Source organism: uncultured Pluralibacter sp., assembly GCF_913775985.1.
Classification (GTDB): domain Bacteria; phylum Pseudomonadota; class Gammaproteobacteria; order Enterobacterales; family Enterobacteriaceae; genus Pluralibacter.
Map to the genome: position 1 here is coordinate 1 of NZ_CAJYMB010000113.1, position 57,671 is coordinate 57,671.

General features: G+C 51.6%; 45 protein-coding genes and 10 pseudogenes (1 of these 55 running past the window's edge). 27 read left to right on the plus strand and 28 right to left on the minus strand.

The window, feature by feature from the left end:
- The first annotated feature begins 526 nt into the window (after positions 1 to 526).
- The 3 genes from QZ766_RS13490 (at position 527) to QZ766_RS13500 (ending at position 4,169) form a co-directional block, all read left to right on the plus strand.
- Positions 527 to 2,005, plus strand: a complete 1,479-nt coding sequence (locus QZ766_RS13490) for a SulP family inorganic anion transporter (protein WP_297202797.1) — start codon at positions 527 to 529, stop codon at positions 2,003 to 2,005.
- 18 nt (positions 2,006 to 2,023) lie between these two features.
- Positions 2,024 to 2,851 carry a universal stress protein gene (locus QZ766_RS13495; protein WP_297202799.1) on the plus strand — a complete coding sequence of 276 codons (828 nt, stop codon included), beginning with the start codon at positions 2,024 to 2,026 and terminating at the stop codon, positions 2,849 to 2,851.
- A 109-nt stretch (positions 2,852 to 2,960) separates the two neighbouring features.
- Positions 2,961 to 4,169: an MFS transporter gene (locus tag QZ766_RS13500; protein WP_297202801.1), complete on the plus strand. Its 1,209-nt coding sequence runs from the start codon at positions 2,961 to 2,963 to the stop codon at positions 4,167 to 4,169.
- 125 nt (positions 4,170 to 4,294) lie between these two features.
- On the opposite strand, the gene QZ766_RS13505 is transcribed toward QZ766_RS13500, so the two are convergent.
- Positions 4,295 to 4,822 (minus strand): rhodanese-like domain-containing protein, encoded by a 528-nt coding sequence (locus tag QZ766_RS13505; RefSeq protein ID WP_297202803.1) that lies wholly within the window; start codon positions 4,820 to 4,822, stop codon positions 4,295 to 4,297.
- Positions 4,819 to 5,130: a metalloregulator ArsR/SmtB family transcription factor gene (locus QZ766_RS13510; protein ID WP_297202805.1), complete on the minus strand. Its 312-nt coding sequence runs from the start codon at positions 5,128 to 5,130 to the stop codon at positions 4,819 to 4,821. The genes QZ766_RS13505 and QZ766_RS13510 overlap by 4 nt, the downstream gene beginning before the upstream one ends.
- Positions 5,131 to 5,660: 530 nt before the next feature.
- On the opposite strand from QZ766_RS13510, the gene QZ766_RS13515 reads away from it, so the two are divergent.
- From QZ766_RS13515 to nhaA, 4 genes are all read left to right on the plus strand, one after another.
- Positions 5,661 to 5,903: a hypothetical protein gene (locus tag QZ766_RS13515; RefSeq protein ID WP_297202807.1), complete on the plus strand. Its 243-nt coding sequence runs from the start codon at positions 5,661 to 5,663 to the stop codon at positions 5,901 to 5,903.
- 94 nt (positions 5,904 to 5,997) lie between these two features.
- A complete protein-coding gene (locus QZ766_RS13520; protein ID WP_297202809.1) occupies positions 5,998 to 6,207 on the plus strand; it encodes a host cell division inhibitor Icd-like protein in 210 nt (69 codons plus the stop codon).
- A gap of 716 nt (positions 6,208 to 6,923) precedes the next feature.
- Positions 6,924 to 8,468, plus strand: coding sequence for a methyl-accepting chemotaxis protein (locus QZ766_RS13525; protein ID WP_297202811.1), 1,545 nt, complete (start codon positions 6,924 to 6,926; stop codon positions 8,466 to 8,468).
- A 153-nt stretch (positions 8,469 to 8,621) separates the two neighbouring features.
- Positions 8,622 to 9,770, plus strand: a complete 1,149-nt coding sequence (gene nhaA / locus QZ766_RS13530) for a Na+/H+ antiporter NhaA (RefSeq protein WP_297202813.1) — start codon at positions 8,622 to 8,624, stop codon at positions 9,768 to 9,770.
- 378 nt (positions 9,771 to 10,148) lie between these two features.
- Here nhaA and betT read toward each other — a convergent pair whose 3' ends face one another.
- Positions 10,149 to 12,143, minus strand: a complete 1,995-nt coding sequence (gene betT, locus QZ766_RS13535) for a choline BCCT transporter BetT (RefSeq protein WP_297202815.1) — start codon at positions 12,141 to 12,143, stop codon at positions 10,149 to 10,151.
- 159 nt (positions 12,144 to 12,302) lie between these two features.
- On the minus strand, positions 12,303 to 13,550 hold the full coding sequence (locus QZ766_RS13540; RefSeq protein ID WP_297202817.1) for a DUF2254 domain-containing protein: 1,248 nt from the start codon (positions 13,548 to 13,550) through the stop codon (positions 12,303 to 12,305).
- 796 nt (positions 13,551 to 14,346) lie between these two features.
- Here QZ766_RS13540 and QZ766_RS13545 point away from each other — a divergent pair.
- Positions 14,347 to 15,864, plus strand: a complete 1,518-nt coding sequence (locus tag QZ766_RS13545) for a recombinase family protein (protein ID WP_297202819.1) — start codon at positions 14,347 to 14,349, stop codon at positions 15,862 to 15,864.
- Positions 15,865 to 16,036: 172 nt separating this feature from the next.
- Here the strand turns inward: QZ766_RS13545 and QZ766_RS13550 are convergent, their stop codons facing one another.
- Positions 16,037 to 17,059, minus strand: a complete 1,023-nt coding sequence (locus QZ766_RS13550) for a tyrosine-type recombinase/integrase (RefSeq protein WP_297202921.1) — start codon at positions 17,057 to 17,059, stop codon at positions 16,037 to 16,039.
- A 654-nt stretch (positions 17,060 to 17,713) separates the two neighbouring features.
- On the opposite strand from QZ766_RS13550, the gene QZ766_RS13555 reads away from it, so the two are divergent.
- From QZ766_RS13555 to QZ766_RS13565, 3 genes and pseudogenes are all read left to right on the plus strand, one after another.
- The gene (locus QZ766_RS13555; RefSeq protein ID WP_297202821.1) at positions 17,714 to 19,645 is read left to right on the plus strand and encodes an AIPR family protein; all 1,932 of its coding nucleotides are present in this window, start codon (positions 17,714 to 17,716) and stop codon (positions 19,643 to 19,645) included.
- A gap of 179 nt (positions 19,646 to 19,824) precedes the next feature.
- Positions 19,825 to 20,454, plus strand: a pseudogene (locus tag QZ766_RS13560) (helix-turn-helix domain-containing protein); the annotation flags it as partial.
- Positions 20,455 to 20,729: 275 nt separating this feature from the next.
- Positions 20,730 to 21,425 (plus strand): haloacid dehalogenase type II, encoded by a 696-nt coding sequence (locus QZ766_RS13565; RefSeq protein ID WP_297202823.1) that lies wholly within the window; start codon positions 20,730 to 20,732, stop codon positions 21,423 to 21,425.
- A gap of 42 nt (positions 21,426 to 21,467) precedes the next feature.
- Here the strand turns inward: QZ766_RS13565 and QZ766_RS13570 are convergent, their stop codons facing one another.
- The 4 genes and pseudogenes from QZ766_RS13570 to QZ766_RS13585 form a co-directional block, all read right to left on the minus strand.
- Positions 21,468 to 22,988 carry a Fic family protein gene (locus QZ766_RS13570; RefSeq protein ID WP_297202825.1) on the minus strand — a complete coding sequence of 507 codons (1,521 nt, stop codon included), beginning with the start codon at positions 22,986 to 22,988 and terminating at the stop codon, positions 21,468 to 21,470.
- A 150-nt stretch (positions 22,989 to 23,138) separates the two neighbouring features.
- Positions 23,139 to 23,502 (minus strand): annotated as a pseudogene (gene arnF / locus QZ766_RS13575) (4-amino-4-deoxy-L-arabinose-phosphoundecaprenol flippase subunit ArnF).
- A pseudogene (locus QZ766_RS13580) lies at positions 23,499 to 23,741 on the minus strand (EamA family transporter); the annotation flags it as partial. The pseudogenes QZ766_RS13580 and arnF, both read right to left, overlap by 4 nt.
- A gap of 2 nt (positions 23,742 to 23,743) precedes the next feature.
- Positions 23,744 to 24,219 (minus strand): annotated as a pseudogene (locus QZ766_RS13585) (aminotransferase class I/II-fold pyridoxal phosphate-dependent enzyme); the annotation flags it as partial.
- 701 nt (positions 24,220 to 24,920) lie between these two features.
- Here QZ766_RS13585 and QZ766_RS13590 point away from each other — a divergent pair.
- Complete coding sequence (locus QZ766_RS13590; RefSeq protein WP_297202923.1) at positions 24,921 to 25,502, plus strand: YceI family protein; 582 nt, start codon at positions 24,921 to 24,923, stop codon at positions 25,500 to 25,502.
- A gap of 13 nt (positions 25,503 to 25,515) precedes the next feature.
- On the opposite strand, the pseudogene QZ766_RS13595 reads toward QZ766_RS13590, so the two are convergent.
- From QZ766_RS13595 to QZ766_RS13615, 5 genes and pseudogenes are all read right to left on the minus strand, one after another.
- Positions 25,516 to 26,294: pseudogene (locus QZ766_RS13595) on the minus strand (hypothetical protein).
- Positions 26,291 to 26,740, minus strand: a pseudogene (locus tag QZ766_RS13600) (sigma-70 family RNA polymerase sigma factor). The pseudogenes QZ766_RS13595 and QZ766_RS13600 overlap by 4 nt, the downstream one beginning before the upstream one ends.
- 1,357 nt (positions 26,741 to 28,097) lie before the next feature.
- On the minus strand, positions 28,098 to 29,126 hold the full coding sequence (locus tag QZ766_RS13605) for a RepB family plasmid replication initiator protein (protein WP_297202827.1): 1,029 nt from the start codon (positions 29,124 to 29,126) through the stop codon (positions 28,098 to 28,100).
- Positions 29,127 to 30,402: 1,276 nt separating this feature from the next.
- Complete coding sequence (locus QZ766_RS13610; protein WP_297202925.1) at positions 30,403 to 31,377, minus strand: ParB/RepB/Spo0J family partition protein; 975 nt, start codon at positions 31,375 to 31,377, stop codon at positions 30,403 to 30,405.
- Positions 31,374 to 32,582 carry an AAA family ATPase gene (locus QZ766_RS13615; RefSeq protein WP_297202829.1) on the minus strand — a complete coding sequence of 403 codons (1,209 nt, stop codon included), beginning with the start codon at positions 32,580 to 32,582 and terminating at the stop codon, positions 31,374 to 31,376. The genes QZ766_RS13610 and QZ766_RS13615 overlap by 4 nt, the downstream gene beginning before the upstream one ends.
- A gap of 666 nt (positions 32,583 to 33,248) precedes the next feature.
- Between QZ766_RS13615 and QZ766_RS23080 the strand changes: the two are divergent.
- Positions 33,249 to 33,492: pseudogene (locus QZ766_RS23080) on the plus strand (type II toxin-antitoxin system RelE/ParE family toxin); the annotation flags it as partial.
- Positions 33,489 to 33,787 (plus strand): annotated as a pseudogene (locus QZ766_RS13620) (XRE family transcriptional regulator). The pseudogenes QZ766_RS23080 and QZ766_RS13620, both read left to right, overlap by 4 nt.
- 196 nt (positions 33,788 to 33,983) lie before the next feature.
- Here the strand turns inward: QZ766_RS13620 and umuC (QZ766_RS13625) are convergent.
- Positions 33,984 to 35,057: a translesion error-prone DNA polymerase V subunit UmuC gene (gene umuC, locus QZ766_RS13625; protein ID WP_297202927.1), complete on the minus strand. Its 1,074-nt coding sequence runs from the start codon at positions 35,055 to 35,057 to the stop codon at positions 33,984 to 33,986.
- 41 nt (positions 35,058 to 35,098) lie between these two features.
- Positions 35,099 to 35,983 carry a LysR family transcriptional regulator gene (locus QZ766_RS13630; RefSeq protein WP_297202831.1) on the minus strand — a complete coding sequence of 295 codons (885 nt, stop codon included), beginning with the start codon at positions 35,981 to 35,983 and terminating at the stop codon, positions 35,099 to 35,101.
- Positions 35,984 to 36,126: 143 nt separating this feature from the next.
- On the opposite strand from QZ766_RS13630, the gene QZ766_RS13635 reads away from it, so the two are divergent.
- The 3 genes from QZ766_RS13635 to QZ766_RS13645 all read left to right on the plus strand — a co-directional run bounded on the left by QZ766_RS13635 (position 36,127) and on the right by QZ766_RS13645 (position 38,965).
- Positions 36,127 to 37,524 carry an amidohydrolase family protein gene (locus tag QZ766_RS13635; protein ID WP_297202833.1) on the plus strand — a complete coding sequence of 466 codons (1,398 nt, stop codon included), beginning with the start codon at positions 36,127 to 36,129 and terminating at the stop codon, positions 37,522 to 37,524.
- 14 nt (positions 37,525 to 37,538) lie between these two features.
- Positions 37,539 to 38,012 (plus strand): DMT family transporter, encoded by a 474-nt coding sequence (locus QZ766_RS13640; RefSeq protein ID WP_297202835.1) that lies wholly within the window; start codon positions 37,539 to 37,541, stop codon positions 38,010 to 38,012.
- Between the two features lie 92 nt (positions 38,013 to 38,104).
- Positions 38,105 to 38,965, plus strand: a complete 861-nt coding sequence (locus QZ766_RS13645; RefSeq protein WP_297202837.1) for an SMP-30/gluconolactonase/LRE family protein — start codon at positions 38,105 to 38,107, stop codon at positions 38,963 to 38,965.
- 73 nt (positions 38,966 to 39,038) lie between these two features.
- On the opposite strand, the gene umuC (QZ766_RS13650) is transcribed toward QZ766_RS13645, so the two are convergent.
- Complete coding sequence (gene umuC, locus QZ766_RS13650) at positions 39,039 to 40,313, minus strand: translesion error-prone DNA polymerase V subunit UmuC (RefSeq protein WP_297202929.1); 1,275 nt, start codon at positions 40,311 to 40,313, stop codon at positions 39,039 to 39,041.
- An 8-nt stretch (positions 40,314 to 40,321) separates the two neighbouring features.
- On the minus strand, positions 40,322 to 40,771 hold the full coding sequence (gene umuD / locus QZ766_RS13655) for a translesion error-prone DNA polymerase V autoproteolytic subunit (protein WP_021507970.1): 450 nt from the start codon (positions 40,769 to 40,771) through the stop codon (positions 40,322 to 40,324).
- Between the two features lie 185 nt (positions 40,772 to 40,956).
- On the opposite strand from umuD, the gene QZ766_RS13660 reads away from it, so the two are divergent.
- Entirely contained in the window at positions 40,957 to 41,136 is a 180-nt protein-coding gene (locus tag QZ766_RS13660) for a hypothetical protein (protein ID WP_297202840.1), read from the plus strand.
- 177 nt (positions 41,137 to 41,313) lie between these two features.
- Positions 41,314 to 41,586 carry an XRE family transcriptional regulator gene (locus tag QZ766_RS13665; protein ID WP_297202842.1) on the plus strand — a complete coding sequence of 91 codons (273 nt, stop codon included), beginning with the start codon at positions 41,314 to 41,316 and terminating at the stop codon, positions 41,584 to 41,586.
- Positions 41,587 to 41,690: 104 nt separating this feature from the next.
- On the opposite strand, the gene QZ766_RS13670 is transcribed toward QZ766_RS13665, so the two are convergent.
- On the minus strand, positions 41,691 to 42,365 hold the full coding sequence (locus tag QZ766_RS13670; RefSeq protein ID WP_297202844.1) for an SOS response-associated peptidase family protein: 675 nt from the start codon (positions 42,363 to 42,365) through the stop codon (positions 41,691 to 41,693).
- 54 nt (positions 42,366 to 42,419) lie between these two features.
- Here QZ766_RS13670 and QZ766_RS13675 point away from each other — a divergent pair.
- The 5 genes and pseudogenes from QZ766_RS13675 to QZ766_RS13695 all read left to right on the plus strand — a co-directional run.
- Positions 42,420 to 42,560, plus strand: a pseudogene (locus tag QZ766_RS13675) (DNA polymerase III subunit theta); the annotation flags it as partial.
- Positions 42,561 to 42,995: 435 nt separating this feature from the next.
- A complete protein-coding gene (locus QZ766_RS13680) occupies positions 42,996 to 43,271 on the plus strand; it encodes a hypothetical protein (RefSeq protein WP_297202846.1) in 276 nt (91 codons plus the stop codon).
- A gap of 524 nt (positions 43,272 to 43,795) precedes the next feature.
- A protein-coding gene (locus QZ766_RS13685; RefSeq protein ID WP_297202848.1) for an IS3 family transposase occupies positions 43,796 to 44,916 on the plus strand; the annotation gives its coding sequence in 2 pieces (ribosomal slippage) (positions 43,796 to 44,054 and positions 44,054 to 44,916; 1,122 coding nt in all).
- 34 nt (positions 44,917 to 44,950) lie between these two features.
- Positions 44,951 to 45,115: pseudogene (locus QZ766_RS13690) on the plus strand (N-acetyltransferase); the annotation flags it as partial.
- 336 nt (positions 45,116 to 45,451) lie between these two features.
- Entirely contained in the window at positions 45,452 to 45,619 is a 168-nt protein-coding gene (locus tag QZ766_RS13695) for a hypothetical protein (protein WP_297202850.1), read from the plus strand.
- Positions 45,620 to 45,634: 15 nt separating this feature from the next.
- On the opposite strand, the gene QZ766_RS13700 is transcribed toward QZ766_RS13695, so the two are convergent.
- The 6 genes from QZ766_RS13700 to QZ766_RS13725 form a co-directional block, all read right to left on the minus strand.
- On the minus strand, positions 45,635 to 46,675 hold the full coding sequence (locus tag QZ766_RS13700) for a CfaE/CblD family pilus tip adhesin (protein ID WP_297202931.1): 1,041 nt from the start codon (positions 46,673 to 46,675) through the stop codon (positions 45,635 to 45,637).
- 93 nt (positions 46,676 to 46,768) lie between these two features.
- Positions 46,769 to 49,363, minus strand: a complete 2,595-nt coding sequence (locus QZ766_RS13705) for a TcfC E-set like domain-containing protein (RefSeq protein WP_297202852.1) — start codon at positions 49,361 to 49,363, stop codon at positions 46,769 to 46,771.
- A 187-nt stretch (positions 49,364 to 49,550) separates the two neighbouring features.
- Positions 49,551 to 50,057, minus strand: a complete 507-nt coding sequence (locus tag QZ766_RS13710) for a CS1 type fimbrial major subunit (protein WP_297202854.1) — start codon at positions 50,055 to 50,057, stop codon at positions 49,551 to 49,553.
- Positions 50,058 to 50,100: 43 nt separating this feature from the next.
- Positions 50,101 to 50,847 (minus strand): fimbrial protein, encoded by a 747-nt coding sequence (locus QZ766_RS13715; RefSeq protein WP_297202856.1) that lies wholly within the window; start codon positions 50,845 to 50,847, stop codon positions 50,101 to 50,103.
- A gap of 545 nt (positions 50,848 to 51,392) precedes the next feature.
- Positions 51,393 to 51,863, minus strand: a complete 471-nt coding sequence (locus tag QZ766_RS13720) for a hypothetical protein (protein ID WP_297202858.1) — start codon at positions 51,861 to 51,863, stop codon at positions 51,393 to 51,395.
- Positions 51,856 to 52,893 carry a winged helix-turn-helix domain-containing protein gene (locus tag QZ766_RS13725; RefSeq protein WP_297202860.1) on the minus strand — a complete coding sequence of 346 codons (1,038 nt, stop codon included), beginning with the start codon at positions 52,891 to 52,893 and terminating at the stop codon, positions 51,856 to 51,858. Before QZ766_RS13725 ends, QZ766_RS13720 begins: the two co-directional genes overlap by 8 nt.
- A 321-nt stretch (positions 52,894 to 53,214) precedes the next feature.
- Here QZ766_RS13725 and QZ766_RS13730 point away from each other — a divergent pair, with 321 nt between their 5' ends.
- Positions 53,215 to 53,523 carry a LuxR C-terminal-related transcriptional regulator gene (locus QZ766_RS13730; protein ID WP_297202862.1) on the plus strand — a complete coding sequence of 103 codons (309 nt, stop codon included), beginning with the start codon at positions 53,215 to 53,217 and terminating at the stop codon, positions 53,521 to 53,523.
- Between the two features lie 337 nt (positions 53,524 to 53,860).
- Here QZ766_RS13730 and QZ766_RS13735 read toward each other — a convergent pair whose 3' ends face one another.
- From QZ766_RS13735 to QZ766_RS13745, 3 genes are all read right to left on the minus strand, one after another.
- On the minus strand, positions 53,861 to 54,328 hold the full coding sequence (locus QZ766_RS13735; protein WP_297202864.1) for a GNAT family N-acetyltransferase: 468 nt from the start codon (positions 54,326 to 54,328) through the stop codon (positions 53,861 to 53,863).
- Between the two features lie 293 nt (positions 54,329 to 54,621).
- Entirely contained in the window at positions 54,622 to 55,428 is an 807-nt protein-coding gene (locus QZ766_RS13740; RefSeq protein ID WP_297202866.1) for an IS110 family transposase, read from the minus strand.
- Positions 55,412 to 55,591, minus strand: coding sequence for a hypothetical protein (locus QZ766_RS13745; RefSeq protein ID WP_297202868.1), 180 nt, complete (start codon positions 55,589 to 55,591; stop codon positions 55,412 to 55,414). Before QZ766_RS13745 ends, QZ766_RS13740 begins: the two co-directional genes overlap by 17 nt.
- A 468-nt stretch (positions 55,592 to 56,059) precedes the next feature.
- On the opposite strand from QZ766_RS13745, the gene QZ766_RS13750 reads away from it, so the two are divergent.
- Both QZ766_RS13750 and QZ766_RS13755 read left to right on the plus strand, forming a co-directional pair.
- The gene (locus QZ766_RS13750; RefSeq protein WP_297202870.1) at positions 56,060 to 56,299 is read left to right on the plus strand and encodes a hypothetical protein; all 240 of its coding nucleotides are present in this window, start codon (positions 56,060 to 56,062) and stop codon (positions 56,297 to 56,299) included.
- Positions 56,300 to 57,070: 771 nt separating this feature from the next.
- A protein-coding gene (locus QZ766_RS13755) for a Shedu anti-phage system protein SduA domain-containing protein (protein ID WP_297202871.1) crosses the window boundary here: on the plus strand, positions 57,071 to 57,671 show its 5' portion. 29 nt of this gene lie beyond the right edge of the window; 601 of the gene's 630 nt are visible here — the first part of the coding sequence; its start codon is at positions 57,071 to 57,073; its stop codon lies off the right edge, out of view.

Sequence of the window (57,671 nt, forward strand, 5' to 3'; positions counted from 1 at the left end):
CGGCACTCAAAGAGATGATTGCGGCGTCGCCACACAGGTGATGGAACAAGGGGCGGATAAGGGCTGGCGGATACGCATTTCAAACCCGACGGGAATTAACTGACTGGTCAATGTCCGCTTTTGCTCATAGCAGCCCTATCTAGCTTCTTGATGGGCAGCTTCGTGCCAGAAGTGGACGCTAGCAGGAGTGCCTTTCTGATTGGTTACCTGACGATAGTCTGCACAGTGAAACATTGATCTCTTTCTTCTTTCGTTTATAGTTAAGCGCCTGTTCCGACAAGATCAGGCTTCGTGGTCTGCGTTCATCCCCTGATGAGCTGGCCTAATTCAGTCCTGAAGGCATCGTTTGCCGTAAAGGAGAACTCAAAAAATCATGCGTCTTACGCCACCCTGAGTCGTAACCCTTCTTTGTCGCACTGAGTAGTCTCAGTCGCGCACTCAAAAGCATCCCGTCTGCGGATGTGCTTTTCGCACCTGAAATTTTTGCCCTCACGGGCTGACTGTATCTAAAATCTGAGAAATTATTATGCTGCTGTCCTCGACGCGTAAGGACTGGCTGGGTAACGTCCGTGGTGACGTGCTCGCCGGTATTGTCGTCGCGCTCGCGCTCATTCCTGAAGCGATCGCGTTTTCCATCATTGCCGGAGTTGACCCGCAGGTCGGCCTCTACTCGGCGTTCTGTATTCCCGTGGTTATGGCCATCTTTGGCGGACGTCCCGCCATGATTTCATCGGCTACCGGCGCCATGGCACTGCTGATGATAACCCTGGTGAAAGACCACGGCCTGCAGTATCTGCTGGCGGCATCAGTGCTGACCGGCCTGCTGCAGCTGGCTGCCGGCCACCTGAAGCTTGGCAGTCTGATGCGCTATGTGTCGCGCTCTGTCGTGACGGGCTTCGTCAACGCGCTGGCCATTCTGATATTCATGGCGCAGCTGCCGGAGCTGACCAACGTGACCTGGCACGTTTATGCGCTTACTGCCGCCGGCCTGGCCATCATCTATCTCTTTCCATACCTCAATAAAACCATTCCCTCCCCGCTGGTCTGCATCGTGGTGCTGACGGCCATCTCCATGTGGCTGCACCTGGATGTGCGTACCGTGGGCGACATGGGCAAACTGCCCGACAGCCTGCCGGTGTTCCTCATTCCGGACATTCCGCTGAACCTGGATACGCTGCTGATTATCTTGCCTTACTCTGCCGGTCTCGCCGTGGTGGGACTGCTGGAGTCAATGATGACCGCCACTATCGTGGACGACATGACCGATACCCCGAGCGATAAAAACCGCGAGTGCAAGGCGCAGGGCATCGCCAACGTCTGCACGGCGTTTATCGGCGGTATGGCGGGCTGCGCCATGATCGGTCAGTCGGTAATTAACGTGAAGTCCGGCGGGCGCGGGCGCCTCTCCACCCTGACGGCCGGACTGGTGCTGCTCTGCCTGATAATCTTCCTTCGTGACCAGGTATCGCAGATCCCGATGGCGGCGCTGGTCGCGGTCATGATCATGGTTTCCATCGGCACCTTCTCCTGGCGTTCCATTACCGACCTGCGCCGCCACCCGCTGTCAACCAGCGTGGTCATGCTGGCAACCGTGGTCGTGGTGGTGGCCACCGATAATCTGGCCTTCGGCGTGCTGACCGGGGTGCTGATTGCCTCGCTGAATTTTGCCACCAAGGTAGCGCGCTTTATGACGGTCAGGTCGTCACTGGAGGGCGATACCCGGACCTATACCGTGACTGGTCAGGTCTTTTTTGCCTCCGCCGATCGCTTTATGAGCCATTTTGACTTCCGGGAAGCTGTAGAGCGCGTGGTCATTGACGTCACACACGCCCACTTCTGGGACATCACCTCCGTGAGCGCGCTGGACAGGGCGGTAATCAAGTTCCGCCGTGAAGGCGCTGAGGTAGAAATATTGGGCATGAACGACGCCACCCGCACCCTCGTTGACCGCTTCGGCGTGCATGACAAGCCGGAAGAAGCGGAAAAACTGATGGGCGGTCACTAACCGACAGGAGATTCAGCTATGAACAATACCGTTGTGGCCTGCGTGGACGGTTCACCGTCAACCGGGCCGGTCTGTGACTACGCGGCGTGGGCCGCTGCCGGCCTTTCCGCGCCGCTGGCCCTGCTGCACGTGCTGGAAAAAGACGGTCATCCGGCCGTCTCTGACCTGAGCGGCAGCATTGGCATCGACAGCAAAGAGCTGCTGACCGAAGAGCTTGTGCGCGTGGAGGGGGAGCGCAGCCGCCTGCTCATGGCACAGGGTAAAGCCATTCTGACCGGCTGCGCGGAGCGGTTGTCCCGTGCGGGGGTTCCGGAAGTGTGCCAGCTGCAGATGCACGGCGCGCTGGATGAAATCCTTGCCGGGCTGGATGACGTCAGGCTGATGGTTCTCGGACAACGGGGCGCGGAACATACGGTGGGCAGCCAGCTGGAAAGCGTCATCCGCCTGCAGAAAGAGCCCGTGCTGGTCGTGCCTGAAACGTTCAGCGCACCATCCCGGGTGCTTTTTGCCTGGGATGGCAGCGAGGCCAGTCGCCGAAACCTGACCCGGCTGACCGTGAGCCCGCTGCTTCGCGGTCTGAACTGTCATGTTGTGATGGTGAACGGCGACGATGCTTCACTGCATGATGCGCAGCAAATCCTGCAGGCAGCCGGCATTGATGCAGAGTCCCGGCTGATTCAGGATGAATCCGTCTCGCGCGGGCTGTGCCGTTACGCGGAGGAAAACGGAGCGGACCTGATCGTGATGGGAGCCTGGGGACACTCCCGGCTGCGCCGGTTCTTTATCGGCAGTCACACCACGGCGATGCTGGCTGAAAGCCATTATCCGCTGCTGATGCTGCGGTAAACGTTACGGGCCTGCAATCGCGGGCCCTTTTCATAACACGCCTCCGGAACATCAGTCCCGGAGCAGTTCATTTGTGCGGCACCTTTGTCAGCCGCGCTCAGGGAATACCATGCGTCAGCTGTTTCGCTTTATGTATCAGCACGGCAGCCATCTGGTTTTTGGCGCGATACTGATGGCAATGTCGAGTTTCGGACAGACTTATTTCGTATCGCTTTACGGGCAGGACCTGCGTCAGGCCTTCGGGCTCAGCGACGGCGGGCTGGGCGGTCTTTATGCCGCCGGCACCGTGATGAGTGCCGTCACGCTAACCTGGGCAGGCCGGATGATTGATTACACCACCACCCGTCGCTTCACCCTGGCCGTTACCCTGCTGCTGGTGACGGCGTGCCTGCTGGTCTCCTGTGCGCAGGCGGCATGGATGCTTTGTGCAGGTTTTTACCTGCTTCGTCTCGGCGGGCAGGGGCTGATGGTGCATACCGCTCTAACGGCGACTGCGCGCCAGTTTCCGTTTGATGCCGGCAAGGCGCTGGGCGCTATCGCACTGGGCCTGTCGCTGGCGCAGGCGCTGTTTCCGTTGGCTGCCGTACAGATTAACTATCTGACGGGATGGCGCACTGCCTGGCTGATAAACGCTGCGGTCCTGGTGGCCGGCGTTGCGCTGGCTGTCAGCTGCCTTCCGCGCACAGCCGAAAAGCCGCTGCGGACTTTCAGAAAGCGGGGCGCAGAGAAGGTTCGCGAAGCGTCAGTATGGAAGAACCGGAATCTGCTCCTGGCGCTGCCCGCAGTACTAGCGTCACCTTTCATCACCACGGGCTTCTTTTTCCATCAGGCGCGCCTGGCAGAGGAGAAAGGATGGGCGCTGTCGTGGGTTGCAGGGTGGTTTATTGCCTATGCGATAACGCAGGCGATTTCCCTGCTGTCATTTGGCCCGCTGATAGACCGGCTGACGCCACGCCGGCTGCTTCCGTGGTTTCTGCTGCCCCAGGGAGCCGGCATGCTGGCGCTGTGGCTTAGCAGCAGTCAATGGGTCACGCCGTTTTATCTCATCATGACCGGCGTATCGTCAGCCATTGCATCCACGCTGGCGACCGCGCTGTGGGTACAGCTGTTTGGCTCCGCGCAGCTGGCAAAAGTGCGATCGGCCGTTGAGGCAGGTACTGTGCTTGCCAGCGGCGCTTCTCCGGTCATCATGGGTGTGCTGATTGATCATCACGTCACTCTCAGAATACAGGCACTGATTTGCCTGGTTTTCATTACCGCTGCTAGCCTGGTAGCAACCCGGGTTCAGGTCGCCAGCCCTGAGGACATAAACAGTTGAATACAGAGCTTGTCTGACTGGCCCAAAGTGCAGTAAGTAAATTCAACTCTGTACCAAAGCGGACATCATGGCCATTAAACAGTGCCAACAGCTGAGTTAGACTCTCTGAGGTAGAATATCTGGCATTATTTATCAGCCTTGTTCCATGGCATTTTTAACAATAAATTTGCCATTCCACATGTACCGCTGACGCCTGCAAAAAGCAATCCTGCGCCTGTAATTCCGGAGAGTAAAAACAGACGGCTGTCTATGCTGTATCCCACAACAACGCCAGCAAGAACCAGTGTGCCCGCTGCAATCTGTACTTGTCTCATAACAGGCAATGGTTGCTTTTTGTCTTCAACAACCGGGAGGCGAGCGCTCTTCCATGAATCAATTCCACCAGCCAGTATAAAAGCAGGTGCCGGGCCTGCTGTTGCCATGAGCGTAATGGCATTTTGAGCAGTGCGGCCACCTGACAGACAGTAAAAGATGACAGGCAGCCCCTCTGGATTATCTATCTTTTTACCTGACAGGATATCGGTAAGGGGAAATGAACGTGCGTCAGGAATATGTTCACGCAGATATTCTGTTGTATCGCGAATATCAATGAGCAAAGCGCCTTGTTCAATCAGCCTTTTAACTTTTTCAGGTGCTACAGATTCCTGACTCATTTGAACTCCTCAGTACAATAAATTTCTTTGAGCGCAGAGATAACTTTCTTTACAGCATCATCTTTGATGAAGTAGTTAATTCTCTGAGCCACTCTTTCAGACTCAATTAATCCATCCTCTTTCATTTTTGCTAAATGCTGAGAGGTTGCTGAGGGTGTTAAGCCGGTCAACTTACACAAATCACCTGATGAGGTGCCAGGTTTATCGATCAGCACACAGAGGATCAGTAGCCGGCGGGTGTTACTCATCGACTTAAGTAGGGTGGTTGCGCGCGAGGCGCTTTCCTGTAGTTGCAAAGTGATATTCATCTCTTAATTTTAGAAATCTCTAATTTTAGAAAACTCTAAACAAAAAACCATTCTCATGCAAGCAGAAAATTTCAGCGAATCAGTTAATCTGAGTTTACTGATTAACATTTTAGAATCATGCATTTATGTGTATTCAGCCCCAAAGAGCAAAAGCCGGACATACGAAAAATCATAAAAATGTAACGACCAGGTGAGCACTGGCATGGCGGAATTCGGGGGAAGCGGTGGACAGTTTTCAGGCATCGACTATTATTTAAATACCATGCCGCAGTGATAAGCATGATGGACCTTCAGTACTCTCTTTACAGCCCGCTCAGCGCGGGTTTTTTTATATATGCTGCCCGTATTCACGCTGAAGATTTCTTTCCCTCCCCACATGTAACTTTGAACGCCCGCTATCCGTCCTGCCCAGACAGGTGGCGTGAGAGAAATGAAGGAATTTGCCGGTTGCACCGCTAAGGCACTATTCTTTACCCCCGTTGATAAGCGGGCGCGCATCAACGGGCACCCGCAGGAAGGAACGGCTCCCTGTGACAAATCTGGCGGCAGGTCCTTTTTTTCAATTAAATCCGTGCAATGCCGTCATCACTATCACGCATGTGCCAGCGCCTGGTGTTAGCAATGCCGTGGAAACCCGCATCGATTTGCACCAGATGTCATCATCAGATCGCAGTGTTTCAGTACTGTTCGAATCAGCAACGTCGTCTGATTTTTTTACTTTTGCAGGGGGTGATAACTGGGATGATTTTATTCCAGAGAGTCGATACCATTAACGCAGTAAAGTTATTCAAAACAGTGACACTTGCAGGTATGACCATCGCCATCAGGCCAATTGTCCGACCGTTAACCGGAGCAACCGTTGTGGTTATGAACAAACCTACCCAGACGCGCCTTAAGTATCAGTATCGCTTTCTGGCTGTCTCACGCGAGGACCGGTCCGCTCACCCGTTCCGTCTTTGTATTGATGCGGATTCGGAACAGGAAGCCCGCCGCATTCTTGCCCCATACTTTATCCTTTCTTTCACGGGGCAGCAGCCTGCAGATGAAGAGGAAATGTGTAAGTCCATGAATTCCTGACTTACCTCCCATATCCTGCACGGCCTAATGGTGATGCGTTAGGTATCCGTAAGGATTTCAGGTGCGACCGGATATCGAAAAGGAAATACTCAGCTGCTGCAAAACCGCGTCGGGAAGTTCAGGTGGCACAGCAGAATGCACCTTTGAAACAGGCGTGATGGTGCCCCCTGTATTTTCGAACAAAGCAGGGCTTCCCCCTGCTTTGATTAGACATGCTAAACTTACTTTTGATGGTGTACATCCGGTGCTCTGAAGTCCAGTTCTACAGGCCTTTACATCTGCGATTCTTTAAGCGTCCGCTGAGGCAAGCCACTTTTTTGCCATCTCCTTCTTCTGTTGTTCCTGCGCTGTAAGCTCGTCATTGTCATACTCAGCGTGCTGTGAGCCTGTTTCGTCACTGTCTTCGGTGTTTATGGGCCATCCTGTAAGTTGCTGTCGTTTTTATCACACTTCATTTTCACTCTCCTCTCTTCTGAAATTTATCCCGGCAGGGGAATGGGGTTGTGCAGTGTATGTACAAATCTTTTCGAGTGATGCGACTTTCACGACGTTAAGCACGCAATGTGATAGCTGGCAGCTTGTATACGAACATCGCATCCGGGAGTTCGTCATAACTCATACTGTTAATTCCGGTATAAACACTCGCACTTTTCCTCCGGGCTGCCGATAACATTTTTATCATTCACCATCACTTCCATAATTTATTGAGAATTACGATGAGAATATCTACCCGGCTTGCATCAGGCTTCGGTCTGCTTATTTTGCTCTTTATCATCTGCACGGGCATCGCATTGAACGCGCTGGATCGTGCCAGTGACGGCATGGACGACGCAGTCAACGTCAAAATGAAAAAGTACCAGCTGGTACTGGACATGCGCGGTGGACTGAGGGATATGGGCATTGCGGTTCGTAACATGGCTTTGCTCAGTGAACCCGAGGCCATGAAGCCGGAGTGGGAGCGACTGCAGAAGCAAAAGGCGCTTTATATTGAAAACCGGCGGGCACTGGGTGAAATAATGAATACGGACTCGACGTCTCAGGGACGTGCGGTATTCAGCCAGATTAGCGACGCTGAAGGTCCTGCGCTGGCAGCACTTGAACAGGCAGGCCAACTTGGGCTGGCAAACCAGGCCAGAGAGGCCACTGATTACCTTATGAAAGTCACGCGTCCGGCACAGAGCACTCTTCTGAAAGCGCTGAACGAGATGACACAGGTTCAGATGTCTAACACGCAGTCTGCCGTTGAGGAGAACAGCCAGTCTGCCGATCACGCAGCGTTCATACTTATCTTACTTGCAGTGACATCCGTTCTGGTTGCGGTTGCAACCTGCGTATTTACCATCAGGGTGCTGATGCGTCAGTTGGGCGGTGAGCCGTCGCAGGCGCAGGCAATTGCAGCCAGCATTGCGGCAGGGGACCTGGCAACACCGGTGAAATTGCGTCACAACGACTCGCGCAGTCTGCTGGCTTCGCTGAGCAGCATGCAGGCAAATCTGCGCGGACTGGTGTCGCAAATAAAAGACGCCTCAACTTCTGTGGCATTAGCCGCGGATGAAATCTCGCAGGGCAACACCGAGCTCTCCTCCCGCACAGAGCAGCAGGCCGCTGCCTTGCAGGAGACGGCCGCCAGCATGGAGCAACTCACCACAACGGTAAAAAGTAATACAGCAGGTGCACAGCAGACCGCCGACTCAGCACGTCAAACCGCGTTACTAGCCCGCACGGGCGAAGCGGACATACAGCGCATGTCTGAAACGATGGATGCCATCTCACTGAGCGCGACCAGGGTTCGTGATATTACCGCAGTCATCGAGAGCATCGCTTTTCAGACCAACATTCTCGCCCTGAATGCGGCGGTAGAAGCGGCAAGAGCAGGCGAGGAGGGGCGTGGTTTTGCCGTGGTGGCGGGTGAGGTCAGGACGCTTGCCCAGCGCAGCGCCAACGCCGCGCGGGACATCAAGCAGCTTATTGAACAGGCAGTAGAACAGGTAGAAAGTGGTGTAAAAGTCGCGGCTGGCACGAGTACGAGCATCCTCAAAATCGTGGGTATGGTTAATGAACTGGCTAAAGCAATGGATAACATTTCTCTGGCCTCTTCAGAGCAGATGCAGGGGATCTCGCAGGTCAGCATTGCTGTAAGCCAGATGGACGGCGTCACGCAGAATAATGCCGCGCTTGTTGAGGAGTCATCGTCAGCATCGCAGTCACTTTCCGGGCAGGCGCATGCGCTCCGCGGGATGGTGGAATCCTTCCGGGTCTGAGGTGCTGTCAACAGAAAAGGCTGCAGATTTATGCTCCATGGCAGGCGCACCCTTATGGACACGTTGCCGCTAAAGCCCGTAGCGTCAGGGATGGCCCGGATGTGGAATGAATGGTAATGTGCGGGGTTTTTATCAACCGGATGATATGTCTTTATGAAAAAACTCCTTCATTCCTCTCTGGCTCCCGGCCTGTTGCTCATTGCTGTTTCGGTGCTGGCGATTGTGCTGGCAAACAGTGCAGTTGCAGACAGTTATCGTCATTATATTCATGCTTCTGTGGGCGGCGTTCCGGTTGAGAAGGCCGTTAACGACGTCCTGATGAGCGTTTTTTTTCTGCTGGTGGGGCTCGAAATTAAACGTGAGTTGCTCTCCGGGAAACTCTCCCGCTGGGACCAGCGCCTGTTACCCGGTGCCGCCGCTCTGGGTGGCATGCTGGTGCCCGCTGCCTGCTTCATTTTTTTCAACCGCGATAATCCGCAGGCATTGAATGGCTGGGCAATTCCTTCCGCCACTGACATCGCATTTTCATTGGGGGTACTGGCGATGCTGGGTGATAAAGTGCTTTCTTCATTGAAAGTGTTCCTGGCAGCACTGGCCATTATTGATGACCTCGGCGCGGTGATTATTATTGCGGCCTTCTATACGCACGGTCTCAGTCTCACTATGCTTGCCGGCGCAGGGATCACTACGCTTTGCCTCGTCATGATGAATCGTTCAGGCGTAAAATCTTTGCCAGCCTATCTTGCTGCAGGCATATTACTCTGGTATTTCGTATACGGCTCCGGTGTTCACGCCACTGTGGCAGGTGTGATCCTCGCGCTGTGCATCCCCCATACCGGTCGGACACACGCACACTTTTCTCCTCTGAGTCGGCTTGAGGTGATGCTTTCCCCCTGGGTTGCATTCATAATTGTTCCTGTCTTTGGCTTTGTTAATGCCGGCGTCAGTCTGCAGGGATTATCATTTGAGCAACTTCTTTCACCGCTACCGGTAGGCATCGCGGCAGGACTGTTTGCCGGTAAGCAACTGGGTGTTGCGCTGGTTTCCTGGCTGCTCATCAGAACGGGCCTGGCGCGATTACCTGAAGGTGCCACGGCAGCACAGTTTTATGGCGTGGCAATCCTCTGCGGTATCGGTTTCACCATGAGTCTCTTTATTGGCGGGCTGGCTTTCCCGGGGAATGAGGTCATGCAGAGTGAGCTTAAAATAGGCGTTCTTGCCGGATCGGTTCTCTCAGCGCTGGGCGGGATAATTTTTCTGAATGTGGCTGGCTCACGTCATCGCGTCAGGCAGACCGCATGAAGCGCGACATTTGCTTAACGGCGATGGTGGGCTACAGCATGTTAATCATCGTTCATGCCTGCAACTCCAAACTCGTGACGGATCAATCGTCATCTTACACTTTGGCGGCATATTTCCATTACCAGCGCCATGCCATTCTGCCTGAACAATCCTCTGTCATTCAGCTATACCGATGCTCTGTTTGAGAGTTTATAAGGTCTGACAATGGCGGGTGGAACAGTCGTGGGCGAGGTAAATTCAGCTGCCTGACGCCTGTAATCTGCTCACGTTTCTTCTGGCGCTTATTAGCCCGAAGCAACTTAGGCCAGAGACGGGCTTCATGCTGCAGGAAAAGAGGCACCTTGTGCCTCTTTTCCTGCCAGTGTCGTTCAGAAAATGCTAGCGCACAACATGCAGGAAATGCAGGTGCTTTTCGTACTGGTCAAGAATATCGTGGATGATTTGCTCCTGCGTCCATCCCATCACATCATAATCCTGTCCTCCTTCTTTGAGGTAAACTTCCGCACGATAATAACGGTGTTCTTCGTCCCGATCGTTATCTGACATGCCTGCAAGCGCAAAGGCAGGCTGCAGATAGGAGCGCAGACGTATCTCGTAGACAAAGTTGAGCTCGTTGCCCAGGTCTACCTCGAAATGAAGCCGGTCATCTGCATCAGCAATTGTGTGCGAAACGGTATTCTGTTTTGCCAACTCCTGTTCCACCATTTCCATTGCCGGATAAATGACTTCCGTCATAAAGCGCTTAACGTGTGAGCGTTTCGGGAAATAGGCGATGTTACGCAGTCGGCGCTGCCAGGAGATGGGATTGCGAGCGGCCGTTGGAGCAATGGTCGCGATCTGTTTACTTTCACGCTTCCATGCGTCAACCCGCAACGCTTTCATCAGACCGTAAATGGACATCAGAAGAATGATGGCGAACGGCAGGGCGCTGGCAATGGTGACTGTCTGCAACGCCTTCATACCGCCTGCCAGTAGTAGCGTAACGGCTACCACCCCCATAAGGCCTGCCCAGAAAATACGCTGCCAGATCGGTGTCTTATCCGTACCACCTGAGGCCAGCGTATCAACCACCATCGCGCCGGAGTCGGCTGAGGTGACAAAGAAAACGACAACCATCGCCATGGCGATGAATGACAGCACGGAGCTGAACGGAAAGTGCTCAAGAAAATTAAACAGGGCCAGCGTCTGATCGGATTGCACGGTCTGTGCCAGGTCACGTGCGCCTTCCTGCATAATCAGCCAGATGGCGCTGTTACCAAAAAAGGTCATCCACAGCAGGGTGAAGCCTGCAGGTACAAACAGCACACCCGTCACAAATTCGCGAATGGTGCGCCCGCGGGAGACGCGCGCAATGAACATGCCGACAAACGGTGACCATGCCAGCCACCAGCCCCAGTAAAAGAGCGTCCAGCCACCGAGCCACTTGCTCGATTTCGGTTCGTAGGCGTAAAGATTAAACGTTTTCGTGACAATTTCAGAGAGATAGCCGCCGGTGTTTTCGACGAAAGATTTCAGCAGCAGTACCGTTGGCCCCAGGGCACCAACAAGAATAAGCAGCAGTACGGCAAGAGTAAGGTTGATTTCAGAAAGGATACGAATGCCCTTGTCCAGACCGGAGACCACCGACAGCGTGGCGAGTGCCGTGATGACCACTATCAGGATGACCTGCATGGTTTCGTTAACAGGCACGCCAAAAAGATGGTTTAGTCCGGCATTCACCTGAAGCACGCCATAGCCGAGCGACGTGGCCACGCCCAGCACGGTACCGATCACCGCAAAAATATCTACAGCGTGCCCCATCCATCCATAAATGCGATCGCCAATAATCGGGTAGAGCGCAGAGCGGAGCGTGAGAGGCAAACCGTGACGGTAGCTGAAGAAGGCGAGGATCAATGCAACAATGGCATAGATGGCCCAGGCGTGCAGACCCCAGTGGAAAAAGGTAATGCGCAATGCTTCCTTTGCCGCCTGAACCGTTTCCGGCGTGCCTGTTGGGGGAGACATATAATGCATTACAGGCTCCGCCACGCCAAAGAACATGAGGCCAATCCCCATACCGGCGGAGAAGAGCATGGCAAACCAGGAGTGATAGCTGAAGTCCGGCTCAGCATGATCCGGCCCAAGCTTAATGTCACCGTATCGGGACAGTCCCAGGTAAGCGACTGTGAGTAGAATGATGGCAACCGCGAGAATATAGAACCAGCTGGCGTTGGCAAAGAGTGAACTCTGAAGAGCGCCAAGCTGAACCTCAGCCTGTGCCGGGAACAGCGCGGCAAAAGCCACCAGTACAAAAATAAGGGCGGCAGATATGAAGAAAACCGGCGGGTTTATCTGGCTGCGTTTCGCTTTTAGGTCGGGTTCAAGAGAAGTCATATCGTTCCTGTACTGATTGAATGAATGCTAAATGTAACAATCAGTATGGAACAGTAAAAGCGCAGCGCCAGCAGGTGCGCAGATTTTCACCAAACATGATTGCGTTCCTGCGGGTGCATAAACAGACTTGCCGGGAGCAGTCATTAAGCCGATACATTATCAGCGCTTTGCAAGATCCGTTGCCAGTGCTTCAAGCCGGCGAATATCTTCGCTGAGAGTCAGTCCTTCTCTGGCGCGCTCCAGCGCAAGCCGGGAGTGTCGTCCGGCCTCCTTCGCATACAAAGCAGGTTTGAACTGTGCCAGCGCCAGGAGCGCTTTTTGCAGGCGGACATGGACTTCCACCAGGGCAGCGCCATCGCGCGCAATTGGCATGAAAATATCATCGAAAAGGTCACCGATATCAGCCGGCCGGAGGAAAAGTCGGGGGTAAGGCGTAGTGCCTTCACCAGCTTCGGCATGCTGGCAAAGTAGCCTGACAGCGCGGCCGATAATATCAATGGCGGTTCCCGGATCGTTAACGGCGGGAGAGAGAGCACGTGAGGCAATTTCAGAAAGCACGCACAGACCAAAGCGTGGGTCCTGATCGAACGACCGCTGTTCCCCTATTGTGAAGGCGCTCCGTAGATACTGTACCTCCTCAGCAGCTAATGCCTGTCGGATATGGAGAAGCGGAGAGGATAAATGCAAAAATGCGCCCGGCCGGACGCCCAGATACAGGTTCAGGTTATTGTTCTTAGCAAAGGTGGATAATTTATGCAGATCGATATGCTGGAGATAACCCACCCTGTCAGACAGCAAAGGCGACATGGCCCATACCTCATTCCCCTGTCCATGCCAGGGCGAACAACCCAGACAGGGATCCTTTAACCATGATGAGAGCGGCCCTGCAGTGGCATTCTCCACCCGCTGAGAGGTTTCAGCCATTCGCCCAAACTGAGAGAGGTGCTGTATCCAGCGCAGCAGGGTGATGACGATCATGACAATCACAATCAACGTGACAAAAAAAAGCACTGCCCGTCCCTGCGAACCATAGGCCCCCATGCCAAGCGCAACAATACCGACCAGGCTGTAAAGAAACGAGCCGATGAAGGTGGCCAGCACATTCTGTGTGGTTCGATCTTCAAGAAGCAGTTTCGTGGCGCGTGGGGTTACGCTGCTGCTGGCCGTGTTGTAAGCCGAGACCATGATATTCAGCGAGAAGGTCGTTACAGCCAGCATGCTCGACGCCAGAATGCTCAGTATTTTATCTACCGCATCAGTGCCAATAAGACCAGATACGGATACAGGAATAAAGGGCTTGACGGCAATGGCTACCAGCGCGGTTACCACAGCCAGTACAGCAAAAAGCGAACTTCTGAACCAGAGTTGCCTGGTCAACTGACGAAAAAGCCATTGTGTTTTCGACATCCCTGCCCCTGAACAATAGAAAGAAAGTGATACTGGCGCGCATTAAAAATAGGGTGCTCTGACTGAGTATAAGACTTTTTGAGGGAAGTCGGTTCTGTGTGAATTTTTTGAGCGCATTGCCCTGTCGACATCTATTATATTCCAGCTCGTCCCCGGCAATCTGAACCTGCGCCGGGAAGTAACACATCCCGCATTTCAAAAACTGGTCGCAAGCAAATCTGTTTTAAGTCAGACCTGAACGTTTATCCTGCGTCCACGCGTCGTGCGCAAAACAGATGAATGAACGCAAAGATAGCAGTTCAGATTGCTCGTCTGAACAGGTGATCGCAATTTTGTACTGTACACCTCCTAATGCTTTCACCGCCTCAAGATCTGTCCAACACGTCGCTGGCAAGAAATGCTCCCCTTCACCCTGTGTCTCTCTGCGAACATATGCTCCCTGATTTCACGGCGTCCCTTTTTAATGTCCAGCATCGGTCTATTACAGGTGTCTTGCAAAGACTTCAACATGCTTAGGTGTTATGCACCCGCGCCACTTTCTGACAATTATGTGACTCACGTCAAATAGTGGAATGTTTTAAACCTAATATAGGTGGAAGGAGGGGTGATTCGTGCTCGTGTTTATTATGTTTAACATGGTGGATACACTGACGCTGTGATTTAACTTCCGTTTCTCGCTCAAATATGAGTAGCACGGCAGACTTCCCGGCCCTCAACCGTTAGCCTTAAGGAAGAAAAAAATGCGCCAGTCGTTTCCACGTCAGGTTTTTTACCGAGTACTCCCGACGGTGTTTCTATGAAAAAAGCGATTGCATACCTTCGTTTTTCCTCACTGCAGCAGGCGAAAGGCGACTCAGCAAGGCGTCAGAAAAAACTTATCGATGAATGGCTCATTCATAACCCTGATTATTACCTTGATCCTGTTACCTATGAGGACATGGGGCTGAGTGCCTGGCGGGGACACCACGCCGTTCGGGGAGCCTTTGCCGTATTTATGGTGGCGGTCGAGCAGGGCCTGGTCGGGCACGGCACGGTATTACTGATTGAAAGCCTCGACAGGCTGTCACGCGAGAAAATCGGTGAAGCCACAGGCCGTCTGCGGGCGGTGCTGGAAGCCGGCATTGACGTCGTCACGCTCAGCGACAATGTTCGATATACCCGTGGTTCGCTGGACGATCCCTTCGCCATTATAAGAGCCATTCTGATTGCCCAGCGGGCGAATGAAGAGAGCGAAATGAAGTCCAGGCGCATGCGCGCCGCCTGGGCGGAAAAGCGGAAAGCGGCTGCAGCGGGAATCATCATGACAACGAAGTGTCCCTACTGGCTTAAGGTTAATGATGCCCGGGACGGCTTTGACGTGCTGGAAGAGCGCGCAGAGGTGATCCGCTCAGTTTTCCGCATGCGTCTTGAAGGTATGTCATTTGTCAGGATCAGCTGCGCGCTGAACGCTCAGGGAAAGGAGAATCTGAAGGGTAAGGTATCACAGTGGAACTCTTCATCCATTGAGCGACTGGTCAGGAAAAAAGCGGTAATAGGCTATCTCGTGCCATCACATCAGTGCACCGCGACAGAGGCGGAGGAGATTCCTGATTACTACCCGCCAATCATGAGCGAAGAGGATTTCGCGCGTGCGCAGCTGATGTACCGGGAACCGGAAAGCCGCAGGGATGGTAATTTTAACCCTTACCTCATCAATATCTTCCGCGGGCTGATGCGATGCGGCATGTGCGGCCACGCGATCATCCTGACAGGCATTTCGGTAAAGGGCTATGGCTACTACGTATGTTCAATGCGCCGACAGAACCGTTGTGAAGCCGTCACGATACGCCGGGACCTGACCGATCGTTATCTGATCAATGGTCTGGTGCAGGAGGCATCCGCCGCGAACGGGCGCGTTTCAGCTGAAGATACGCTGCGGCGGTTGACGGCGCGGCATCTGCAGCTGACCGGAAGTCTGCACAACGTCATCAGGGCGATTGAAATCGCGCCGGACGTGACTGAACTCTGTGAGCGGGCAAAGAGCCTCTCCGGAGAGATAAAAAGACTGGAGGGAGAGATGGCCGGCGTCCGACAGATGAGTGACTGCGCAACGGCAGCGGACCTGAACCTGCTGGATATCAGCGATCGCCGGGCGTGCCAGCTGACGGCAAGCAGCCTCATCCGGGAGATCAGGATGCATACCGGGTCAAAAACGTGCGACGTATTTCTTAACAACGGCATGAGGATATACAACTTTCCGCTGGCCCGACAGGTTAGCTGGTCATCCATTCTTGATGCGATGGCTTACCTTGGAGAAGAAGAGATTTATATGTAATCGCGGCGCAGGCGCTGATAACCAGCCACATTTCTGCTGCAGAGAGCACGGTTTCACGCATAAAGATTAAAACGCACCTCTGTTTTGGTTTCCCCCTACTACTATGCAGCTTTGTACCTTGCCTGCATTTTGAGACTCAGAAATCGACACTTGCGGCATCTGGTGCCGGAAATCAGTCCAACTGCTTCATCAGATCGATCATTGCCCCCGCGTGCGCGTCAACATGGCGAATATAGCGCATCACCGTTTCCGGCTTTTTCCAGGTTCCTTCCTGCATGATCTGTGCGGTACTGTATTTTTTCGTGGCCATATCGATGGCGGCGCCGACCCTGGCGCTGTGACCGGACCAAGCGCGGTAGCGGTTCTTGTTTGGCCGCACACTGCCGACATCTCCAGCCTCCTGCCAGGCGCGGGCAAAAATATCCTCCAGGGCCCGGGCGGAAAGCGGCTTTTCAGTCGCAGCGACTGCCCGGTTCGAGCGGTGAACCGGACCGAAGATGAAGGCGTCGGGTTCGCCGGCCAGCCCCGATAGTGACAGCCATTCCGTAAGGCGCTGCGAGGAGAGGTCCCCCAGGGCTTTAATGAGACCTCCGGTCATCACAATTGTTTTGGTCCAGGCGACGTCCAGGATAATCCGGCCGTCGGCCGCACGCGAAATATCCCTCACCCGCAGGCGGCCCAGCTCGCTGATGCGCAGCAGGGTGGAATAGGCAACGTGAAGAAACGCCAGGTCGCGCCGCTGCTGCAGGCGATCGGCGCCGGACCAGCGCGCGTCGAGCACGAGCAGATCTCGCAGGCGGAAAGGAATGGCCTGGCCGGCGCGCTCGCCGGCGATAACGGCGGTGCGGTTAATCTTCTTAACGGCGCGGAATACCTGCGGCGATGCGTTGGGCGGCATCAGCCCGGCGTTACGGTGTAACATTGAGATGAGGGCGGCATGCGTGCTGATAGTTGAAGAGGCACGCCCGGACGCCTGCAGCCACAGCAGGTAGTCGCGCAGATCTGCAGGTGCCATCGGCAGCAGCGCCCGACCATGCTCCGCCGCCCAGCGGCCGGCAATACGCATGACGCTGAGCAGTTGCTGCCACGTGTTGTCCGAGAAGGCTTCCCGATCGCTGACGAACTCGCGCAGCCGACCGGTGATGTCGCCGTTCTCCGGGCCGATCAGGCCCGGCAGGAGTGCCGTATGTGTCATGTTTCCGCCGATTATCCGCCTGGCGTCGCTACGTGAATTCTGAGAAAAAAGCAGGGCCTTACCCCTGCAGAATTCACGCAGCGCTGCCGCATTTTTGTTCACACTGGGCCCGTGCAGGCCGGATCCTCATCATACCCGGATCCTCAGGAGGATCCCAGCTTCATATAAACCCTATTATATGAAGTTTAAAATTGTGATTGTCATATGGTTTAAATTTAAGACAGACGACTCTGAAAGGGGATAAGATTGAACCTGTTAGAATCAACGTTAAAGATGGTTCAAAGGTATACAATAGCGTTCAATATTCAAATTAATTAAAATGAATTTTTTAACTCACACAGTTACTAATAATTGAGAAATATCGTAAAGTTATCGAAAAAATCTACCAAGCTATTTGAACCTCTAGATTTTACTCTTTATGAAAGGAAATGGATTATTATCGGCTTTCCTGTCTTAAACTTTAGTTGAAACAACTAACCTAGCGCAAATTGTTCATAACCTCATCAAGAGTTGATAAAACCTATCAATTTCCGAACGTCGATAGATTGTTACATTTATAAATTACAAAAAAACCCGTACATTTATAGCGATAATAATATATAATAAATGTTGCAAGAATATTCCACAAAATACTCAGCTAATAAGGACATATATATGAAGCACGAAGAGTTTTATGATTATATTGACAGTGAGTTCAATGCGATTATACAAAGTGAAATGTATACTAACTACTTCGACAAAATAAAACAGACTGACCAAAAGAAATCTATAGCTTTTTTGATATGGTTCCTCAAAACTTATGCTGACATAAGCAATGTCGAAGAGTATATTACTGATGGCCATGATGATAATTCATGCGATATAATTTTAGAAAAAAAAGACTCACAGCAATCCACAACTTTTTATATAGTCCAATCCAAATGGAATAAAAAAGAAAATTGCCATGGAAGTTTCGATGGAAAAGAACTTAAGTCATTTCTCAGCGATATACAAAGTATCCTTAAGGGTGACAAAGAAGAAGGCACCAATGCTAAATTTAACATCCAATACGAAAAACTAAGAAAACACATAAAACAAAACGGTAGAGTTAAAATAATTTATTTGTCATTAAAAAACAATTGCAACAACTCAGATGCAAATATTAAATCCCTCAAAGATAGTTTAAGCGGCGATATTGAAATAGAGGGTTTTGATTTAAACAAATTAAAAATAGACTATATTGGCCGAGAATATAAAAAAAGCATACCACCAAACCCACTTGATAATGTATATGATCCTAGTTTAGAAAAGATCAGAATGCAAGTTTGCAGAGATGGTTCGAACTCTTCAGTCGAAATAAAAGCCCCATTCAATGCCTATGTTTTTTTAATTAAGCCTAAGCTGATATTTGAGTTAGTAAATAAATATGGCGTCTCTCTTTTCAACAGGAATGTTAGGAATCCAATTGTACAATCTAACATAAATGAAGAGATAAAAAATACAATAATTAAAAATCCTGAATTTTTCTGGTACTATAACAACGGACTCACAGCCATAACTCGTAGAATACCAAAAATTAGTAATGAAGCCGAAGAATTTGATATTACAGGCCTTCAAATTATAAATGGGGCACAAACAGCCTATGCCATTTATAGTGCATATAAAGAATGCAATGAAGAACAAAGGAATATTCTTAATGAGGAAGTTAGGATTACTCTTCGATTGCTCAAGTCTGGTGGTGAGGAATTCGACCTCAAGGTAACAAAATATACAAACTCACAAAACCCTGTAACCGAAAGGGATTTTTGGTCAAATGACCCGATACAACAAAAATTACAGAACTATTTCTTTAACACCACTTTTTGGTATGAAAAAAGAGAAGGGGAATTTAGAGACATTCCTGACTCAGTAACTAAAGTTGCAAATTTTTTCTTTGGATCTGCTTATATTTCATTTTGTTTAAATGGTGCAGTGGAACTAATGAATTCCTCATTGGACCTACGCGAAAATGAAAAAGATTTAGTCTTTACATCCAGGATTGATAATAAAGATGGCCTCTACGAAAAAATATTTAATGATAGTACAGATCCTAGAGACGTTCATGCATCTTTTATAATGCTTGACCAAGCCACTCAGCTACCTTACCTGAGGAAATTTAACCCATTGCAATTAAGATTTTCTAACTGTTATCACTTGCTGATGATTTCAAGAGTAATTTTAGATAAATATTTAAAACAAAAGTTTGCCGGTGAAGCTAAAGCAACTCCATTCATACTTAAGGAAGCTAGAGATTATAAGAAAAGAACGAGAATTGATATACTGACTAAAGTTCTGATTGTTGCCTTGGATGAATTTTATAATGAAATCCAAGAGAAAGAAGACGATGAAGATAAACAAACTGAATATATGTTCAATATAATGACTAAAGCTGCATATTTTGAAATGTTTATCGAAAAAATAAAGAATAAAGAAATTACTATTGAGGATATTGAAGATAAAGATTTATCATCATTGGAGACTGACTTAACAGATACGGATGATGATGATATCAGCGATGACCTTATGGAGGTTATAATTCAAGAGGAAGATAATAAAAGTATTCATTGAAAAAATTAAACTAGGGCTAGGTGATATGGCCCTAGTACTGTCAAATGGCATAATTCTGAGCGGGTTATATACAATCAATTTAACATAAATAGCATTATGCGCCATTTGATTGTAACGGCTAAATTCAGATGTCCGCGTTATCGTCCTTTTCCAGGGTTTCCCGGCTGAGGAGGCTACTGATGACGGCTTACGTTTCGAAGTGCTTTACGATTAATGAAGTTAACCGCCTCAAGATCCTGCAGGACGTCATTGATGGCAGGCCCACTACTTCGCTTACATTACAACGACTTGGTCTCTCGGATCGCCACTGCCGGCGTCTGCTTGTACGTTATCGCAAGTCTGGGTCGCTGGCACTGGCGAACCGCCGCCATGGATTGCTCGGTAATCGCTAGCTTGTTCCTGGCCTTGCTGAACTTGCTCTGGGCATCATCCGCGATAACTATACCGACTTTGGTCCGACGCTCGCCTGCGAGAAGCTGGCCGAACTCCATGACGTTGTGCTGGCTAAAAAGACCGTGCGTCAGCTGATGGTACGAGCCGGACTCTCGATCCCCCGGAAAATGCGTTCACCGAGGATCCAGCAGCCGCGGTATCGTCGCGCCTGCGTTGGCGAGCTGATACAGATTGACGGCTTTGATTACCGCTGGTTTGAGGAGTGCGGTCCTGCCTGCACGCTGCTGGTCTACGTTGATGACGCGACCAGCCGCCTGATGCAGCTTCACTTCGTAAAATCTGAGTCCACGTTCACCTATTTTGACGCCACGCGCGGCTATCTGGAGCTGCACGGTTTGCGATTAAATATTTATTCGCTTTAGTACCTATTAATATGCGCCACGATAATAACGCACGTTTTCTTTTACTCATTAAAAGCGTGAGAGGCTTCTGATCGCCTCAGCCTTACCGACAAAATTCCGTTCAGTAGACTGATAATTTTCAGGCAGGGTAATAGATAGATAATCCGCTTCTGACTATGCCGGAGAGCACGGCAGTTCCACTCTCTTGAGGAATCCCGCACGGTAACCTACCTTCTATCACTATCCCTGACGCTGCCCCCCTCAGATGCATCAACATAACCGGAGGTCAGATGACCCACAGCCACCCTTCCACACCCTGCAGCGGCACGCTGTTTTTTGATGTTAATGAAACCCTACTGGATACCTCAGGACTGAATCAGGCAGTGGCGCAGCGGCTTGGTAACAGGCCTGAGCGCGCCGAAGCTTGGTTCACTTCGGTGTTACATCATTCGCTGGTCGGAACCGTAACCGGCAGCTTCCACAATTTTGGTGATATCGCTGAAGCCGTACTGGAGATGACCGCCGCGCGATACGGCATCACCCTGCCGGAGGAGGCAACGCCGCTGGCCGAAATCATCGCCGCGATGCCTGCTCATCCGGATGTGGCCAGAGGGCTGACCGCTCTGCAGCAGCAGGGATATACGCTGGTCGCGCTTACCAACTCCTCTGCCGCGCTGGCTGAAAAGCAGCTGAGCTCCGCCGGGCTGGCCACCCTGTTCACCCGTATTCTCAGCGTGGAACAGGTTCAGGCTTATAAACCCGATCTGAGAGTCTATCAGTGGGCGATGAAGGAGATGGGCCAGCCCGCGTCTGCCTGCATGATGGTTGCGGCGCATGGCTGGGATGTCGGCGGGGCAAAATGTGCAGGGATGAAAACGGCCTTTGTCGCCCGCCAGGGCCAGGCGCTCTATCCGCTGGCGCCCTCACCGGATCGCATCGTCGATGATATCGTTGCGCTGGCTGCAGATATCATCCCGCTCTGCTGAGCCGCATCAATGGATGTGCAGCGGTGTACGGCACACTCACTGTTATGTCTCAAACGCCGATCTGACCGCCTCGACGATACGTTGGGATGTGACGTCATCTTCAAACAATGGGAAGTTTTTTTTCAGCTTGCCGGAAACCTGCCAGCCGTTCTCCTTTAACGACCGGATGATGCGGCTGGCATCATGATCCGGCATCTCAACCACCTCCTTAAGTTGCTGCTGGGCGCGCTGAAACAGAACCAGCACCCGCGCTTCATCGGCCATTTCGGTTCGCACGGTATGCTCGATCACTCTGCCCGTGTAGAGAACATGCTCGGTCAGATCGGGATAGCGCCAGGCAAAGCGGGCATCCTCATAGTCGCTGAAAATGAAGTTGCTCCTCGTGCCGTCCTCATACGTTTTCAGCTCGCCAAAACGGTAGCAGCCCGCATAACGTCGCATCAGTTTTTTAGAAAAGAGATCCAGCGTGCGATCGTAGCCGACCCGAAAATCCATCGAGCTGGTAATGGTGGCGGAAACCGGCAGGATGACGCCATCCGGTATTGCGCCATCCCGGTTCAGCGTGTCATTGATCAGAAATCGGTGGATGCGGCCATTGCCGTCGCGCATCGGATGGATATAGACAAAGCCAAACGCGATAACGCCTGCCCGGGCCAGCGGCGCGGCACCCTTTGTCGCCTCTTCAAAGGTTTTCAGCCCCTGCATAAAGCGCGGGACATCCTCGTAGTGTGGCGCAATATAATGGACGATATCTTCACGCATCGTCGACTGTCCGACAAACACCGGTGAACGTCGCAGCCCCAGGCCCAGCGCATCCTGCCCCAGAATCCCCTGCTGTATGGTATGCAGGCTCTCCTCGCTGAGCGGATCGTCGAGCTGGCCGCAATACTGCGCGATCACATGGGCAAAGCGCTGGATGCGGTCGCCCTGATCAGACTCTTTTTCAATCAGGAAACTGGCGCGCGACTCCTTAAACGTCAGCCAGCTGGCGGTGCGCATCAGAATATCTGCGCCAAAGGCGTTATCCAGGTCTTTTAAGGCGTCATTTAGATCGAAGGCCAGCGCCTGCTCAACGGCGGGCGTTCTCCGTACCAGCGGACAGAAATCTGACGAGCCCGGCAGGTTATCCTTGATGCGCCAGCGGCGGTTACGCTTCAGCGTGGTGCGGGTGAGCCAGGCACCGGATGAAATCGCCTCGACATAACCGCCGTTGGTCACATCGGGCACCTGTAGCGTGCTGCCGGTCAGCCATTCATAGAAAAATCCGGCCCGCCGCGCATACTGGCCGAACGGCTCCTGGCAACACCACTGTTCCAGTGGTTCAGGTCCGATGGCCGTAAACAGCCGGGCAAAGAACTCAAGATGGATCTCTTCATATTTAAGGCCAAAGGCGAAGTGACCGGCAAAGGAATCTTCCGGCTGATAGCCAGGCGGATAGTGATTCTCTACCTGTCCCTGGCTCTCGTGATGGGATCGTACCGTGCCGATGGCCGACTTTACGCGCAACGGTTGCGCCAGTTCAATTGCATAACGTTCGCGCAGCGCGCTGAAGCCGACCAGCATAGCGAATCCTTTATCTGTCGAATGAAAACGGTAACAAAAAGGAGTTCTACCACTAAAACGTTAATTTCGCTATCGGGAAAGCGTTAACAGCCATCCAAAAACGATAATTAAGTGGCAGGATGATGCGAAAACAATAACGGCACTGCCCCGTCAGGGTTTAACCACGATGCAGAGCAGACCAGCAATAATCATCACCACACCGGCCAGACTGTGCCAGCTGAGAGCCTCCTGAAACACCGGCAGGCTGACGGCCACCAACCACACCAGCATAGCTGAGACTCAGCAGTGGATAGACCCGGTTGAGCGAGAAAAAGTGCAGCGCCCGGATCCAGCAGAGCATCGAGACGCCATAGGCCTCCAGTCCGGCCAGCAGCAGCAGGGCGGGCTGGATAGCCACCGCAGGCAGCGACAGGAGACTGCAGAACTCAGGCAGCCGCGGCATCGCCCAGCGCATCATTAACTGCGCCGCAGAAACCAGCAGCACGCTGCAGGCCACCCATCCATACCCTTTCATAGCTGACTCGCCATCAGTGCCACGCCGGTTACCACCAGCAACGTGCCCGCCATCTGGCGTAGCGTCAGTCGCTCGCGCAAGAGGAGCCGCCCGGCCAGCGCGACGAAAATGAAATTAAGGCTCAGCATCGGATAGTCCTGGTTCACCGGCACCTGCTGCAGCACCTGCAGCCAGAGAAGCATGGCGACACCTAACAACAGCACGCTGAGGGCGATCCAGCTTAACCGCCCCTGACGTGACAGCGATAGGTGGTGCCCACCGCGTGAGCAGCGTCCTCGATGATGGCGATACCATGCTGTTCAGCCAGCGCATAAATCGGGTCGAGATCGGCGAGCGCACCGGCATAATGCACCGGAATGATGGCGCGCGTCCGCGGGGTAATCGCCTGTGCAATCTGTTCCGGCGTCACCATGAGGTTGTAAGGATCGACATCAATCATGACCGGCGTCGCGCCCAGCAACGTAATCAAGTTCAGGGTTGAGACCCAGGTCATGGGGGGGTTAACTTCATCGCCCGGCCCGATCCCGATGGTCATCAGCGTAACGTGCATCCCCGTCGTGGCAGAACTGACCGCAATGGCGTGCTGATTGCCGGTCAGCTGAACAAAGCCTGCTCCAGCTCGGCGCATTTTGCTCCGGTTGTCATCCATCCCGAATCAAATACGGCCTTAACGGCAGCCAGCTCTTCATCACCGAACGAAGGGCGGGAAAAGGGCAAAAATCCATGCTAAAACTCCTGCTGATCAACCTGTAAGCTGTCGCGGGTTTTAATCAGACACAATGCCGGAAAAAGAATTTGAATAGCGGTTATTCACGCCCGGCAATAGCGCTGTCGCGCCCCAATTTTCCCGTTATGGAATTAAGGTTACCGGACTGATAATACAAACCACCGCACAAAAGTTTACTGAACACTAAATTGGTGAGATGAATAATAATAAAATCAAAGATGCATAAGTCAAGGATAGCTGAAAAAGTTCACTCACTACTCGCAGATACTCTTTCTTATCGTTACTCTTTTCGCTGTATTGACAATGTGTTTATAAATCAGCGAATTTTACTTGTAACATCCGCAGGCAATGCGCGGTCTGTGAATTGTCACGATTGGGTCGGCGTTTGCCTTTCGTTAATTTTCATCGCTTCGCTGATGCCGGTTTAATGCAGTGCGATCGCCGGAAAACCGGTAGCTTTGCGCGTGACGGAAACGCCGGTTTAATAAAGCTGTCTTAATGCAATCTTAATATTGCCGGTTACTCTTGTTCTGACCTCACATTAATCGTTATTTTCTGGTGAAATGAAGCAACACTCAGTTAATATCTTTCCGATAAAATGTATCCGTAACGTAAAAACAGTGCTAAAAGTTGAATAGAATCGCGGAGTCAGGCGTTAACGTTGGGTCTGCCAGAAAAAGAGAAAAGAGTGATGATACGTGCCGCCTGTTTATGCGCTCTGCTTGCCCTGCTCAGCCCGGTGCTTTATGCCGCACCGACGACTTATGCCATTATTCCGGATAAAACAACCATTGGTCTTTCCTGGCGTGCCTTTGGTCACGATTTTTCGCAGGCCAGACTGCAGGGTGTGAACGGAACCGTGATACTGAATCCGGATGACGACCGTGATAACCATGTCGAAGTGAGCATTCCGGTCGGCACGCTGGTGGCGTCAAACAGCCTGCTCACCTGGCAGCTGAAGAGCGATCTGTTTTTTGATGCGGAGCATTACCCGCAGATTCATTTCGTCAGCAGCCGCGTTGTCGCGCTGGTTAGAGGTCAGTACCGGATTTTTGGCGTGCTGACGGTGAAAGATGTCAGCCGGCCGGTGATGATGCTCGCCTCGCTCGACAGCGGTGAGGCGGTCGATCCTGCTTCACGCTCGCTGGCTCTGCACGCATCGACCGCGATTTCCCGCACGGCATTCCGGGTGGATCGGCTGGTCGGTGTGGTGGATGACCGGGTGAACATTGCGCTGGCGATTGCCGCGCAGGTGAACACTTCGCTCCGCTGAAGGCGCAGCCAGACTACGCCAGTGCGACCTGCAGGGTAGTGGCGATAGCCGCCAGCTGGTGAGCCGGATTGCGGCCAATCAGCACATACTGGAAGCCATTCCGGTTCCACCAGGTCAGCTCCATTCCATGCCGCCGTTCACGGGCGATCGCCTCCCGGCCGTGCGGGGCCGGTGAGATACAGAGCGCCATCGGGCCGTAATCCGCGTGCAGCCAGACGACTGCGCGATTGAAGTCCGCTCATAGCGCAGGATCCGGACCATTTTCAGTTCAGCCCCCGGCAGGCGCAGCTGCTGCGGGTGCAGCTGTAACCCTAAGTTGAGCCGGATCCGGTCCAGCCCCTTCTGCAACAGGACGCCATCATCCGGCAAATCGGCCAGTGTTTCAGCACTGTACAGCGACATATACCGCGCCTCCAGATCGCGGATACTCTGGCTTTTATCCTCCCTCTCTTCGCCTGATCTGGCCAGCAGACCGATTCCGCTACCCACCAGCAGAAAACTCACCGAAGCGACAATCAGGGCGCGGCGGCTATAGGTTCTGGCAGCTGCCGGTGGCGTGATGGCCGCCAGTCGTTCGGCCATTCTGGCCTGTGGCGCCTGCTCCAGCAGCGGGGCAAACGCCAGCCCGAAGTCGAGGGTGCTGTGCCGGAACTGCTCAACCCGCCGGGTCAGATCGGGATCGCCAGCCAGCGCCTGCTCAAACAGCCCGGCTTCCTGCGGGGTCATCTCACCATCCAGCCAGGCGACGATGGCCTCATCGCGCCAGGGTGGCGTAAACGTTTTTCTGCTCATCGCCGTTTCTCCAGCGGTGTGGGTGCGGTCGCCGTCTGCCTGGCCAGTGTGGCTCGGGCAGCGGCCAGACGGCTCATAATGGTGCCAGTCGGGACGGAGAGGATTTCTGCCGCCTCCTGATAGGCCAGTCCTTCAACATAAACCAGAAACAGCGCGTTTCGCTGCGCCTACGGTAAGGCGTTAACCTGCTGCATAATGCGCCGGAACTGGCGGTTGTCGTCGCTAGGGGCGTGAGTATCACTGGCCAGCAGTGCATCGGGGTCTGCTAATCCCTGCCCCTGGTGGACCTTTCGCGCCCGCAGATCTCTGACCCAGATAGAGTGAAGGATCGAGAAGAGCCATCAATCCAGGCGTGTGCCTGGCGTGAACTGCGCGCTGCGTTCCAGCGCGCGTACGTAGGTTGACTGAACCAATTCTTCTGCCAGGTCACGATCGTGTGACAGCACATAGCCGTAACGCCAGAGCCGGGTCAGATGCTCTGCGAGATGCAGACGGATGTCGCTGTGAGTGATTTTACGCTCCTTCCTGCCGTATCAGACCTCAGGATGGCCCTGAATGGCGGCCTTCAGATCGCGGTACTCCTAACACCCGGTGCCACAGATTCCGGCAATCGTTTTCAGCTGTTCGCGCGCCAGGTCCGGACGGCCTTTGATCAGCCATATCACTTTTCAGGCTAACGGCAGGCTTCACAGCACCGCCGCGGCTTCGGCCCTGCCGCTGAATTAGACGTTCAACGCGGCAGCAACATCCAGCGCAAACACCCGCGTGTACACATCGATAGAGCGCGCGTCCTTGTGTCCGGCTACGTCCTGAAGAACCTTTACCAGCTGGCTGGTGTTATTGCTGGTGCATTAGTGACGGTAAGTGTGCGACGTCACCGGGACTGAAAAAGTGTACCCCGTCTTTCTTTGCCCGCTTCAAGACCGCTTAGGCCGGTTGCGCAGGGTATCGTCGGTCACCGACCAGGCCGGCTCGCAGCGCTTCGGCCGTTCGTTCGCGAGCCAAACTTCCACTTTTCAGACTTAGGGCTGATCTGTTAGCGGCACCAATCGCACCGTGTCTTTGGGCGGCCGGCGGTGCCTATGGTATGGATTAGGGTAATGTCCTCCACTCATCCGAATCTCAATAGAAATGCGAATCCAGCCCCGTAAAAAATTCCATCTACGATGTTTTCACTCGCCATCTCACATCTATGGCTGGTCTGGTCCAACTTATGAGATGACTGCTTCTAAGTTCTTTAGGTATTTCAAGCAAGTACTGGTTCGAGTCAGCTGTCTTCTATTAATCTGCTGATTAGAATGACATCCCACTTACTTGCTATAGCTTATATAAACTATAGAGAGTAAATCTCTGAGCTATCAACATAAGCTATAGTGAGCAATCATAAGCTATAAGGAGAAAAATGAGCTTTAGATATGATGAGATGAAGCGTGATAATGAGTAAAAAATAAATAATTTCAGACAGATAGATCAAAACCTAATGTTGCTTGCCCCATAATCATAAGCTGTAGTGAGTTAACTACTACTCGCCACAGCAAATATAAGCTGTAATGAGTGAAAATGTCGGTTCAGTAGGGTGATATAAACTATAGTGAGTAACACTAACTCTTCAGCACTTAGATATAAGCTGTAAGGAGTAAATTAACGGCTAAATCACATCATTTATAAACTGTAGTGAGTTAACTAGAGAAAGTCTTTTTTATTAAAAATATTAAAAATCACAGGATTAATAGAATATCACTACTCACTAAGGGTAAGCGTTTAGCGCGGCATGAAAAGTTCTACTCATTACAGCTTATGCTGCTACTGAGATTTAAAAATCTTCTCAAGATCCTGAAGAGAAATGCCCAATTTATCAAGAAGTTCAATCTTTTCCTGCAGTTGCGGATCGAGTGGCTCTTTTGTTTTCGGTGTTGCCTTCGGTGATTCTAGCTGCTCCGTCTTGGGCGCTCTGAGCTTTGGATAGCGATTATGGACCTGGAAGTAGACGCTGCGTCCCTTCTGAACTTCGCTATAGTCCAGATAACCAATCTCCTTAAGCTGCTCCATCGCACGGCGCACCGTCTGGTTCTGCGAAAACACAGGAGAGCGCAGATTGAGCCTTTCGCGTAGGCGCGCCAGGGAGATAGGGGCCGGGTTCTTGGGAAGGCTTTCAATGTAGGTATAGAGCGCCTGAGCGGACTCACGGCGTTTAAGCGCGTTAATCGCCTTAAGCTGCAGTAACACCTTGTGATCAAACTCGTAGAGCTCGAAAAGCTTCGGGTCAGCCTGCAGGATAACAATGTCTTTTTTAGTATCGTAAAAAGCAGACTGGACCAGATGTGTGATGTATTCTTTTGCGTCGTCGCCGCTTTTTGAAGAGAAGGAGATGGTGGTGCTGGCAATACGCTTCAGAGACGGGCTGATACGCTCTCTGAGCTGCTTTGAGGAGCGGCTTGAGGGGATGCCGCAGAGCTTGGCAAACTCCACAAATGAGAGCTGTACCTTGTCGCCAATGACCTTGTCTTTGTGCTTAGCAAAGGAATGGATTATGCCGACCCAGGTCTTAAAATCGTTATCCATATCCAGGCGCGGGCCGACTATCTCAACCTTTTCATAACCTTCTGCTTTCGCAAGTGACAGACGCGTCAATTCTTCGGTCGCATCAGTTGTTGAAGATGTGTTTTTCTTGCTGTTTTTTAACGACTTAAGCGTAGGGACAAATACGCCCAAGCGCATCAGTGCCACCGGCTGCACAGTATTATTGGCATTCGGCGTCAGGGTTACGATTTCCCCAGATTTCGTGTCTTTTTCTTCAAAAAGCTTTGTTAAGTCAAGATTGTCGCTGGCCACAAGCGTTCCTGCACACGTTTCAGAGGATCGTTGAGCATGATCAACCGATCCGGATTGTGAATTGTTAGATAACAACTCGCCAATGATCGAAGTAACCCTCTGACAGGCAATCAGATTAGTTATCCACAATCAAAACGGGAAAATGAGCGATAAACTCACTATAGCTTATGTGTTTTCCTAATTACAGCTTATATTTTACTTTCTATAGCTTATTGTGATCTCTGCATAGCTTATATTTTACTTGCTATAGCTTATGCGGACCCCTCTTCAGACCAGAGCTGGTGCGGCCTGCGGCGATCGGGGATCTCTTTGGGATCTATAAAGGATCTCATTAGGATCAATTTATTGGGATCTATCGCGTGGATAAGTGGATAACTCTAAGGGCTTTCTGCTTAACAGGCATACCCAGCAATCATCAACGGGTCATTTACAGCCTATCTCTGCTACAGATAAACCGTCGCTGTAGACCGTTCTTAACCAGCCTGCATTTATGTACCGATGAAAGCCTTGAGGTGCTAAGGGGTATCTATAAATAGAAAAGTTATGAGAGACCTCTCTGAAATCGTATGAGAGGTGTTTCGTGCTCACTACCCGTTCGTCAGACATTCTCTTAAGCGATTACTCAACAGTAATGTCACAGAAAGAAGAGCAAAAATTATGCTCGGATAAAAAAACTTGGTCGTTTAGGACTGCCAAATGGTATGTCAAAAATGCCCAATTATCTTTTAACTATCTGTTATTAAATAACATTTAAATTTTATCAAACTTTCTAGTATGTTATTTGCATAGACCTATAAGATCCAGAAAGTAACGTTATCAGCACGGCCACGACAACGATCGGAGAAAATTTTTCCATCAAATTGTACGTTGAGACGCCACAGATATCCCTTTTCCTATCATTCAAGCACTGGACAAGGAACAGCGATTCCAGTTAACAGACCATATGGCGTCTTGAGTGGTGTTACGCCATCAAAGTGGTAATTGTGAGTTTCCCTATCACTGCTGCATGTTTGGTCGATGATTCTCTATAAGTTGAACGTTGATTATTCAGTGCCAGGCAGAATGGGCAGTTTGATCTTCTGTGAATGCTAAGCTGTGCAAAAACAGGATATTAAGGGATGGGAATTTCAGGTTGAAATTTTCCCATATAGTTCTGTTGTAACAGCAGGTTAGAGAGGGTTTTTAATAGGGAATTTAATATAAAAGAGGGGATAATCATTGGAGTAACTCCCCTCCCCTCCCCTCCCCTCCCCTCCCCTTCACGCTGGATTGAAAATTATTTTGCGAGCATCTTTTCAATAACGGCTTTCACAGCATCATCCAGCTCAGCCTGCCAGGCCGCAGGAAGACGCGAAAACTCATAAGTCACAAGGCGCTTTTCGGCATCCGTTCTTTTCCGCGCAAACTGCTTTTTATCGCTGAATTCCGCTATTTTCTCGGTCACGACTTTTTTCGCATCACGTGCTGATTTAGGTTCGGCACTGGCAGCGCGAAAATAACCAATGATTTTTGCCTTAACAGCCGGCTCATCGTGCTCAGTGAGTGCATCAAGCGCAATACGTTCGCGCACGCCCTCTGCCAGCTCCTGGACACTGATTTGCCTGCTCGCCGCTTTCTCAGCAATATCGAGTAAGGTCTTATAGTCGTTAATAGAGAGCTCGCCTATGGAGGGAAAGACCGCAATCATTTCATCTGGTACCGACGCCGCCTGGAAAGCACGCGTGACTTTTGCCGGCGACAGCCCTTCCGCTGCAGCAATGTCAGACTGGTTCATATGCTCCGGGTACATCAGCTTAAGGCGATTACCCAGTTCGCGCAGTGTGTGCTCTTTTGCCGTCTGAATGTCGATAGCCAGCTGGCGGGCGTCTGAAAGCGAAAGCTCGTCTTTCGTCACTAACACTTCAAATGGCATACCGCTGTAAAGGCATGCGGCCCTGCGACGTGAACCATCCAGGACTTCAATACGCCCGTCTACCTCACGGCCAATAGCCGGAAAGAACTGCTGCAGTTTAATGGTGCGTGAAATATCGCTGACGGATTCTTCAGTTAAAAAAGCCTGATCGCGGCCGTTAATCGTGGCATCCACGTAAGTCTGGGTTTCGATGTCATCGTGCAGAATCTTGGTAAGCGTAAACCGCGCGGTGGCACCGGATTTAAGGGTAAAAGTACGGGCACTTTCCGTTTCGCTCAGCATTTTGCTGAAGCTGGAGTTACCCAGGGTACGTCCCATTTTCTTCAATTCTTTCATTATTGCATCCCTCTGACGAACTCAATCCGTTTAAACACAGCCTGAGTAAAGCGTTCGGCTTCACGTTTGGCATTTTTGAGCGCTTCTGAACTGCCCGGATATGACTGTGGATCGGCACTGACGATGGTGTCGAACGTTTCCCCGCAGCGCTCAAACCCATCCAGTCGGGGAAGCGTGGCGTCCAGGATGTAAGACGTAAACACGTCCCGGGCCAGCCCATGCGTCATCTCATGATCTCGTTTGGACGTCATCTTGGACATGAAGCCGATATTTCCTTTTATACGCGGTGTAATCCCCTCCTCTTCCAGCTGCTCCAGCATATCGGGTAAGCGGGTGAGATATTTCAGGGTTGAGTGGAAATCCACCTGCGCAGGCGGTGTTGGCGTGAGAAGCAGATCGCTTGCCGCAATGGCATTAAGCATGAATGCGTCAAGGTGAGGCCCGGTGTCGACAAAGATGAAATCATAGTCGCTTCCCACCCGGTCGATAATGTTTCGGCGCAGGACTTCAGAAGGCAACACGCCGGGCAGGTGTTCCTGAACCAGGCGATCCCACTGGCTGGCCACAAAACCATCATCAATGGAAGCCGGGATAATATCCACACCCGGAATGATGGTTGGCTTGATGATTTGTTCTTTGAGCTGTTGCGCATCAAGATCATTCAGCATGGCCTGAGCGGCGGTTTCGACAATCGATCCTATGCTGTTAGCCTGATTCAGGAACATGGTGCTGGATGCCTGGGGATCCAGATCGATAACCAGATTGCGCAAATCGTACTGCAGTAAGTCAGGGTGAACGCGTAATCCATGAGCAAGCGTCACTGTACTGACAGTTTTGGACACCCCACCCTTGAGGTTCACGACGAAAATCACAAACGGGCCTTCGCCTTTATGGATGTCACGGTATTTAGGCACTTTCCGGTGAGCGTAGATATCAACAACGTCCTGAACAGTCAGCGCGTAATGTTTCGCATTACCGGCATCCTTTTTGCCAAATACATGCCCTTTGGATTCCATTTCATCAATGGCCTGCTCAACAGCGCGGCGGCTGAGCTTAGGCAGGTTGGCCACGGCATTACGCGTGAACGTCTGATAGAACTGATCGAGACCGAATTCCTGCCGCTTATCGATAATGTCATCACTCATGCTGCGCAACATAGCATTCGCTCTGCGCGCTGTTTCATCTACTCCACCGTAGTTACTTTTCATCATCCGCTCCGCTGACAATTAATTTCGACAGTGTACATCTATTAATGAATTGTGCAACATTTTTCTGTATTTAATAAAAAGTTGTACAGGGCGGGTTGGGTGAATTTATTGCTCTTATTCTGCTATTAAGGTGGCTCAGATAACAGGCAGCGGGTGGAATGCCACAAGTGCCCTGCCCTTTGCCTGCCTTAATCTGACGAAGCTGTGCATGAAAGAAGTTTAAAGTTCCCATGTGGGTTTTAATGTTAAGTAATTGATTATGAATAATTTTATTGATTTATTTCAATGTGAAATTCCCAAAAGATTTACTGCTTGTCACGCTTTAAACAGAGATTTAACGAGGTAATCAGATGGGTGAACACCTGCGGTTATATGGCCACGATGAGCTGGCATTACAGGCAGTGAAAATACCATGGCGCTGATTTACAGCCAACAGATTACTGATTCCTGCATTCAGTCTCAGGCTTTTTGAATCCATAAAAGAAGTGGAAGACTTATTAGTTCTTGGCTCATCACGCTGGCCTGTTCAATCGTAGCGAGGATAACCTGCAGGTGTATCTGATTCATGAACATATCTATGAATAAAGACCAGATACGGGATCTCGCTAAGGCGACTGCCCCACCACTGTTGCCGTGCTGAACCTTCTTAAGCAGGTATGTTCGCATCTTGGTCGGCCCCATGTGGATACGCTTTACGGCTCAAAAAAACCGAACATGAAAGAACTGAGGGTGCAGAGCAACGGGCGGCTTGTAAGAAGGTTCTTTGAGTTTGACTCATGCGTAAAGCGATTGTCCTGAGTGCGGATAATAAAGACGGTGCAAACGAAAAGCTCTTCTACAAGACCATGATCAAAACAGCTGAAACGAGTATCACCGACATCTGGACCAACTGAAACGGAGCGGAAAATGAAAACGCTTGATGACCTGATGGCTGATCTGACACCTGATGAACTCACTCAGGTTCACGAAAAGTCGCGGCAATGCGACTTGATTCTCAATTGTATAAACTGCGTGAGGCGCTACAGAAAACACAAAAGCAGCAGGCTGATGCCATGGGTATTGCACAGCCTTCCGTTGCGGCTATTGAAGGGCGTGCTGAAAATCTGAAAATTGCCACGCTCAAACGTTATGTTGAAGCGCTTGGCGGTCAGCTGACAATTGGCGTCAATATGCCTGGCGGTGAACACGTCGATTTTACCCTCTGACTGATGCTGATATGCTGGAAGGCGAGTCAGCGGAATTGCGTCTGACGCATTTTTTCGACAAGTGTCGGTAAGCGCTGGCCCTGTTAGTAACGCAAAACAAAAGTGTTATGCCTGCCTTCAGGGCCTGTCCGGTAGATAGTTTGACTTAAAGACCTCTCTAAGAAGAAAACAGGCGATATTCCGTTTGCTCGCCCGACTATAAAACGCGGGCAACTGGAATGTCATCCCAGCGCGTGGTCCATGCCGGCGAAAGCGTCTCGCGTTTCATATGCCACTCAGTGCCGACACCCTGACGGGCAAACCACATGTGCCCCAGCCCGGACTGATTTATGCCGTCCAGCACCTTCATAAGCTGCGCGCTGTTTGCCCGCGGCTTATCCTCATCAAACAGGTCCAGCTGACTGACGCCGTTCGGTGTGAAGTCATCGAGCATTATGCCGGCCTTCATGTAGCGCCGCCCGTTAAGCCAGATGTGGTCGAGCGATCGCATCGCCACCCCGATCACGTCACGCGTATCCTGCGTGGGTAGGGTGAGATTCTCGCCGGCGCTGTTGCCGTAAAAGACTTCTCCCTGTGCGTGCGGCGAGGTCCGGATAAAAACGCTGATGCGCCGGCAGAACTGGCGCTCTTTTCTCAGTTTCTCCGCCGCCCGTGTGGCGTAGTGACACAGCGCTTCCTGCATGGGCACTTTTGTTGTAATGCGCTCGCCAAAGGAGCGGCTGCAGATGATTTGCTGTTTCGCCGGCGCAAACTCCTCAAGTGGAATGCACGATTCGCCGTTGAGCTCGCGCACGGTGCGCTCGAGCACCACGCTGAAGTTTTTACGGATGAGGGCAGGGTGCGTGCGCGCCAGCTGCAGGGCATTTTCGATGCCCATCAGGTTGAGTCTTTTGCCTATGCGCCGGCCAACCCCCCATATCTCCGCCACGGGCTGGTTTTCCAGCAGCGTTGCGGTGCGCTTCGGATTGCCCGGCGTCAGTGCCAGCACACTTCGGAACTGCGGCCACTCCTTGCTGGCCCACTGCGCCGATTTTGCCAGAGTCTTTGTTGGTCCCATTCCCACTCCGATAGCCAGGCCGGTCGTGGCCAGCACGTGAACCCGGAGGCGCCGGCCGAAATGCTCAAAGTCCTCACAGCGATCGATGCCGGTCAGGTCCAGGAACATTTCGTCAATGGAATACTGCTCGACACGAGGGGTGATCTCCTCCAGGGCGATCATCACCCGCTGCGACATACTGTGGTTTATGTGGAATGGATAATCTATACAAATTAGAAAAGCATTTGAGGGTTGATAAAGCGGATACTGAGGTGTCACATAATTTCATTTATCCAGTCTGCAAATGCGCTGACGGCAGGGGAAAGGAATTTCTGATGGGGATAAAGTAAGTTGACCGGGACTGATGACGGCTGCCAGTCGGCCAGCACTTCCACCAGTGTTCCCTTCTTCAGGTGTTCTGAGACAACACTCTCAGCAAGCTGAGCCAGACCGAAACCCTCCAGACACATCTTTATATAAAGCCCCGTCTCATTAACGGCCGCCTGACCGCTGACCGGTATCGATAGCGTTTCCGTTCCCTGAACAAAGTGTAACTCGCTGGTACGCCGTGTCTGTCCAGAAAAATAGTGTACAGCCCGATGATGTGACAAATCTGCAGGAGACTGGGGGATCCCGTACTCCCGCAGATAGTCCGGAGAGGCGCAGGTGATCCAGCGAAACCTCCCCAGTGGACGGGCAACAAGTGTGGAGTTAAGCAACTCACCTGTCCTGATCACACAATCCACGCCCTCCTGAACCAGATCGACCTGCCTGTCACTCACGCCCAGCATCAGGTAAATATCAGGATAGCGCCGGTTGAAGTCTTTCAGATGTGGCATAACGATGAAATGGGCGATCCCACCGGGCATATCAATGCGTAACGGTCCCTGGGGACGCCTGCCTGAATCCGCCAGGCTTGACTCTGTATGTTCGATTAAGGAGAGTATTTCCCGGCACTTTTCGAGATACCGCAGCCCTTCAGGAGTGAGGCTGACCCGCCGCGTCGTTCGGTTAAGCAGTCTGACCTGCAGGTACTTTTCCAGATTTTTAATGGTGCTCGTAACGGTAGATGAGGGGAGTGAAAGTGTCTCCGCTGCCCTGACAAAGCTTCCGGCTTCAGCTACCCGTGTAAAAATCTGCATAGCCTGGATACGATCCATCTTCCTGCTCCTTTCGCTTCGTTACGTCTGAATATTTAACCTTATTATTCGTAAATAGTGAATTATGAAAACGCGTTATGCGGCTTTTTAGGCTTAATAACCTGGCGTATGGTTTGACTGTTGATTCGTAATAAGGCTGTAAAATGACAAATTACTCCAGAAATATTGTTAATAATCAGAGCATAAATCCGCCATTAACTCTGATCCGTGGCGCAACCATACTGAGTATGGATGACCGCGTAGGTAACATTGAATGCGGAGATATTCTTATCAGCGGTTCAACCATTACCGCTGTGGGTGAGGATCTGGATGCTCATGGAGCCCATGTGATTGATGCCACGAACATGATCGCCATACCGGGTATGGTCGATTCTCATCGTCACTCATGGGAGGGGCAGCTGCGCCGCATCAACCCCAACGCTACTTGTCTGGACGACTACAGCAACGCCACTCACTTCTCTTTTGCCAAATACTATCGACCTTCTGACATCTATGTGGGTAACCTCCTGACGGCACTGGGCGCTATCGACGCTGGCATCACGACAATCATCGATAATTCCCACAACAGCCGCACCGCTGCGCATTCTGACGCCGCCGTTGAGGCACTCCTTGATTCGGGCATTCGCGCCATCCATGCTTCCGGCGCACCGGTAGCTGGCGAATGGGATAAAGCGCACTGGCCGGGTAACTGGCTGCGCCTGCAGGAAAAATATTTTAAAGATAACCCGGAAAGTCTCGTTTCCCTGGGCGTTATGGCTCAGCTGGAGCCAGAGCTGTGGGCTGAAGCACGCAGGCTCGGACTGCCTATTGTCACTGAATTTTTCGGTGCTCAGATGGCCTCTGAACTTGAGCCACTGCACCAGAAAGGCCTGCTTGGCCCGGACAATATTTTTAATCACTGCACGGCACTGCCTGACGAGGGATGGGAAATTCTGCGGGAAGCCGGTGTACGGGTGAACGTCTGCCCGCGCTCTGACTCGCATTATGGCATCGAAAACGGAATGTTTGCTATTGAGGCCGCACAGCGTCATGGCATCAATCCCGGGCTGAGCGTGGATAATGAAACGTCCTACAGCACCGACATGTTTATGGAAATGCGCGTGGCGTTTTATCTGCAGCGTGTCATGGGTATGCACAGGCAGCACTGCTGTGATTCAGACCATACGCTGACTACGCTTCCGGCAGCACAGCTTCTTAAATCGGCAACCGTGGATGGGGCTTTCTGTGCAGGACTGCAGGATAAAGTGGGCAGCCTGACGCCTGGTAAACAGGCTGATCTGGTACTGATTAGCGCGACAGATCTCAACCTTTACCCGAATGGCAATGCGTTTGGTACGGTGGTGCATGCAACCGAGCGCAGTAATATCGATACCGTCATGATCGGTGGGCGTATCGTCAAGCAGAACGGCAAAGTGCTGGGTGTGGACAGCGAGCGCCTGCGCGCAGCCATTGATGAATCACGTGAACATCTTTTTGCGGCAGCAGGATACAAGCCTGACATATTTGCGGAAAACTTTCTGCCACTGGTGCAGGCTAACTGACAGAGACCAAAAGCATGAGCGCGATTTATTACGTAATAGCTTTTGCTGCGGGCCTGGGCATTACCCTGCAGACAACCCTGAACAGCCAGCTTGCAAAAGGGCTCGGAGGCGACTCGGTCACCGCCGCGTTGTTTTCCTTTTCAGCCGGGGCATTCAGCCTCGGAATTTACTCGCTGCTGCGCGGGGGATTATTCACCTCACTTGCCGCTATTCCTTCTCAGCCTGTGTGGAGTCTGGCAGGCGGACTGATAGGTGCCTGCGCGCTGTTCAGCTACGTGGTACTTGCACCGAAAATTGGTTTTTCAGCCCTGCTCGGACTGGCCATTGTCGGGCAGTTGCTCTCATCTCAGATGATCGACCATTTTGGTCTGCTGGGCGCGACCAGGCGGCCGGTTACTTTACTTAAGCTGGCTGGAATGCTGGTCATGCTGACCGGACTCGCCGTCATGCTTTTCGGTGACAGACTCTCTGAGCGTTTTCTGCATTAACCGAGCGAACGGATCATTACGTGCGTCTGCTCAGGTGCAGACGCACGCAGCTTTTATACAGGCGCAATGCGTACTTATACCTGGAGAAAAACATGTTTGCAGTAGCAGCAGATGTTAAAAATGTGCTGGGAGAGTGCCCGCTCTGGTGCGAAAGAACACGCAGGCTTTACTGGACTGACATTGAAAGCAGTGAGCTACTCGCTCTGGAAGAAGATACCGGCATCGTGATGCGATGGTCACTGCCTGAACGTCTCGGCTCGTTTGCACTGACTGAAAAAGCGAACGTCCTGCTAATGGCGCTTGCTTCCCGACTGGCCTTCTGTGACCTTGATACCGGTGAGTTTACCCCGGTAGCAGATTCGCCGGGTGAGGAGGGGACCCGTACAGGGGATGGACGTTGTGACAGAGCCGGTAACTTCGTCTTTGGAACCATGGATGACGGCTATCCGGCGAAAGTTATTGGTAAGTTTCACAGGCTCAACGCAGCGACACTCACTGTCGAGACGCTTTCTCTGCCTGAGGTGGCCATCCCGAACAGCATCTGCTTCAGCCCGGATGGCGGGACAATGTATTATTGCGACTCAATGCAGGGGCGGATTTTCTGCTGCGATTATCCCTCTCTGAAAAATCCGCGAGTGTTCACCGAAACTGAAGGGAAAGGTGCTCCTGATGGCTCCTGTGTGGATGCCGAAGGGTATCTCTGGAATGCAGAATGGGGCGGGAGTCGTCTGGTGCGTTACCGCCCGGACGGAACCACAGACTGTATCCTGCCTTCTCCCTCCGTTCAGAGCACCTGTCCGGTCATTGCGGGTGAGGCCTTCACAACGCTTTACTGCAGCAGTGCCAGCGTGGGTCTGACTGCGCCATCAAAGCATGATGGCGCGCTACTGAGAGCGAAATCCGCCGTATTCTCAGGCTTACCCGAAAGTCGCTTCGCTGCCACAGCAATCTGAGCCGCCTCTGAATGTGGTCTGTGTGAAATAAAAAGTTAAACCATGAGACATCGGTTTTGCATATTCTGTCTGGTTAAAATACGCGCGCTACAGGAATGTCTGACCAGCGCGTGGTCCATGCGGGGCTGAGCAATTCCCGCTTCATTTTCCATTCAGTATTAATCCCCTGTCCCGCAAACCACATATGTCCCAGCCCGGACTGGTTAATGCCGTCCAGCACCTTCATCAGCTGCGCGCTGTTTGCCCGCGGCTTATCCTCATCGAACAGGTTCAGCTGACTGACGCCGTCTGGTGTGAAGTCATCGAGCATTATGCCGGCCTTCATATATCGCCGCCCGTCAAGCCAGATGCGGTCGAGCGATCGCATCGCCACCCCGATCACGTCGCGCGTATCCTGCGTGGGTAGGGTGAGATTCTCGCCGGCGCTGTTGCCGTAAAAGACTTCTCCCTGTGCGTGCGGCGAGGTCCGTATAAAAGCGCTGATGCGCCGGCAGAACTGGCGCTCCTTTCTCAGCTTCTCCGCCGCCCGGGTGGCGTACTGACACAGCGCTTCCTGCATGGCCACTTTTGTCGTGATGCGTTCGCCAAAGGAGCGGCTGAAGACGATCTGCTGTTTCGCCGGCGCAAACTCCTCAAGGGGAATGCACGATTCGCCGTTGAGCTCGCGGACGGTGCGCTCCAGCACCACGCTGAAGTTTTTACGGATGAGGGCAGGGTGCGCGCGTGAGAGCTGCAGGGCGTTTTCAATGCCCATCAGGTTGAGCCGTTTGGCGATGCGCCGACCAACTCCCCATATCTCCTCTACGGGCTGGTTTTCCAGCAGCGCCGCGGTACGCTTCGGATTATCCGGCGTCAGTGCCAGCACACCGCGGAACTGCGGCCACTCCTTGCTGGCCCATTGCGCTGATTTTGCCAGGGTTTTTGTCGGCCCCATGCCCACACCGACGGTCATGCCGGTCGTGGCCAGCACGTGGGCGCGCAGGCGCCGGCCGAAGTGCTCAAAGTCCTCGCAGCCATCGATGCCGGTTAAATCGAGGAACATCTCGTCAATGGAGTACTGCTCAACCTTCGGCGTCATTTCCTCCAGTGCCATCATGATCCTGTTCGATAACGAGTGGTAAAGCGCATAGTTTGAGCTGAACACATGCACGCGTTCGGCAAAATCCTGCCCCTTTATCTGAAACCACGGGGCGCCCATTTTTATGCCGAGTTTTTTGGCGCCCGCGCTGCGTGCGATGACGCAGCCGTCATTATTACTCAGCACGACCACCGGTCTGCCGCGCAGGTCAGGGCGGAACAGCGCCTCACAGCTGGCGTAAAAGGAGTTGACGTCGGCCAGACCAAACATGGGCATGATCACCTCCGGCGGGCACGGGTGCTGTTAAAGAACCAGGTCACTACGCCGAGCAGCTGCAGCTCCTCCGGGTAGATCACCGGGTAGGCCGGGTTCATGGGCAGCAGCGCGAGCCTGGGCTGCAGCTGCAGGCGCTTGACCGTAAACTCGCCGTTGACCTCGGCAATCACGATATCGCCGTGCGCAGCTTCCTCGGCCCGGTCAACCACCATGACGTCGCCGTCGCAGAGACCCAGGTCACGCATGCTGTTGCCGCTGGCGCGCACGAAGAAGGTTGAGGCGCGCCGGCGGATGCACAGCTCGTTCAGATCGAGTTCTTTCTCGACGTAGTCCTGTGCAGGTGAGGGGAAGCCGGCGGCGCACGGATCGGCATAAAGCGGTACCCGGACCCGGGGCGTAAAAATGGGTGGCCAGAGCAGCGTCAGGCCGGCGGTATAGCTGCCCGGGTTCATGATCTGATGCCCCGGCCATGCTGCATTGTGACTGCGAAAGTGCAGAGTAAATCGCGCATAAAATTCCTCCCGTTATTTTACTGTTTATACATACAGTATTATTGAGGCGGAATTATCTGGCAAGAGGGAGCGAAACGGGTTAGGGCAGAAGCGAAGCCATCTGACTGAGCCGCCGGGAAATTTTTATGAAGGTCGGCCTGGCTGATGCTGAGCAGCGCCACTATGGCTCAGGTCAGGGCCGGCAGATGTGGAGAGGCGTTTCCGGTATACCGTTACAGCCCGGCGCTCTGTGGCCGGGCTGGTTTTGTGAAATGCAGAATAAGCGTAATGTGCGTAAGCAGTTCATGCCGGCATCGGTGAAATGACGCTTCCTCGGCACGACTGTTCGTTCCTCGCGCTGCTGCGGTACGCCTCAGCCGTGACTGCGGCGAGCGTGGCGGGCTGGCAGTTAACGGCAGGTATTTTTTTTCCGGACCCGTTGTGCAGACCTGACGCACCGTTCTAATCTGGACGAAATTCCTCATCAGTCTCCGGGGCAATCTATGGATGGCCACACCTCTCCCGCACGTTTTCTCGCTTATCTTCTGACTGAGCACGATATCTCCGTGACGCAGCTGTGTGACCGCTGCGGGCTGGACAGCGATATCGTCCGGGCTTTTCTGGCGGGGCGCCTGCCGGTGACGCAGACGCTGGCGGAGCAGCTGGGCACCGTGTTCCACTCCCCCGGCTTATGGCTCACCCGTCAGGCCCTCTGGATGCGGGCTGAATCAGGTGCTGACGCGCCCGCCGGTGGCGACGGGACACCACCGTGCTAAATTAACCGGTGCCGGTACGGGATTATCTTCTCCGTGTTCACCAGGGGGTAAATAAACTGCAGCCCGTACCGGCGCCTTTCATAAGCAGATGTCCGGACACTCTGTCAGCCATCGCCGGTGTTCCGGATAATGTCTGGCCCCTGGTTGTGAACGTTGCCGACCTTTGCCGCGACCGGATGCCATGTGAAGACGGACTCAGGTAGCGCGCCGTCACGCACAATTTCTGCCGCGCGCGCCGGCGAAGTGTCATGACTCAGCCACTCTCGGACCGCGTCGGCCTTCAGCACAAGAGGACGGCGATCGTGAATATCTACCATCCCCTGATTGCTGGCTGCGGTGACGATGACGAAACCCTCCTGACCGTGCTCCCGGTCAAAAGGCGGCTTCCCGATGGCCGCAAAAAAAAGCGGCTCTCTGTTTCGGTGATAAATGAAATAGGGCTGTTTTCCGGCACCGCTTTTTTTCCACTCAAACCAGCCCGATGCCGGCACAATGGCCCGCCCGTATTCCCACAGGGGCTTAAACATACGCCCTGTCGCAGCCGTTTCGCTGCGGGCATTGATGAGCGGCGGTTTATCCCACCACTCCGGACCGTAGCCCCAGTAAACAGGATCAAACTTCAGCTTGCCGTCACGCTCACTGAGCAACAGAACCTTAGTCCCCGGCGCCACGTTGTACCGGCCAATGGGTTCAGCATCCCGGGTCAGTTCTTCCGGGCCAATACCCAGAGCGTCAAAGTAGTCATCTCTGCTGCTGTACTGCGCAAATCGTCCACACATAAGCCCCTCCTGCTATTCAGCATAGGCGGTATACTTTTGTCCGGAGGGATTATCATGTCACATAACCTTGCCGCCCGGCCCCGGGAAGAGCGCGATCGGATCAGCGTGGATTTAGCCGCGGCCGGTGTCGCGTACAAAGAACGCCTGAATCTGCCGGTGAACCCGGCAGAGGTAGAGCGTCAGCAGTCAGAAGCGTAGCGCGAGTATTACAGAGAGCGACTGGCTTTCTCTGATGATATCAACGTCCGTTTCTGGCACAAAGTGGACCGTACTCAGGCGAATTTCCGCTTTGAGCGAAAAACGGACATTGCTAACAACGTTTGAGTAAATCAATGGAGAGCAGGCCAGTACACCTCTGGTATAAAAGAGGCTTGATGAAACTTTCACGCATAACACTGAGTCTCGCAGACCCATCATCATCTCAATAGGGCTGGAATAAAAGGTGCGACCTCGGGCTGGTGAAACTTCAGGCAGGCTGGTCCCATTCTGTTACACTCAGGGCAGGTATGATTACACAGTTCAGCCAGGTAAGCGCTGCTACTGAAACCAGACAACGGTTATAGACGCTCAAAAGCAATACTGCTTGTCCGCCGCGGCGGACTTTTACCGCCAGGCAACAGGAAGATTGATATGTTCAGGAGTGAAGAAGAAAAGGTCAATGTCGTAATTGGCGAAGCCATATTATTGCTGCTTGAGGATGAAGATGTCGTCAGCGTGCATAATCTGGCTCAACAGCTCAAACAGATGCTTAAGGCTGAGACAGAGGCAGCTCGTCGTGAAATCATCAGAGAAGCAATCAGGCAGACCGAAAGACTTCTCTCCACAGCCCACTGTTACGATAATTGCAGTGCTGAAATTAAGTGGTTATCGCGCGAATTGCCTTACCAGCAGAGTATTAGGCACTAATTGTTATCCTGCATCGGTTAGGTTTTGCCTTACTCATTCAATGTATCCGGCGATTTAGCATCTGAATCGCCTTTAGACTATTTTCCCGCACATGCCGATCCGCGGTGCTTTTGCTGAGCAGTTCCAGTGCATATATCACTTCGTTTTTCCCTACCGTGGCTTTCTGGCTGAGCAGTCTGCGGATGATGCTACCAATGAGCTCCAGTGGTTTTTTATTATTATCCTCGCCCGAACCCATAAATCCTCCGATAAACGAAGCAGCAGTAAATATAGCATTATGTCAGAGGGGAGGTAACAGTATCCGTGTCAGTAAGCTGATAGCTTCATAAAACTTTCGAGCCAAAGAAAGTTTTTAACAGGGGCTAAAACCTATGGCTGGCTCTCGCGCAAACTGGCGTCTTATGATGCAAGCAACGTCCGCTTATGGCACAAAGCAGGCATTAGTATCAATAGTGACCTGCTCCCCGTTGATTAATACACCGCGATGTTAGTAATGTCTTCATAAGCCACATGAGGACATCCCCATGAAGAAGCGTTTTTCCGACGAACAGATCATCAGTATTCTTCGCGAAGCGGAAGCCGGAGTTTCTGCCCGTGAGCTCTGCCGCAAGCACGCCATTTCCGACGCCACCTTTTACACCTGGCGCAAGAAGTTTGGTGGCATGGAAGTTCCTGAGGTGAAGCGGCTTAAATCTCTTGAAGAGGAGAACGCCCGCCTCAAGAAGCTGCTTGCCGAAGCCATGCTGGATAAGGAGGCACTTCAGGTGGCTCTGGGGCGAAAGTACTGACGACAGACCAGAAGCGGGAAGCTGTTGAGTTTATGTGTGATGCGACCGGTCTGTCGCAACGTCGTGCCTGCAGGCTTGCAGGTTTGTCTCTGTCGACCTGCCGCTATGAGGCTCAGCGCCCGGCGGCTGATGCGCATTTATCAGGGCGCATCACTGAGCTGGCACTGGAGCGCAGGCGTTTTGGCTACCGTCGCATCTGGCAGTTACTGCGCCGTGAAGGCCTTCATGTTAATCACAAGCGCGTGTACCGCCTTTATCATCTGAACGGGCTGAGCGTAAAACGCAGACGACTTCGTAAAGGGCTGGCAACAGAACGTCTGCCGCTGCTCCGCCCGGCGGCGCCCAACCTGACCTGGTCGATGGATTTCGTCATGGACGCGCTGGCCACCGGTCGCAGGATCAAGTGCCTGACCTGTGTGGACGACTTCACGAAGGAGTGTCTGACAATTACCATCGCATTCGGGATTTCAGGCGTTCAGGTCACGCGTATTCTGGACAGCATTGCACTGTTTCGGGGCTATCCGGCGACGATAAGAACTGACCAGAGGCCGGAGTTCACCTGCCGTGCACTGGAACAATGGGCCTTTGAGCATGGCGTGGAGCTGCGTCTTATCCAGCCCGGCAAGCCGACACAGAACGGATTTATTGAGAGTTTTAACGGACGCTTTCGCGATGAATGTCTGAATGAACACTGGTTCAGCGATATCGTTTACGCCAGGAAAATCATTAATGACTGGCGGCAGGATTATAACGAGTGTCGTCCACATTCAGCACTGAATTATCAGACGCCATCAGAGTTTGCAGCACGGTGGCGAAATGGAGAATGTGAAGGTAAACAAACCGACATTACTAACTGAAGGTTGTATCTAATACTGGGGGCAGGTCACAAAGTTGGACATACAGGCTGTGCATCAGTATTTGACGAGATCTACATGGGCAAAAGGTATAGATCTGGAAGCCGTCACGGCTTCAGTAGCGAACAGCCTTAACTTTGGCATTTATCACAATGAATCTCAGGCAGGATTTGCACGTTTGATAAATGCGAGTTCTTCGTTTCATGGCAACGCCCCCCTTGATCAAGGATAGCGTTGCATCGACCCATTGAACTTACAGCTCATAGCGGACGTTCATCACCTGCAACCACTGCGCGACTTCTAACCCCCTCCCAAGTTGACATTAAACACAACTGCTCACCCGTTCCCCGCCGTGCGCGAGACATTCAGTCCGCTCCGGCGGCGCATGCGGCTTCCGGTGTCGCCCCTGCTGGCTTCACTTTGCGCCCGGCTGCTGTGTCGGCACGGCGCAGGTGAGGCCGTGCAACCATTGACTGAGGAGAGAATCATGCCGAACTGGTGTGTAAACAGGCGGTGTGTGACCGGCCTGAAGGAGAACGTGAGTGAGGTGCGAACGCTGATGCGGGGCGAGGTATGTCCGGCATACGTGCGGGCTGAATCAGAAGGCATTCAGCTGTTTCTGGCGGGTTGCGCCGGGCTGCTGCGCCCGGTGACGGACAAAACCTGCTACCGGCTGCAAAGCCTGTGCTTGCCGGGTAACACATGAAGAAAATCACTTCAGCTAGTTGGCGACGTTGCTCTGTGTCGACGGTGTGTAAATAATGGTTAATTTACCCGTGTAATACCCTGCAGCCTTATCCGCCAGATTAAAGGCTGGCGTGATGATCTGTATGGGGGCAGGGACGCAGAGCGATACTCCCGGCACGCCCGGCAATACGACCTGACGCTGGATATTACGCTGGTTAGTATTGCTCCAGCTGATTTCGGTAGCGTTTTTTATCTCCTGAGCCACTCCCGTCGTCGGGTTAATGACGCTGACCTGGTAGTCAATGCGATTGGCAGCCTGCGTTTTGTCTGCGCCGGTGCGATAGACGGAGAAAAGTCCGGCAGCCCTGCCCGTCGCGCTCGCTCCCTCATCGCTAAAAATCATATTCACGCGGTTGCTTGAGGAGTTGCTGCCGTCGTACAGGCACATATCCAGGGACGCGCTGCCGCTGGCAGTGGCATTTTTACTGGTTCCCGGCCGGTTATTAAGGTTAAGGTCGACCCTTGGCGCGCTGTAGGGGAAGGCCGGAAAATAAATCTGCTGGTTGTTAAGGTCCGTCACCGTCAGAACAACATTGGCCGTCCATGTATACAGGTAAGTTGAGGTCCACTGCCACAGGTCCTGTTTGAGCGTAGCCCTCCATACCCCGGGTGTGGTGAGTTTTGCAAGCTCGCTCTGGGCGATACTATAAGTAAATAATACAGGACCAGGTGAATCCGAACATACAGCGGCAGAAGATGCTGGCCTATAATAACAAAAAGGAGAAGCTTTGCGGAGTCCAACAACAGTCAGGTTTACCGAAGTCGATGTACCATCTCGCGTAAACTTCAGTACTATATTGGAATCACTGTCAGAGCCCGCCCACACTGGGCTGGTATTGGCACAGGCACCATAAATGGGGTCTGATGTACTTTTGCATACAAGAGAATTTCGCGCCCATATATCAGAGTTGTTAGTACTCCCGTCACTCCCGCCCGAGAGATGATCCCATATTGTGAGGGATGAGGGGACGGACATCCGGTCATATTTCGCCGTCAGCGTCGTGTTCCTGGCCATGGGGGCCTCGTATACCGCGTAGCACGGCGCAACGCTGGCGCCAAGCGCGCCCAGAATCAGCCCCAGATAACAGAATAATTTCACATTCTTTCCTTACTCGTTCATTGCCGTTGGGCGGGCATCACGAACGTTGCCCGCAGTCATCAGCTCAACCTGCTTCTGCTCTGCTCCCGGCAGGTTAGCCATGTCCGTGCTTTCGCACGTCGTTGCCCCTACGTAACGCACCACGTCACGGACCGCCCTTACTTTCATGCTGCACTGCCAGAACGCCTGGTCCTTCATCACGTACAGCATTTTCAGCGGCCTGTTCGTTTCCAGCGTGAACCCGCCCCCGCCGAGCGGCGTCCAGGACATGACGTTAAGCGGTATTCCGCCCTCAAGTGGCCGGTGCTGCGCGTCGGTCATCTGCCCCAGCCACGTGTAGCGGGTGCTGACCGCAATGCTGCGGTTAAACACCCGACCCGGGGTCATGAATAACGTACGCGAGCCGGCTCCCTTGCTGATTTCACTGCTGGTACCTGCCGGTGATGACGCGGACTCCGTGATAGTGAACGTCGTCTCGCGGTAGCCGGGCACGGTAAACAGGGCGTGACTGTTGCCGCTTATGTCACTCCGCCCCCCGCTGTCCAGCGAAACGCTGACTCTTGAGTCCTTTTGTTCGTCGTCCTGCTCTACCCCCACCGTCACGGCCGAGGACGGGGTGCCGTCTCCCCACCGCCCCCAGAAGAGACCCTTCCGGTCGATAACGAGAGAAGAGTTGTAATTTCCGCTGCTGCTCAGCGTGTGGGCATTACCCGTTTTCTGCCAGGCGTCACTGACGGTAAGCGCGCCGCTGCCGTACTGCCCACCGGCCCGGCCGTACGCCGAAGCGGTCACGGTGTCCGAATTGACGCCGTAAAGTGAGGTACCGAGCTCGTTTTCACCTGTGTCATCTGCGTAATGGCTGTAGGCCGCGTTGTAGCCCAGCCGGTCGCCGCCGCGCTGGCTGGTCTGCCAGCTTGCGCCCGCAGACGCCGTGCTTCTTGACCGTGCGGTGCCGCCTGAGGCGCGCGACAGGCTGAAGGTGAGGAAGGCACCCTTGTCCGTGCCGTCATAGCCGCTGTCTTTACGCATAAACGCATTAACGCTTGAGCTGACGTTGATGCTGTTCCATCTGAACTGTCGCGTCACGCCGGTCTGCCAGGTCCGGCTGCGCGAGCGCGTCTGATATACCTGCTCCCAGGGCACGCCGGCCTGCGCGTTTTTGTCATCATCGGGCAGATCACGACGATATACGTAGCGGCCTTCGTTACTGCTGAGCGCGTAGCCCAGCGTGCCGTACCACTGAGAAAGGGGGACGGACAGCATGACGTTAGTACTTTTATAACAGCCGCTGTAGCTGTAGCGGTGTTCTGCCTGATTGTCACAGTCAGGTGCGGTCATTGACGAACGGTAGAAGCTGAGAGAAAAGCCGTCGTTGTAGTTAAGCTGCTGAATATTCCCCCGGGAGCCGTCGCTGCCATACAGATAGCTGGCGCGCGTTGTCAGCATGCCATCAAGAGGGCCTGAACTGAATCCGTGCGCCCAGTCTGCGGCACCTTCCCAGTAGCGTGCATCGCGGAGGAGGGCAGCGCCTGCGGTCAGTGATGCGTTTGCGGTCACGGGCAGGCGCAATCCGCCCTGCACAACGCGCCTGCTGTCATCATCAGAGCGCGGCCTGACGCCGCCGTCGTCGCTGATGTTCCCGCCCTGAATAAACCACTGAAAGGAGCTAGGCTGCGCGCTGCCGGTACCCGTATAGGGCACAGTTTCGGTTCTGACCAGCTGGCCGTTTTCATAGATGCGCAAAGAAACGACATAGCTGCCGGCCGGGAAGGTTCGCGTGTCAAGTTCCTGCGCGCCTGCCTTAAGGTAGAAAGAGGAGAGCAGCTGGCCATCGCGGTAAGCATCCACCCGTGAGTCCTGGGAGAGGAAAACGTTAACGGGCGTGCCCCGGGATACCTTATCCATGTTGATCCATGACAGGGTGGACCCCAGGCGCGCACCACGAATTTTACCCAGTGGCAGCTGACTGAGGTTGATATTGCCGCCGGCGTTGCTGAAAATGTCGCGTGCATCCATCAGCCCGCCCTGAACATAGACGCGCTTCCAGAGGTCCTGCCGGAAATAGGCATTGCTGACCTCCGCCTCCTGCACGCTGGATGAACGCGCGTGCTGGCCCTGCCAGTTCCAGTCAATATTCAGATAGCCATTCTGTGTCACGCCCAGCGAACCGTTGCCCTGGACGGAGGCGGACTGATAGTTTCTGTCAGCAACAAAGTTGACGTTTTGCTGATGAATCAGCGCATTACTGCTATCCGCACTGGCCTCATAATAGACGTCCTGCGCGTCATTTTTAGGGCGAAACTGCGGCCCAAGAAATAAACCGACCCGGGCATTATTTTCATCGTAAATAATGGCCACGCTATCAGTTTCAATATAGTCGCAACCGGGGGCCCTGCCGTTGGTGCCGCAGGCAAGATTACCGTTACGCCTGAGGGGAGAATTCATTGAGCGATTCAGCAGGGTGCCGAGCCCTGAAGCGGCCGCATATTTCTTCAGCACGGCGGCGATAAGTGCTTCAGGCTGCAGAAACTGTACGTGTTCAAGGTCGACCCGGGCCTGAAAGACGCCGAGAGTTTCACCGTAGAGTGATACGTCCAGCATCATATTCTGACCACGTGCGAGCTCTTCAAAACCCACGGGTACACTAATCGCGGCCTGAACTCCTTCGAACGAGGGCAGTGCAGCCGCGATTACTGCGGCTATAAATTTCAGGCTGCTACACATCCCACTCTTCCCGTCTTAATAATATCCATGATGTAAACGGGGCGCAGAGCCCCGTTAGTATGGCAATTTAATTATTTGAAGGAGCAGCTGCCTGAGTCACCACCAGGCTTACAACACCGCTGTAGGTACCTGCTGCTGTGACAGCACCTGGCGTTTTCTGAGAGATAACCAGAGGCATTGCAGATGAACCATTAGTAACACCACCGGGAAACGTAGTCGCATAAGCGAAGGAGGTAGCAGCCGTGGACAGCGTCTGACCATTAATGGATACGCTCAGTGGAATAGCGTTTGCTCCCTGAGTATCAGTCAGTGAAGGTTCTGCAACCAGGCTCACATTCAGCGCCCGGTCCTCAGTGTTAGACCAGAACTTAATCTGTTCCTGATGAGCCTGAAGACCTTTGCCCGGAAGATACTGCATTTCCACAGCAGCTGGCAGTGCAGAGCCATCGGCTTTCGTCACGTCGACTGTTGGATCGATGCTGGCAGTAACGGTGATGTCACGCTGAGCGGCACCGGCGCTAAAGGCGGTGACCAGCGCGAATGCAGCAAGGTTAAACTTAAAATTACTTTTCATTAAGGTTTCCTTTTAGGTTTGTATACCCTTTTACCAAAAGGGATCAATGTACCTGCGATGCAGGCAGTTCAATTTCTTCCGTCCTGTTATTAGTCCAGTTGAAATATTTTATTTTGTAAGTGCTGCCAGCTGAGAAACGTATTCCCGGAGCTGGGATGATGCTTTCTGGATAAACGGTCAGAGTCTTTTTTCTCCAGCTGCATTCCCCGCTTGGGTTGCATAAACCTATGTCAGTTACCGGGATGCGGATGGTGCCGTCGTTAAACAACCTTCCTGTTGAAGGAATATATTTCAGGCTAACCTCAGTTCTACGCGGCTTTACGTGAATTAGGGCTCCCCATATAATGTTAACACCAACCTGCGCCGCTTTTTCAGTATTTTTTTTATCATCTGAGTTATTATTGAAAGCGGTCTCGCTAACACCTTCGAAATAAACCCTCCAGGTGGTTTCTTTTTCAGGTGGAGTCATTGAAACAATCCTCACTACTCTCTCTCCGCCAGCCGCTAGTGCTATTTTCTGTGGTGTGACAACAATCTGGCTGGCGTCAGTCATATCGGCATCTGCCTCATGTTCATTTTTGGTTCCGGGATTTATTATTTTTTTTAACTTTATTTTAACGAACTCAACTTCATCATTCTGGGATATTACTCTTATCTGAGATGTACCGTTTTCTCCAACCGTGGTCTCCATCGGGTACACATACATAGCTGCATGTGTGGTTTGGAAAAAAAACGTAGCGCAGATTGCCGTTAAAAATTGAGTGGTGCTGGTAAAAGGCCAGATTTTCATCTATATGTCCTTAATTATTTGTCTGAGTGTGAGCGATTGTCATCTCCTTACTATTGCCTTAAAGGCGCGCAGGATATTATCCTGAAGATGTCTTGAGGGTTAAAAAATCAACCTTTGGATCCCATTTCAATTGAATTTTCTTTGTTTTATACAACAGATCTTCTTTTCAGGAAGATAGCGTTACCATCAGGATATGTCATATGCAAGATTACCGAAATAATTGATGCCGTCAGAATGAAACTGAAATGTTAATTATTATACAAGATAAAGTTCAGCCAGATAATGTGTGACTGAATTTAAACAAAGTATTAGTTAGATGGCACTTTAATTAAAATTTATTTGCCTTATTTTTTATTAATCGGAGTGTTTTTACTTGAAAATTACGGGGAGGATGGAGGCGCTCATGCTCTCAAGTCACTGATTTTTTTAAATTTATAAAAAAATAAAGAAAATTTAAAAGGTGCATCGATAAATCACCTTATCGCGCAGTGAGATGAATGAACGGCGCATTTCATCCCACTTACGGTGGATTCATGGCGGCAGCGTCAGTGTCGCTGAGTACAGACATAATATGGAACGAACTCACCGGAGAGCATCACTGAATTAATATTCAACCGGGAAATTAACAGTTCAACCTTACTTTTTGGCTGACGATAAAATTCTGGAAACCACACGCTGGCCATTTCAGGTGAGAGTTTATCGTCAATAGAGGCGAGGATTTGACCCGAGACCCAGGTATACCGCGAGCCGACATGATGACTGGTAAAGACTACCGTCCGGTTTACATTCTCACGGGTGCCATCTTCGCGAGTTACAAATCCGTTCATTGAGAGTGTTCCGCTATTTTCATCAATATTCAGTTTCATTGAAAGACGCAGAATACCCGACTCTCTGTGAAAATTAATGTTGCCGGAGCAGGAGAAGCCGGATGTAATGCCATATCTATACCAGATCGTAAAAGCCGTCAGTGCGACAGCCAGCCCCACGGTTGAGAGAAAAAAAATCCTTTTAATCATGATAATAACCCGTGTCTTTGTAAATAAAATAGTTTGAATAGCAGATGTCGTCCGAGAACAGGGCGATCTTTTCGCGGCAGTTTATCGCGGAGACCTTATTGCTGTAGGGATAATTGGTCAGGTAAAGCACCCTGGGCTCTTTACAGAAACGACTGAGGTAATCCACCATTTTGAGGTTCTTGAAATCGTAAGCACGGTTATTCTGATAAACCTCACAGGCCCCCAGTTTTCCCGTATTAACATAATTTCCGGGCGAAACCGCAGGGTAGAGGATGAGTGAGCAGGCGACGATCAGCAGGATGCTGAGCAGCAAAACATAGCGCGGCCACGCAATGGTGACAGCACGCTTTTTTACCGCTGGCCCGGACAAAGTATCTGAAGTCCTGAGAGAGGCCGAATAATTAATCGCAACCCCCTCGGGCTGAATCAGGCCCGGACTGCTGAATGTCTTACTGCTGCTTTTCATGTCTGGCTTAGCCTTAACTGATTCTGTCTCACCGGCCTGCCGCGGAGCAGGGCGGATTTCCGGCGGGTTATCCTGTCCGGCCATTGCGCGTGACGCGTCGCTGTTTTGCTGCTCAGCCCTTTCACTCTCTGCCGGGAAGAGAAAGCCCTCCGCGTCATCGCTGTCCTGATCCTGCTGCTCCGCCTGCATCGCTTCTTCTTCTTCAGGCGTGTCCATATTGATATTGGTTAGTGCAACAGAAACCTGCAGATTGAATATAAAGCCCCGCCGGTGAATGGTTTCGATAATCCCATTGTCGAAATCCCCCGCCTGATTCAGCATTTTTCGTAAATAGAAAATGGTGTTATGCAGCACATTCAGCGAAGCTGTCATGCCAAAGCGTTCCCAGCCAAATTTATACAGGTCATCGTGAGTGACCAGTTTGCCTTGATTTTCAATCAGTAACAGCAGGCAGAAGGCGCCTGGTGCTCTTAGTTTGACTTTAGTATCATTGTCCAGCCTGACCAGACATTTTTCAGAAAGAATAAATTTGACGTTATCGCCAATAATGTAAATGCGTCTCATTTTTATTAAAGCCCTGGCAGGTGACTGAAACAACGCTCTGTGAAAGGCGTTTTAATTATTTTTATTGCTGTTACTGTTCGTCTAAGAAAATTCCTAATCATTACTTATAGTCCATTCGGTAAAAAAAAAGTAATTATTTTGATTAACTAACCGGCCTTTACCCATTAACTTATCCGATGATAATGGTCGACCCATTCAATCTAGTGATGTAACGCACTGAATAATATATGTTTTTTTTGGTTTATAAAAGTAAATTAAATTTAAGCTGCTCTTCTGCTTGGTTTTCTTAAAATAGTTTTTTCACTTGAAAGGAATAAACCCATGCAATCTGAAAGGTCTCTGTCTGAGAGAGCAGAGCAGAGTACAATGCAAGTTATTAACGCCGCCGGAACAGAAATTCGCCTGAAAAGTCAGGAGGTGTGTATCATCTGGTTTCTTATGACCGGCATGAAACCCAGGGATATCTCGCTGCTCATGCAGACAACCGAGCAGAATGTCAGTTATTATAAAAGAACAGCTATGAAAAAGTTGCAGGTGAAAAACAACTTTGAAATGTTTTCATGGTTCCGGGGTAACAGAAGTGTGTTTAAGAGTGAGAAGGCCGAGTCTTTTATATTAAAACGCAGTTGATTTTGACAGCATTGATAATTTTCTTTGTAAATTAACTGACTTAAAGGGACGTAAGATGAGTAAATCTCTTAATGATTCAGAGAAGAAATTATTGATGGGATGATCGCGTTCCATGTAGAGAATCTGATCAACGACACCGTTGAGCTTATTTATCAGACAGAGTGCGGGTGACCTGCTCCCCCTTGATCAAGGATAGCGTTGCATCGACCCATTGAACTTACATCTCACAGCGGCCATTGCGATGCAAAGGTCCGCTCCGTGCCAGGAGTGGATATTCATTACATTGATTTGCTGAGATCAACTAGTCAAAAGAAGAATGCTGCCTTTTGCCGTTTTTTTATTTCGCCAAATGTTTCCGCATCAATGAATTTTCTAATGTAATACCACGGCAAATAGGGAAACCTCGCTCCACTAAATGAAAGCCGTGTCTTAAAAAGAACTCTGCCGCAGCCTTACTTACCTTTGAGGTAAGCTCACTAATTCCAAGCTGTCTCGCTTCCTCATGAATGCAATTCATCAGTAGTGTTCCTACCCCCCGTCTCGAACAGGTTCCTGAGACATAGAAATGGTCAATGTATCCATTTGGTTGAATATCTGCATATCCAGCTATCTCACCCTGCAGCTCTACAACAAAAGGGCGTATTTCCTTCATGTGATTGGCCCAGTGCTCCAAGTCGATATCTGCCGGGGCCCAGGCATCAATCTGTTCATGTGTGTAGTAGTGTGATGCGATGGTATGTACAGAAGAGTAAAACACTTTAAATAATAAGATTTCATCCCCATTTCGAAACTTTCTTATTTTCATAAAACCTCATTATGAAAGTTGCTTGTAGAACAATACTACTTTTTGTTAAACAGGATGTCAGCTCCGCTTTCTCAGCGGCCCGCTGCCCAGCTAGCCAGTCGTTCTGTGCCAGAAGCGGACGTGATGGCTCTGGCTGTAGATGCGCGTACTTCAGTTCTGGATCAGAGTTTTCACACAGCCTGAGCACGAATCGGACGCTTATGTCAGGTCCGCTATAAGCGATCTGCGGACATTACTGTCGTCGCGCCGTATTAATCATCGGTGAGCAGGTCAGTTTGTATGTATTTGTACAGTCATTGACAAGCAGTTTCTCCAGTTATTTTAGGCACATAAACTGTGCCCGAGCGTAGTACACCAAATATAATATGTATGAGTTTGCGCATTGCCGCACCGACTATAAGCATCCCCGGCTTTCCGGCAAGCCGAAGGCGGTGGCCGAATGCCCGGATATCAGGGTTATGCTTCAGTGCAACCAGAGCGGGCATATACATAGTGCTTCGCAGATATGCATTTCCTGTTTTTGACATCCTTGATTTGCCCCTCACCGAACTGCCAGACTGATGGTGGCGTGGGTTAAGGCCCAGAAAAGCTGCAACTTCCTTAGCCTTACTGAACTGTTTGTCTGCCATAAATGATAAAATTACGGCTCCCGTAACGCTCCCGATACCCGGTATTGAACTTATCAATGCCTCCTGCCTTCTCAGTTCATCATTACAGCTGATATGTTTTTTAATTTCCTGCCGGATCACTTCAATCTCTTCTTTCAGGTGACTGGTAATCCTCAGGAGTGAAGGCTGAATGCTGGCATCTGCATTATCAGCACGGTTAGATTCCATCCGCAGCATGCCTTTCAGCGCATCCATCCGGCGTACCAGAGCCTGTAATGTCCTGACCGGCTGCGGTACAGGTTGCCACTGCGCCGGAATCGTTGCCCTGCAGAAACGCGCAATCAGCTTTGAATCACTCTTGTCTGTTTTTGTACGTGATAGCTCCGCCATACCATAACCCTTTATGCGCGAGGGATTTACCACACTGACTTTTATCTTTTTCTCATATAGAAACGTAGCGAGAGCTGTCCCGTAATCACCGGTGGCTTCCATGCATGCGTGGATCTCTAAAAAAATCCCCCACGCCGGCCCATTTCAGAAGTGCTGTAAAACCCGCCACTGAATTAGCAAATGCTTTACATCGGTAACTATCATTGCTAAGTAAAGCAGCATCAAATTTCTTACTGGCAATATCAATTCCGAGATAAACAGTCATTTCATATCCTCATGGGGTCAGTACTGACCAACCTTGCAAAATTCAGGCTCACCGCGTTGCAGGGCTAAAGATACCCTTCGGTCTGGGCTGAGTTCAGGACAGAGCGGTATTTATCTTTTTAACGGGCCTGACAGCCTGAGGACGTTGCCGGCCTATTCTGTCCCGGGACCATGCATGTACAGGCAGACTTAACTTACTCTGCCTGAAACACGATAAAAGGACGTTTCTGCGCGCCACTTTCATGCCGCCTGCGGCGGGGGAGGAAAAACGTGCGGTCTGCTACCGGTGCCGTGACTTCACTTTAGCCCAGCCGCTGCGTGTTCAAGAGATCGCTTCGCTCGCCGTCCTCGCCCGCTCGCTTGCGCTGCGGCCTGCGGCGTCGCTCCTGAACACTCCGCTTTCGCCGGGCTGCCATTCAGTCACGGCACAGGCCGGAACGGTTATCCACTCTGACTGCGGAGGTTTCTGATGAACACAGCACTGCACGCGCCCGAGCCGGCGCAGATCCTGGACGGTTACGTGAAAATGTGCTTTTTGCCGATACTTTTTACAGGCGATTTCATGCGCGCCGAACTCAACATATACCAGTATGCCGATCGCTTTCTCAGCGACTATGTGCGCGGCGTATGGAAGTTTGCGCAGCTGCCCGGCGGCGGCTTTATGAAGCTGAAAGGGGAGGTGCGCTGGCACTTTTTCAACTCTGGGTAATTACAGCGAGCTGGACGTAAGCGCGGAGGCGGCGGGGCCATCATCACCGCGCTGGTTCTCAATCATCGGAGCAGGAGGAAGACCGCCAAGATGGAGAAGAATCCTGTCCGCTCTATTCCTAACGCCAACTGCAGCTGATAAATTATGCTAGTGAACAAGTGAATCTAATGTCATATTTAATGCTAGGTACTGAATGTTTTGAGAAGCGTTTTCACTCAATTAAACCAGAGAAGTTATTTTCTAAATGTGTGTTGTAGGAATGGCTTTTATATATCAATCGATTTCGTTTGCATATATGTAAAGTGCTTTATTTTCTCATGGGAGAGATGTTGGTAAAAAGCTTTGTATTTTATCTTTATTTTCTTTAAGAGGTTATGTTAAATTATGATACCTGTGTTTAGATGTATTGGGGTTGCTAAGCTTAAATTGGGATGTTTAATATGATTATCTCATGTGTTAATTAACGTATTGTAACTTTAGTAGGTTATCATTTATGAGTGTAAAGGTTCAGTTATCCCAGAGGTTTGTACAAAAGCTTCGTGAACAGTCACATGAGGTTAGCGATAAAATATTTCATATAATTGAAAGAATAAAAGATGGGGATGTGATTGATGCAATGATTTTAGTGGAGCATAAAAGCAGAAGGTTTTATAAACTCAGAATTAACTATGACTTATTTATCATATACTATTTTGAGGATGGAAATGAATCCTGCACGATAGTAGATTTGGTAAGCCATCGGGAAACGCATGGCTTAATGAGACCTAGTAAATGATTACATTGATATCTGGCCAATTAGACCAATCAAGGTCTAGACATGAGTTAGACGAACTAAAAAATTTACTATCTACTCAGGCAGAAATAAAAGAGACTTATCTGCTTGGATTTTTTGAGGCCAGGCCCCAGTTGATTTTATTAATGGGCAGAGTGGTAGGTTTGGGTGGCCCGTCTATGTATAATAATGAACTCCCAATTTTAGGTAAATATAGGGCTGATTTTGTTGTTTCAAATAATTCTCACTCCGAGTTTGCTTTTATTGAATTTGAAAATGCTACTGAGGGGTCGATCTTTACTAAAACAATTAATAAAAGAACGCTAGCGCATTCTTGGTCACCAAGGTTCGAGCATGGATATAGTCAAGTAATTGACTGGTACCACCATCTGCGAGAGAATGATGGCACATCAAATATGTTGTCTGAATTTGGCAGGCGAACTATAAAATCTTATGGTGCACTTATTATTGGCAGGAATAGCTCCATAGGCAAAAGCGATTGTCGACATAGGTTTCAAAAAAGAATTGAATGCTCAACAATTTATGACAAACACATCACTTGTTATACATTTGATGATTTATATGAACAAATGGAAATAC

Coding starts and splice junctions, on each gene's coding strand:
- QZ766_RS13490 (WP_297202797.1), top strand. CDS start 527: ATGCTGCTGTCCTCGACGCGTAAGGACTGGCTGGGTAACGTCCGTGGT.
- QZ766_RS13495 (WP_297202799.1), top strand. CDS start 2,024: ATGAACAATACCGTTGTGGCCTGCGTGGACGGTTCACCGTCAACCGGG.
- QZ766_RS13500 (WP_297202801.1), top strand. CDS start 2,961: ATGCGTCAGCTGTTTCGCTTTATGTATCAGCACGGCAGCCATCTGGTT.
- QZ766_RS13505 (WP_297202803.1), bottom strand. CDS start 4,822: ATGAGTCAGGAATCTGTAGCACCTGAAAAAGTTAAAAGGCTGATTGAA.
- QZ766_RS13510 (WP_297202805.1), bottom strand. CDS start 5,130: ATGAATATCACTTTGCAACTACAGGAAAGCGCCTCGCGCGCAACCACC.
- QZ766_RS13520 (WP_297202809.1), top strand. CDS start 5,998: ATGAACAAACCTACCCAGACGCGCCTTAAGTATCAGTATCGCTTTCTG.
- QZ766_RS13525 (WP_297202811.1), top strand. CDS start 6,924: ATGAGAATATCTACCCGGCTTGCATCAGGCTTCGGTCTGCTTATTTTG.
- nhaA (WP_297202813.1), top strand. CDS start 8,622: ATGAAAAAACTCCTTCATTCCTCTCTGGCTCCCGGCCTGTTGCTCATT.
- betT (WP_297202815.1), bottom strand. CDS start 12,143: ATGACTTCTCTTGAACCCGACCTAAAAGCGAAACGCAGCCAGATAAAC.
- QZ766_RS13540 (WP_297202817.1), bottom strand. CDS start 13,550: ATGTCGAAAACACAATGGCTTTTTCGTCAGTTGACCAGGCAACTCTGG.
- QZ766_RS13545 (WP_297202819.1), top strand. CDS start 14,347: ATGAAAAAAGCGATTGCATACCTTCGTTTTTCCTCACTGCAGCAGGCG.
- QZ766_RS13550 (WP_297202921.1), bottom strand. CDS start 17,059: ATGACACATACGGCACTCCTGCCGGGCCTGATCGGCCCGGAGAACGGC.
- QZ766_RS13555 (WP_297202821.1), top strand. CDS start 17,714: ATGAAGCACGAAGAGTTTTATGATTATATTGACAGTGAGTTCAATGCG.
- QZ766_RS13565 (WP_297202823.1), top strand. CDS start 20,730: ATGACCCACAGCCACCCTTCCACACCCTGCAGCGGCACGCTGTTTTTT.
- QZ766_RS13570 (WP_297202825.1), bottom strand. CDS start 22,988: ATGCTGGTCGGCTTCAGCGCGCTGCGCGAACGTTATGCAATTGAACTG.
- QZ766_RS13590 (WP_297202923.1), top strand. CDS start 24,921: ATGATACGTGCCGCCTGTTTATGCGCTCTGCTTGCCCTGCTCAGCCCG.
- QZ766_RS13615 (WP_297202829.1), bottom strand. CDS start 32,582: ATGAAAAGTAACTACGGTGGAGTAGATGAAACAGCGCGCAGAGCGAAT.
- QZ766_RS13630 (WP_297202831.1), bottom strand. CDS start 35,983: ATGGATCGTATCCAGGCTATGCAGATTTTTACACGGGTAGCTGAAGCC.
- QZ766_RS13635 (WP_297202833.1), top strand. CDS start 36,127: ATGACAAATTACTCCAGAAATATTGTTAATAATCAGAGCATAAATCCG.
- QZ766_RS13640 (WP_297202835.1), top strand. CDS start 37,539: ATGAGCGCGATTTATTACGTAATAGCTTTTGCTGCGGGCCTGGGCATT.
- QZ766_RS13645 (WP_297202837.1), top strand. CDS start 38,105: ATGTTTGCAGTAGCAGCAGATGTTAAAAATGTGCTGGGAGAGTGCCCG.
- umuC (WP_297202929.1), bottom strand. CDS start 40,313: ATGTTTGGTCTGGCCGACGTCAACTCCTTTTACGCCAGCTGTGAGGCG.
- umuD (WP_021507970.1), bottom strand. CDS start 40,771: ATGAACCCGGGCAGCTATACCGCCGGCCTGACGCTGCTCTGGCCACCC.
- QZ766_RS13660 (WP_297202840.1), top strand. CDS start 40,957: ATGAAGGTCGGCCTGGCTGATGCTGAGCAGCGCCACTATGGCTCAGGT.
- QZ766_RS13665 (WP_297202842.1), top strand. CDS start 41,314: ATGGATGGCCACACCTCTCCCGCACGTTTTCTCGCTTATCTTCTGACT.
- QZ766_RS13670 (WP_297202844.1), bottom strand. CDS start 42,365: ATGTGTGGACGATTTGCGCAGTACAGCAGCAGAGATGACTACTTTGAC.
- QZ766_RS13680 (WP_297202846.1), top strand. CDS start 42,996: ATGTTCAGGAGTGAAGAAGAAAAGGTCAATGTCGTAATTGGCGAAGCC.
- QZ766_RS13700 (WP_297202931.1), bottom strand. CDS start 46,675: ATGGCCAGGAACACGACGCTGACGGCGAAATATGACCGGATGTCCGTC.
- QZ766_RS13705 (WP_297202852.1), bottom strand. CDS start 49,363: ATGATGCTGGACGTATCACTCTACGGTGAAACTCTCGGCGTCTTTCAG.
- QZ766_RS13710 (WP_297202854.1), bottom strand. CDS start 50,057: ATGAAAAGTAATTTTAAGTTTAACCTTGCTGCATTCGCGCTGGTCACC.
- QZ766_RS13715 (WP_297202856.1), bottom strand. CDS start 50,847: ATGAAAATCTGGCCTTTTACCAGCACCACTCAATTTTTAACGGCAATC.
- QZ766_RS13720 (WP_297202858.1), bottom strand. CDS start 51,863: ATGATTAAAAGGATTTTTTTTCTCTCAACCGTGGGGCTGGCTGTCGCA.
- QZ766_RS13725 (WP_297202860.1), bottom strand. CDS start 52,893: ATGAGACGCATTTACATTATTGGCGATAACGTCAAATTTATTCTTTCT.
- QZ766_RS13730 (WP_297202862.1), top strand. CDS start 53,215: ATGCAATCTGAAAGGTCTCTGTCTGAGAGAGCAGAGCAGAGTACAATG.
- QZ766_RS13735 (WP_297202864.1), bottom strand. CDS start 54,328: ATGAAAATAAGAAAGTTTCGAAATGGGGATGAAATCTTATTATTTAAA.
- QZ766_RS13740 (WP_297202866.1), bottom strand. CDS start 55,428: ATGGAAGCCACCGGTGATTACGGGACAGCTCTCGCTACGTTTCTATAT.
- QZ766_RS13745 (WP_297202868.1), bottom strand. CDS start 55,591: ATGACTGTTTATCTCGGAATTGATATTGCCAGTAAGAAATTTGATGCT.
- QZ766_RS13750 (WP_297202870.1), top strand. CDS start 56,060: ATGAACACAGCACTGCACGCGCCCGAGCCGGCGCAGATCCTGGACGGT.